Source organism: Streptomyces calvus (genome assembly GCF_006782915.1).
Classification (GTDB): domain Bacteria; phylum Actinomycetota; class Actinomycetes; order Streptomycetales; family Streptomycetaceae; genus Streptomyces; species Streptomyces calvus.
Map to the genome: position 1 here is coordinate 57,672 of NZ_VCNP01000022.1, position 56,641 is coordinate 114,312.

Here is a 56,641-nt window from a genome sequence, read left to right on the forward strand (position 1 = left end):
TGACGGTGACCGCCTCCGGGAGCAGCCCCGGCCGCAGCCCCAGCCTGCGCCACAGCGTCCTGACACCCATGACGCTACCGGCAGGGTCCGACAACGGGCCGTCCGTGCCGGGCACGACACCGGCGAGCAGCCGGGTGCCGCTCTCCACGGCTTCCCCGATCGCCTCGTCGTCACGCTCGGTGAGGAGGGAGAAGTCGAAGGAGACCGCCGCCGCTCCCGCCCGGCGCAGCAGGGCGAACGGGACGTCCGGCGCGCAGGAGTGGACCACGGCGGGCCCGTCGTGCACCCCGAGGACGTCCCGCAGCGTGCCCTCGACGACCTGGCGGTCCACCGCGCGGTGGGTGCGGTAGCCGCTGGCGCTCCTGACCTGCCCGCGCAGGACGGCGGTCAGGGAGGGCTCGTCGAGCTGGAGGACGAGCCGCGCGCCGGGCACGCGCCGCTGCACCTCGGCGAGGTGCAGGCGCAGTCCCTCGGCGAGGGAGGCGGCGAGGTCGCGGCAGGCACCGGGGTCGGACAGGGCCGCCTCGCCGTTCTTCAGTTCGAGGGCCGCGGCGAGCGTCCAGGGGCCGACCGCCTGCACCTTCAGCGGCCCCGTGTACTCCTGCGTGAACTCCTCCAGCGCGTCGAGGTCCTCGCCGAGCCAGGAGCGGGCCCGCCGCGTGTCCCGGCCCGGCCGGTCCCCGATCCGCCAGCCGCTGGGCTCGACGCGCGCGTACAGCTCGACGAGCAGGCCGGCGGTCCGGCCGATCATGTCGGCGCCGGGGCCGCGGGCGGGCAGTTCGGCCAGGTGCGGGAAGTCCTCGAAGCTTCCGGTGACGGTCTTGGCGGCCTCGCGTGCGTCGTGGCCCGGCAGGGAGCCGATGCCGGTGGCGGGGCCGAGGCGAAGGTTGTCGTTCACGGGGGAAGCGTACGCAGGTGGCGGCCGGGGTGGTGCGCCCAGCCGCCGCTTCGCGTCCCTTCCGTCCGGCCCGGCGGACCCGGCCCGTGTCCTCGGGTGCCGGACGGGCCGGCCGTCACCGCCCCGGTCGCACGGTGAGGTCGTTGACCTCCGCGTCCTTTGGCAGGTCCAGGGCCATCACGATCGTGGTGGCGACCGACTCGGGGTCGATCCACCGGCCCGGGTCGTAGTCCTTGCCCTCCTGCTGGTGGACCTTGGCCTGCATGGGGCTGGCGGTGCGGCCCGGGTAGACGGAGGTGACGCGGACCCCGTTGCCGTGCTCCTCGTGGCGCAGGGAGTCGGCGAGGGCCTTCAGGCCGTGCTTGGACGCCGCGTACGCGGACCAGTCCGCATGGGCGTTCAGCCCCGCGCCGGAGTTGACGAAGACCACGTGGCCGCGGCTCGCGCGGAGCTGGGGCAGGAAGTGGCGGGTCAGCTCGGCGGGCGCGATCAGGTTGACGTTCAGCTGGTGCCGCCAGGTCTTCGGGGTCAGCTCGCCGACCGGGCCGAGGTCGACGACACCGGCGATGTGCAGCAGGGAGTCCACCCGGTCAGGGAGCGACTGGTGGGAGAACGCCCAGCTGAGCCGTTCGGGGTCGGCGAGGTCGCCGACGAGGGTGCGGGCGCCGGGGAACTCGGCCGCCAGTTCCTTCGCCCGGCCCGCGTCGCGGGCGTGCAGCACGAGGTCGTCCCCGCGCGCGTGCAGGCGGCGGGCGACGGCCGCGCCGATGCCGGAGCCGGCCCCGGTGATCACATGTGTAGCCATGCCCGCAATGCTCGCACCACCGGGCGGTCACTCCACGCCCAGGCTCTCCTCCAGGTACGCCAGCGCGCCCACCGGCTCCTCGGCGAAGAACACCAGCTCGGCGAGCGGCCGGGGCAGGAAGCCCTCGTCCTCCATGCGGCGGAACTGCTCCTTGAGGCCGTCGTAGAAGCCCGCGGTGTTGAGCAGGACCACCGGCTTGTCGGTGTGCCCGTGCTTCTTCAGCTCCAGGATCTCCGTCGCCTCGTCGAGGGTGCCGGTGCCGCCCACCATGATCACCACGGCGTCGGCCTTCTCCAGCAGCAGCCTCTTGCGCTCGGCGAGGTCCTTGGCGACGACCATCTGGTCGACGCCCGGGCGTGCCTTGGCCGCGAGGAACTCCACGGAGACGCCGAGGAGCCGGCCGCCCGCCTCCTCCACGCCGTCGGCGACGACCTTCATCAGGCCGACGTCCGAACCGCCCCACACCAGGGTGTGCCCGCCCTTGCCGAGCAGGCGCGCGAAGTCCCGCGCGGGGCGCGTGTAGCGGTCGTCGAGGTCGGCTGCGGAGAGGAAGACACAGATGTTCACGGGCCCACAGTACGGGCCCGGTCGGACATCGCCGTCAGCCGCATCTTGGACTGCTTGTGCGGCAGCTCCTCCCAGTCGTCCATGAACCGCGCGGACAGGCCGTGCCGTGCGGCCAGTTCCACCAGGGTGCGGGTCCGGTAGTAGAAGTCCTCGTGCAGCACCTGGTGCTCCTCGCCCTCCGTGCGGTCGAAGGTGAAGTCGAAGAACCCGCCGGGCGCGAGCACCCGTCCGACGTGCGCGAAGCACTCCTCGATGACGTGCCGCGGCGAGTGCGAGAAGACGCTGTGCGCGTGCACGACGTCGAAGTGGCGCTCGGGCAGGAACGCGAAGGTGAGGTCGTCGGCGAGGGTCAGGTAGGGCATCTTGGCCTGGAGCCCGTCGCGTACGACGGTGTCCTGGGCGGCGAGCAGGATGTCCGGCGAGATGTCGATGCCGTAGTAGTGGCCGGGTTCCAGGTGGTCGATGAAGAGGCGGCCCGCGCGGAGGTTGCCGCAGCCGATCTCCAGCATCCGGTGGTGCGGCCGCAGCCCGTGCCGCAGCAGGTAGTCGAACTGCAGGCGGCCGATGCGCGCCCACTGCTCGCGCGAGGGGTTGTGCCCGACGGCCGCCTCGGCGCTGCGGGCCGCGTCGGAGGCCATCACCGCGCGGTAGTAGGCGATGTGGTCGCGGTGCCGCAGCCGCAGCCAGGCATCGCGCAGCGCCCGCCGGGCGTGGGCGGGAACGCGTCGCGGGTGGCGCAGGGCGTACCGGGCGCGGTGGGCGAGGGTGCCGCGGTTCCTGCGGGTGTCATCGGCTCCCATGGGGCCTCCTCGGGAAGAACTCGGGTTCAGCGTGCGCTGTAACCGGTGAGTCGGCTACCCGAGGAGGCGCGATCGTGACCCCAGGCCACCGCATCACCGTGGAGCCCAGTGACCGGCCTGTGCGCGTGGTGCACGGCGGGCAGGTCCTGGCGGAGAGCGACCGGGCCCTGGTGCTGCGCGAGACGGGCTGCCCCGCGCGGTACTACATCCCGCCGCAGGACGTACGCCTCGACCTGCTGACTCCGTCCGCGACGCACACGTACTGCCCGTTCAAGGGCACCGCGTCGTACTGGTCGCTGCCGGACGCCGCCGACCTGGTGTGGGCGTACCCGGAGCCGGAGCCGGACGTGGCGGCGATCAGGGACCACCTGTGCTTCTACGAGGTGGAAGTGCGCTGATCGCGTAGACGGGTTGCGCTGGGGCGGACGCGCCGCCCGCTTCACCGACGAACGCGGTGGTGTGCGGCAGTCTTTCCAGGCATGGACAAGAACATCCTTTCGCGCGATGGCACTTCGCTCGCCTACGAGAGCGCCGGGCGTGGCTCGGTGGTCGTGCTGGTCAGCGGCGCGATGTCGACGGGCGCCACGGTGGCGCCGCTCGCCGCGCCGCTGTCGGAACGCTTCCAGGTCGTGGTGTACGACCGCAGGGGCCGGGGTGCGAGCGGGGACACGGCGCCCTACGCGGTGGAGCGGGAGGTCGAGGACCTGGCCGCGCTGATCGAGGCGGTGGGCGGCCGGGCCTCGCTGTACGGGGTCTCCTCGGGCGGCGCGCTGGCGCTCAGGGCGGCCGCGAGCGGACTTCCGGTGCGCCATGTCGCCGTGTACGAGACGCCGTACGCGATGTCCGCGGAGGACCTCGCGGAGCGGGCGCGCTACGGCGAGCGGCTGACGGCGGCGCTCGCCGAGGGCCGGCGCGGGGACGCGGTGGAGCTGTTCCTGCGGCTGACCGGGCTGGGCGAGGACGTCATCCAGGGCGCCCGGCAGTCGCCGATGTGGGCCGGGATGGAGTCGATCGCGCCGAGCCTCGCGTACGACGACGCCGTCATGGGCGACGGCGGTGTTCCGCGGGAGCTGCTGGCGGCGATCCGCGTGCCGGTGCTGGCGATCGCGGGCGACGCCAGCCCGGCGTGGATGCGTGAGGCCGCGCGGGCGGTCGCGGAGTCCGTCCCCCGCGGCACCTACCGCACCCTGGAGGGCCAGACCCACATGGTGGAACCGGACGTCCTGGCACCGGTGCTGGCGGAGTTCTTCGCCCGGTGAACCGACCGGCGGTGAACCTGCGGCACGGTACGCCGGTCGCCCGCGGTACGTCGGCCGCCCGCGGTACGTCGGCCGCCCGCGGTACGTCGGTCGCCCGCTGTAGGCCGGTCACGCGCAGGGCGCCGGTCGCGCACGGTGAACCGGTCACACGCAGGGCGCCGGTCGCGCACGGTATGCCGGTCACACGCAGGGCGCCGATCGCGCAGGGTGAACCGGTCACGCGCAGGGCGCCGGTCGCGCAGGGTATGCCGGTCACACGCAGGGCGCCCGTCACGCACGGTGAGCCGGTCACGCGCAGGGCGCCGATCACGCGCCGTGCGCCGGTTGCGCACGGTGAGCCGGACGCGCGCCGCGAGCCGGTCGTCGGTGCCGGGCGGGCCGGCCCGCCTCAGGCGACGTCCGCCGTCACCCGCACCGTCGACGCGATCGTCGCCGAGCCCACCACGCGCGTGCCGTCGTACAGCACGATCGCCTGGCCGGGCGCGACGCCGCGGACGGGCTCGGTGAAGCGGACCCTCAGCTCCCCGTCGACGAGTTCCGCCGTCACCTCGGTCTCGCCGCCGTGGGCGCGCAGCTGGGCGGTGTAGGTGCCGGGGCCGGTGGGGGCGGCTCCGCACCAGCGGGGCTTGACCGCGGTGAGGGCGCCGACGTCGAGGGAGGCGGCCGGGCCGACGGTGACCGTGTTGGTGACCGGGGAGATGTCGAGGACGTAGCGGGGCTTGCCGTCGGGGGCGGGGGTGCCGATCCGCAGGCCCTTGCGCTGGCCGATGGTGAAGCCGTACGCGCCCTCGTGGGTGCCGAGCTTGGTGCCGGACTCGTCGACGATGTCGCCCTCCGCCCTGCCGAGGCGGTTCGCGAGGAAGCCCTGGGTGTCGCCGTCGGCGATGAAGCAGATGTCGTGCGAGTCGGGCTTCTTGGCGACCGCGAGTCCGCGGCGTTCGGCCTCCGCGCGGATCTCCTCCTTGGTGGTGACCGTGTCGCCGAGCGGGAACATCGCGTGGGCGAGCTGGCGGTCGTCGAGCACGCCGAGGACGTAGCTCTGGTCCTTGGCCATGTCGGAGGCGCGGTGCAGTTCGCGGGTGCCGTCCTCGCGCAGGATCACCTTGGCGTAGTGGCCGGTGCAGACCGCGTCGAAGCCGAGCGCGAGCGCCTTGTCGAGCAGCGCGGCGAACTTGATCTTCTCGTTGCAGCGCAGGCACGGGTTGGGGGTGCGGCCGGCCTCGTACTCGGCGACGAAGTCCTCGACGACGTCCTCGCGGAAGCGGTCGGCGAGGTCCCACACGTAGAAGGGGATGCCGATGACGTCGGCGGCGCGGCGGGCGTCGCGCGAGTCCTCGATGGTGCAGCAGCCCCGCGCGCCGGTACGGAACGACTGCGGGTTCGCGGAGAGCGCCAGGTGGACGCCGGTGACGTCGTGGCCGGCCTCGGCCGCGCGGGCGGCGGCGACGGCGGAGTCGACGCCGCCGGACATGGCGGCCAGGACGCGGAGGGGGCGGGTGCGCTGCGGGGTGTCAGTCATAGCCCTTCCAGGGTACGGGGGCGCGGGAACCACGGCCGCCGAGTATCCGTTCAGGATCACGTGGGGGCGAGAAGAGCATCCGAGGACAACGGCCGGCGCATCGGGCGACGGGCCCTGATCGTGGGCGGGGCGGTGGCCGCGACGGGCACGGCGGTGCTGGCGCGCGACGAGCTGGCGCGCCTGTGGTGGCGTGTGCCGGGCGTGGAGAAGCCGCGTGAGCAGGGCGCGGTGGACTTCGCGGGCGCGAGCTGGGTGGCGGCCTCGGAGGCCAACTGGCGGCGCGCGGACCGGCCGGACGACTACGGCATCGACATGGTGATCGTCCATGTCACGCAGGGCAGCTTCGACAGTGCGGTGCGGGCGTTCCAGGACCCGGGTCACCAGGCGGCCTCGCACTACATCGTCGGTCAGGACGGCCGCGTCGCCCAGATGATCCGCGAGCTGGACGTGGCGTACCACGCGGGCAACCGCGACTACAACGAGCGCAGTGTCGGCATCGAGCACGAGGGCTTCGTGGACCGCCCGCAGGACCTCACCGACGAGATGTACGAGGCGTCCGCCCGCCTGACGGCCCGGATATGCGCGCGCTACGACATCCCGGTCGACCGGCAGCACATCATCGGCCACGTCGAGGTCCCGGGCACGGACCACACCGACCCGGGCCCGCACTGGGACTGGGACCGCTACCTGAAACTGGTCCGCCGCGCCCGCACGACGCTGCGCACCTGACCCGCCGCCGCGTCCGTGAGTTCACGCGGGCACGACACGCTCATCCCTGCTGCCGTGCTGCCGCGAACTCCTCAGCGGCCGGAAGCAGATCAGTGATCATCGTCCAGACCTCCTTGGCGTCGACCCGGACGAGCTTGAGCGGAGAGGTGTCCGCCACCTGACCGGCCAGGATCGGCTCGGCAGGGAGCTTCCGGTGCCAGTAACCGAGAGGTCCGCAGTCCCACACCGCGAACCCGCGAACCCGCGGGGACGGGGCGTCGCCGTCGCCGCCCTGCCATGCGGCGGTCATCCGCCAGCTGGAACGCAACCCGACGATCAGCTTGGCAAGCGTACTGAGCTGCGACTTCCGGGTGACCCCGGCGCTCCTCAACGCCTCGGCCACCCGATCGGTGCCTTCCTCCGCGGTCAGGCCGTGAAGGCTGTCCAGGGTGTCGAGGCCCGCGTCGAGGGCAGCCATGGTGGTCTCGACCACAGGAGTGGCCACCTCCACCGTTTCCTCACTCTGGAGGTTGACCATCCGCGCGAGTGCCCAGACGAGCATGGTCGGCTCCAGCCGGACGTACTCCGACTCTGCGGCGCCCGGCCAGGACTCGTGGGAGTAGACGTAACCGTCACCGATGGTGACGCCGTGGTGGAGGGTGCCGTGCTCACCAAGAGCCTCCACGTGGAGGACGACGACGGGGGCACGCAGGGTGCTCACCAATGGCGCGAGCAGTATGTCGAGGTTGCCTTCCTGGTCGGTCAGGCCGGCCTCGCGCAGTTCGTGGTCGGCCTCGGCCAGCTCTGGGGGAATCCGCTCGCCTTCGACACGGTGGCGGAGGACGGCCAGGTGGCTCTCGGCAAGGCGGAAGCGGCCCCGGGTGCTGTCATACGAGGGCATGGAATTCGCTTTCTCAGCGGAGGATCGGGCTGTGATGACTCAGGAGTGCATGAGGTCACTGGAAGACTTCGAGCCAGTTCAGTGACCTGTTGAAGAAGGCCCGGACGGCACCGCCCCGGGTGAGGTTGCGGGTGTTGACGCCGATCAGGACCGCGGCCAGCGCGAGGTCGGTGGCGTCGGCCGCACCGATCACCGTGAGGGTGGCCTTCTTCCGCGAACCGCCGCCGTGCCGGCCCGTCCGGATTTCCACACCGCTGCGCATCAGGGCGCGGTCCCGGTGCCGTCGGCTGGTCGCGACATAGCGGTACTCCCGCCCTGCGACCTGCATCCGCAGGGCCCGTCCGGCTCTGGTCTGCGCCCAGCGGTTGCGTTTGAGGCGGATCCCGGCTGTGCCGACGCTGAGCTCCCCCATGTAGAGGGAGGGCTTGCGTCCGTAGGCCCAGCCGTCGAAGGCGGTCGTGGGGACGGTGTCGCCACTGACCTCAGTGACGTGACGGTCGCCGTGCCGCCTCGCCGGGTAGACCACCTCGATGCGCCCGAACTCCCCAACTGTTCCCCGATACCCGAACTTCCAGGTCAGCCGATGGCCAGAACGGTTTTCCCAACGGTCCAGGGTGTACGTCTGCTGCATGATCCCTTCCCCTCGCGCCGCTCGGCGCGGGTGAGCCGTGGCCGGTCTCAGTCGAACGGGTTGAGAGCGCTACCGAGTTTCTTGGCGCCGTCGGATATGGCCTCACCGGCCTTTTCGGCCTTGTCACCGACCCATTTCGCGGCGTCCTCCCCGGCTGCGGCGATCTTGTCCGAGTGATCCCAGATCAGGGTTCCGGCGTAGGCGAGGCCGGTCCCGGCGGCGAGGCCGACGGTGAGCGGGCTGGGGGCGACCATCGCCATGGTGAGTGAGGCGTTGAATGCCGTACCAGTCCAGTTGGAGAGGTACTTGGCCTTGTCCTCCTTCCACGCCTTGGCGTGATCCATGGTGGCCAGGTTGGCGACGCCCCAGGCGGTGGCGCCGACGGACCCGACAATGCCGGCGCCTCGCACCCACCCGGCGGCCTTGGCCGCGTTGGCGAGACCACCGCGGCGGGCAACGGTGAGCAGATTGGCCTCGGTGGCGGTGGGAAGGTAGAAGGCCCCCTTGCGCATGTACCCACCGAGCATCGCCGCCTCGTCGGAACCGGCGATCACGCTGGTCGGTACCCGGGCCAGCCAACTTCCCGCCTTGGGAATCCTGGACAGTTTGTCCCAGTGATTGTTGATCAGGCGGGCGGTGACCGTGCCCGGCGCGTTGAGCACCTTGGAGCTCTTGAAGTACGCCCTGAGTGAACTGGTGCTGAGAACCGCCGTGGTCGACGCCATGAAGAACGCCGACAGGTTGGCAGCCCCTTCGATGTACGCTGCGACGGTCTTGCCGAGTTCCTCGTCACCGGTCAGTTGAGTGACGGCGTCGCCCTGCACCCTGACCAGCCAGTCGTCGAGGCTTTCGCCGTCCTTCTTCTTGAGCCAGTCGTCGTCGACGTTCCCGTCGGACGCCGCCGCGTTGGCGACCAGAAGGATGTCCGGCGGCAGATCCTTGTTCTTGAGCTGCTCAGGGGTGAACCCGGCCAGCAGGAGTCCGGCCAGTGGATCGCCGTCCTCAAGACGAGCGTAGGCCGCCTTTCTGCGGAGTTCGGGCGCGGTGTCGGTCACCCAGGAACGCATGGGCCGTATCGCGCCTAGCTTGTCCGACACTCCGAGTGCCGAGGCGCGCGTGAAAGCCTCGTCGAGTCGGTCCCCCATCCCGCCGCGTCCGTCGAGCAACTTGGCCAACTGCTCTAGGTCCTGGGGGTTCACCACTCTGTTCGGCTTGCCCGTCACGAAGCTCCTTCAGGTATTCGACGTCCACTCTCTCCAGGAGAGCGGCAGCACAGGCACTCGTACAGTACCGAGGCCGCAACTGGTCCTCGAAGTTGACCGGCTCCCGCGGATCAGACCTGGCGGGCCCGCGCCAATGCCTCCAACAGGGCTTCGCGATCGTGGGTGGCGATCAGCAGCGAGTCGCCCTGCACGGTGTCGACCACGATCTGGTCCATTCCCATCGGCACCGACCATCCGCCCCCTACGAGACGGGGGGACCTGGTCTCACGGCTCCTGCGCTGCAGCTCGGCAAGCTCCTCACGCGACCGCCCGGCCAGGGATGCGACGAACTCCGCATCCGTGGGCTGCGCTCGAGCCTGCCGAATCGACTCGGCCGTCAACGAGTCCACAGCAATCGTCTCTCGTCCCACAGTCAACTGCCCATCCGTGAGACGGATTCGGTGGTAGATGCGCTTGGAGAGCGGCACAGCGTTGAAGACGAGCACGAGAAGCGCCGACAGGCCGAGCATGACGAACCAGACCGTGCTGTCTTCGGGAAGTAGGATGCTGCCCTGGTACGCGAGCCAGCCGGCCACAACCGCGATGGTGATGATCGTCCAGCGTCGCGGCAGCTTCTCCTGGTAATCCACCGCCCGGCCGTACGAGCCCGCTGCGTCCGTTCCGGAATGTGTCGAACGCTCCACGACCGCTCCCTCGACTAGATCCGACCTCTGCTGCGGTCAGGCTACCCACCGCCAAAACGGCGGCTGAAGTGCCGGGGCCATGAGCCCTTCCGGGCAGGGCTTCCCGGGCATCGACCGCAGGCGGCAGACCGTCCGCCGCCCGGGCGGCGCACCGGATCCGCGCGGCGGGTCAACGGTGCGAGGCGTCAGGTCAGGCCGGCTGCGCGGGCGCGTTCGACTGCGGGGCCGATGGCCTTGGCCAGGGCTGCTACGTCGGCCTCGGTGGAGGTGTGGCCGAGGGAGAAGCGGAGGGTGCCGCGGGCGAGGTCGGGGTCGGTGCCGGTGGCCAGGAGGACGTGGCTGGGCTGGGCGACGCCGGCGGTGCAGGCGGAACCGGTGGAGCACTCGATGCCCTGGGCGTCGAGGAGGAGCAGCAGCGAGTCGCCCTCGCAGCCGGGGAAGGTGAAGTGGGCATTGGCGGGGAGCCGGCCGGCGGGGTCGGGGTCGCCGCCGAGGACGGCGTCCGGGACGGCCTCGCGGACGGCGGCGACGAGTTCGTCGCGCAGGCTGCCGATCTCGCGGGCGAACCACTGCTGCTGCTGGGCGGCGAGCCGGCCCGCGGTCGCGAAGGAGGCGATGGCGGGCACGTCGAGGGTGCCGGAGCGGACGTGGCGTTCCTGGCCGCCGCCGTGCAGGACGGGCACGGGCGTGTACTCGCGGCCGAGGACCAGTGCGCCGATGCCGTAGGGGCCGCCGATCTTGTGGCCGGTCACGGTCATGGCGGCGAGCCCGGACGCGGCGAAGTCCACCGGGATCTGGCCGAGGGCCTGGACCGCGTCGGAGTGCAGCGGAACGCCGAACTCGGCGGCGACGTCGGCGAGTTCACGGACCGGCAGAATTGTCCCGATCTCGTTGTTGGCCCACATGATCGTGGCGAGGGCGACGTCGTCGGGGTTGCGGGCGATGGCCTCGCGCAGGGCGTCCGGGTGGACCCGGCCGTGGGAGTCGACCGGCAGGTACTCGACGGTGGCGCCCTCGTGCTCGCCGAGCCAGTGGACGGCGTCGAGCACGGCGTGGTGCTCCACGGGGCTGCTGAGGACCCGGGTGCGGGCCGGGTCCGCGTCGCGGCGGGACCAGTACAGGCCCTTCACGGCGAGGTTGTCGGCCTCGGTGCCGCCCGAGGTGAGGACGATCTCGCTGGGGCGGGCGCCGAGGGCCTCGGCGAGGGTCTCGCGGGCCTCCTCGACGGTGCGCCGGGCGCGGCGGCCGGCCGCGTGGAGGGAGGAGGCGTTGCCGGTGACGCCCAGGTGCGCGGTGAGTGCCTCGACTGCCTCGGGGAGCATCGGGGTGGTCGCGGCGTGGTCGAGGTAAGCCATGGTGGGGCCGATTCTACGGGGCCCGGCGCACCGGCCCCGGGCCCCGGTTGGCCGGGATGCGACGCCCGCGCGCCGGCCCCACGAGGATGCCCGCTCAGAAGCTCCACGAGATCGTGCCGTCCGCCTGCATGAACACCGCGAGGACGAGGAGGTCGGCGACGCCGAGCCCGAGGCCGAGGAGGGCGCGGCCGCGCCGGGCGGTGCCCCGTCCCAGTGCCACCGCCGCCAGGACGACGGCCGCCGGGCCGAGGAAGACGTTGAGGACGAGCAGGCCCAGCAGTCCCAGGACGAAGGACGCGACGGCCATCCCGTCGGCGTCGTGGATGCCGGTACGGCGGCCGGCCGGTGCGGTCAGGTGCATGGTGATCGGCTCCCTCGGTCGGAGGTGGTCGTGCGGTCCGGTCCGGTCAGCGCGCGGAGGTGGCGCGTCGGCGGCGGTGGCGCTCGCGCAGGGCGAAGACGGCGAGCCAGACGGCGATGACGGTGCCCGCGGCGACGGAGAAGGAGAGCGGCGCGTGGGCGACGGTGCCGAGGACGACACCGAGCAGCAGCAGTGCGACGACGAGGAACAGCATGAGTCGGATCCCCCAGCTTTCGGTGAACGCTTGATGTAACAGTTGTTCACTGACTCACCAGTCTAACGCGCCTTCGCGACTTCCCCATTTCGGAGAACAGTTGTTGACTGCATGGCATGAGTCACACCCTCGGCGTCCGGCAGGCGCAGAAACTGAAGACCCGGCAGGCACTGCTCGACGCGGCGCTGGAACTGCTCGAGGGGCAGAGCCTGAGCAGCCTGGGCCTGCGTGAGGTCACCCGGGCCGCGGGGATCGCGCCGACCGCCTTCTACCGGCACTTCCGTTCGGTGGAGGACCTGGGTGTGGCGCTGGTCGAGGAGGCGCTGGGCAGTCTGCACCCGATGATCCATACGACGGTGTCCACGACCGACGACGGCGAGGAGCGGATCGCGCGGGCCATCGGGCTGATCGCCTCGCACGTCGACGCCCATCCCGCACACGTCCGCTTCGTCGCCCGGGAACGGCACGGCGGCGTCCGGCCGGTCCGGGAGGCGATACAGGACCAGCTGGCCCGGTTCACCGCCGAGGTCGGGCAGGGGCTGGCCGAGGATCCCCGGTCGGCGGGCTGGAGCGAGGACGACCTGTTGATGCTGGCCCAGCTCTACGTCGACCAGATGCTGGTCACGGCCTCGCTCTTCCTGGAGGCCCCGGCGACCGCACCGGCGGAGCGGGAGCGGGTGTCCCGGCTGGCGGCCCGGCAGCTGCGGCTGATCGGCATCGGCCGCAGGCACTGGCTGGACGTCGACGGGCCGTCCCGGGCGCCGGCCGGGGACACGCCGGGGACATGACGACGGCCGCCCCTCAAGCGGGGCGGCCGTCGTGGTGCCGGGTCGGGCGCGGGCGTCCGGTCAGGCGGGCGCGGGCCGCGTCAGGCAAGGCGGGCGCGGGCGTCCGGTCGGGCGAGCGCGGGCCGCGTCAGGCAAGGCGGGCGCGGGCGTCCGGTCGGGCGGGCGCGGGCCGCGTCAGGCGAGGCGGGCGCGGGCGTCCGGTCAGGCGGGCGCGGGCCGCGTCAGGCGAGGCGGGCGCGGGCGAGCTGGCGGGACTGGGCGACCAGGCGGTCGTCACTGTCCCAGACCTCGGCGTCCTCCTCCAGGAAGCCGCCGGCGAGGTTGCGGGTGGTGATCGAGACGCGCAGGGGGCCCGGGGCGGGACGGCAGCGGACGTGGACGGTCAGCTCCACCGTGGGGACCCAGCCGGACAGGCCCAGGTCGAAGGCGGTGGGCGGCAGCGCGTCCACCGCGAGGAGCAGCGAGAACGGGTCCGGGTCCCGGCCGTCGGCGAGTCCGAACCAGCCGCGTATCTCGCCCTTGCCGGAGGGCTGTCCGAGCGCCCAGCCGAGGGTCGACGGGTCCAGCTTGAGCATCAGGCGTTCGGTGATGGCGGTGCTGCCGTCGACGGGGGCGGGGCCGTCCTCGGGGCCGAAGCACTGCTCCATCGGCGGCATCGCGGGCGGCTTGGCCGTCGTACGGACGTCCTCGGGGAGGGAGTCGAGGTCGCCGTAGGAGGCGAGGACGCGAATGCGCTCGACCTCCTGGCCCTGTTCGTCGAGCTGGAACAGGGACGCCTGGCCGGTCGACAGGGTCCGGCCGGTGCGGACGGTCTCCGTGCGGACGACCGCCGGGCCGGGCTGGGAGGCGGTCAGATAGTGCGCGGAGACGGTGAACGGGTCGGGGTGCGGCAGGGCGTCCGCGAGCGCGCGGCCCAGGACGGCCAGGAGATAACCGCCGTTGACGGCGTTGATGATCGTCCAGCCGGCGGAGAGGTCGATGTCGTAGACGCCGGGCTCCCGGCGGGTGACCGCGGTGTCGCGGTCGAACTCGCTGACGCCGTCGATGGCCCGGGTGGGCTGGGCGGAGGCTGCTTCTGGCATGGCTGAACAGTACAAGACGATAATACTAAGCGGTAGCTTTGCTCCCCGTGCCCTTCCTTGCTCGTCCCGCTCGGCCTGCCCCTCCCGCTCGGCCTGCCCCTCCCCCACGGCTTGCCCGTCCCGCTCGTCCCGCGCTTCTGCTTTCCTACTCCTCTACTCCTCCACCACGGCCGACCGGCGGTGCCAGGCGCGCGGCGCCCGCCAGTGGTAGCGCATCGCGCACAGGCGCAGGACGAACGCGGTGATCACCGCGAGGACGCTGGTGAACGGGGTGAGGGCGTCGAACCGGATGCACAGCGCGACCATGGTGGCGCCGACGACGGCCGGGACGGCGTACAGGTCGCGGTCCCAGCGCAGCAGCGAGGGCACCTCGTTGGCGAGCACGTCGCGCAGCACACCGCCGCCGACCGCGGTGGTCAGGCCCAGGCAGGCGGAGGCGGTCAGGCCGAGGCCGTAGTCATGGGCCTTGACGGTGCCGACCACGCAGAAGAGGCCGAGACCGGCGGCATCGAAGACGTTCACGCCGGTCTGGATGCGCTCCACGTGCGGGTGGAGGAAGAAGACCAGGCCCGTGGCGAGCAGAGGGGTGACGAAGTACCCCAGGTCCGTGAAGGCGGCGGGCGGCACCGCGCCGATGACCAGGTCACGGAAGAGCCCGCCGCCCAGGGCGGTGACCTCGGCGAGTACGGCGATGCCGAAGACGTCGAAGTTCTTGCGGACGGCCAGCAGGGCGCCGGAGATCGCGAAGACGAAGATGCCGATCAGGTCGAGCGTGTGCAGGACGGACGGACTGAACAGTTGCTGGAGCACCCTTTCATTCTCACCCAGCAAGAACCCCTCGCCTTACAAAGCAAGGCGAGGGGTTCGAGTGGGAGCGGGGTGGGCTCGTCGCAGGCGGCTAGACGGCCTTCTGCGGCTCCTCCGTCGTACCGGCGGACGCGGCCTCGTCCACGGAGTCGGCCTTCCCGGCCGTCTCGGACTCCGCCTTGGACTCCGTCTCCGTCTCGGTTTCCGTCTCCGTCTCGGTTGCCGTCTCCGTCTCCGTCTCCGCGGCAGCCTCCGACTGCTCGGCCTTCTCGGCCTTCTCGGCGGACACGGCGGGCTCGGCCTTCTCGGCGGCCTCGGCGGCGTCAGTCGACTCCGCCTCCGCCTCCGCCTCCGCCTCGTCGACGGTTTCGGCCTTGTCGACGGTCTCGGCACCGTCTCCGGCGTCAGCACCGTCTCCGGCGTCGGCCCCGTCCACAGGTGCGGCCTTCGCGGCGTCGGCGGTGTCCGCCTCCGCCTCGGTCTCCGCCGCCGACGCTGCCGGAGTCTTCGTCGCCGGCTCGTCGTCCTCCGCCGCCGGAGCGTCCTCCACGCCCTCGCGCGTCGCGGAGACCACCTCACCGGTGGTCCGCTTCAGCGTGCCCGCCGCGATCTCCTCGGCGTAGTGGCAGGCCACCCGGTGGCCGCTGCCGAGGTCCCGCAGCTGCGGCCGTTCGGTCGCGCACCGCTCGGCCTGGGCCCAGGGGCAGCGCGTGTGGAAACGGCAGCCGCTCGGCGGGTTCGCCGGGGAGGGCAGGTCACCGGTGAGCAGGATGCGCTCGCGCTTGTCCTCCACCTCCGGGTCCGGCACCGGCACGGCCGACATCAGGGCCTTGGTGTACGGGTGCTTCGGCTCGGCGTACAGCGCGTCGCTCGGCGCCTCCTCGACCAGTGAACCCAGGTACATCACGCCGATCGTGTCGGAGATGTGCCGGACCACGGCGAGGTCGTGCGCGATCACCACGTACGTCAGGCCGAGCTCCTCCTGGAGCTCCTCCAGCAGGTTGATGACCTGCGCCTGGATCGACACGTCGAGCGCGGAGACCGGCTCGTCGCAGATGATCACGTCCGGTTCGAGGACGAGCGCGCGGGCGATGCCGATGCGCTGGCGCTGGCCGCCGGAGAACTCGTGCGGGTAGCGGGAGAGGGCGTTGGAGGGCAGGCCGACCCGCTCCAGGATCGCCTTGATCTTCTCCCGCCGCTCCTCCTGGTCCTTGCCGATGCCGTGGGCGACCATGCCCTCGGAGAGGATCGACTCGATGTTCTGCCGGGGGTTGAGCGAGCCCAACGGGTCCTGGAAGACCATCTGGAGCCGGCGCCGGAAGCGGCGCATCTCCTCGCCGGGCAGCTTCGCCAGGTCGGTGCCGTCCAGGACGACCGAGCCCTCGGTGATGTCCACCAGCCGCAGCACCGACCGCCCCAGGGTGGTCTTGCCGCAGCCGGACTCGCCGACCAGGCCGTAGGTCTCGCCGGCCTCGACCTTCAGAGAGATCCCGTCCACGGCGTAGACGTGACCGACCGTGCGGTCGAAGAAGAGGCCCTTCTTGATCGGGAAGTGGACCTTGACGCCGTCCAGTTCGAGCAGGCTCATGCGGGGACCTCCTCGGCCTTCGCGTCGTCGACGAGTACGGGGTTGACGCACCGCGCCTGGTGGCCGGCCGCGCGCGGCTCGGTGAGCTGCGGCGTGCCGGTCAGGCAGGCCATCTCGTACCGGTCGCAGCGGGGCGCGAACGCGCAGCCGTCGGCCCAGGCGATGCGGTCGTTGATGGACCCGCGGATGGGCTTGAGGGATTCGCCCCGGGGCGCGTCCAGACGCGGGATGGAGCCCAGCAGTCCGTGCGCGTAGGGGTGGGTGGGGTGGGCGAACAGCTCGCGACGGCCCGCGGACTCCACGACCTTGCCCGCGTAGAGGACGTTGACCTGGTCGCAGAGGCCGGCGACCACCCCGAGGTCGTGGGTGATCATCAGCAGGGCGGTGCCCTCCTGGTCCACGAGTTCCTTGAGCAGTTCCAGGATCTGCGCCTGGATGGTCACGTCGAGGGCCGTGGTCGGCTCGTCGGCGATGAGCAGGCTCGGGGCGCAGGCCACCGCCATGGCGATCAGCGCGCGCTGGCGCATGCCGCCGGACAGCTGGTGCGGGTACTCCTTGAGGCGCCGGGTCGGGTCCGGGATGCCGACCCGGTCCAGCAGGTGCGCGGCCTCCTTGCGGGCGGCCTCGCCCTTCATCCTGCGGTGGCGCTCCAGGATCTCGGTGACCTGCACGCCGACCGGGACGACCGGGTTGAGGCTGGACAGCGGATCCTGGAAGATCATCGCCATCTTGCTGCCGCGCAGGTCGCGGCGGGCGGACGCGCTCATGGTGAACAGGTCCGTGCCGTCGAATTCGGCGCGGCCGCCGACCTTCACGCCCTTGTGGGGCAGCAGGCCCATCAGGGCCAGCGAGGTGACGGACTTCCCGCAGCCGGACTCGCCGACCAGGCCCACGACCTGGCCCTGGTCGACCTCGAAGGAGACACCGTCGACCGCCCGGGACTCCTTGCGGCCGCGGCCGCCGAAGGTGACGGTCAGTTCGTCGACAGAGAGCAGAGACATGGTGGTTCAGCCCCTCAGCTTCGGGTCGAGGGCTTCCCGCATGGCCTCGCCGAGGAGGGTGAAGCCGAGGGCGGTGATGATGATGCCGACGGCGGGATAGACCGCCATCATCGGCGCGTTGTCGAAGAAGCGCTGCGCCTGGGCGAGCATGACGCCCCACTCGGGGATCGCCGGGTCGGGGTTGCCGAGGCCCAGGTAGGACAGGGCGGCCGCCTCGATGATCGCGGTGGCCAGGGAGAGCGTGGCCTGCACGATCACCGGGCTGAGCGAGTTGGGGACGATCTGCGAGATCACGATGCGCCGCTTGCGTACGCCCAGGGACTTGGCCGCGAGCACGTAGTCCGCGCCGCCCTGCGCCAGCATGGCGCCGCGCAGCAGCCGGGCGAACACCGGCACCTGGACGACACCGACGGCGATCATGACGGTGGTCAGCGACTGGCCCATCACGGCGGCGATGGACACGGCCAGCAGCAGCGAGGGAAGCGCCAGCATCATGTCGATGAAACGCATGATGACGGAGTCGACGCGTCGTCCGGACTCGCCTCCGAGGGTGGCGAAGGCACCGGAGACGCCGCCGATCAGGAAGCCGGCGGCCAGGCCGATCAGCGTGGAGACGACGCCGACGAGCAGCGTCTGGCGGGCGCCGACCAGCATGCGGGAGAACATGTCCCGGCCGAGGTGGTCCAGGCCGAACCAGTTGTCCCCGCGCGGGCCGACGAACTGGCCCCGGTTGGGGAAGACTTCGCCGCGCCAGGTCTGCGCGGTCGGGGCGTAGGGGGTGAGGTACGGCCCGACGATCGCGATGACCACGAACACGGCGATGACGATCGCGCCGATGATCGCCATCTTGCTGCGCCGCAGACGGCGGAAGGCCTCCCGCCACAGGCTGGCGCCGGTGCTGGTCTCCTTGACCGCGGTCAGTTCGGCGAGGCGCTGGATCTTGTCTGTCTTGGTGGCGACACTCACGTCAGTGCACCCGCACTCTCGGGTCGATGAGGCTGTACGCCAGGTCCACCAGCAGGTTGATCAGGACGTACACCATCGCGATGAACATGATGAACCCGACGAGCACGGGGTAGTCGCGGGCGTCGATCGCGGTCCGGATGAAGGAGCCGATGCCGCCGAAGGAGAACACGGACTCGGTGAGGACCGCGCCGGACAGCAGGGAGCCCGTGAGCAGGCCGACCGCGGTCACCACGGGGAGCATCGCGTTGCGCAGCACGTGCCGGCTGCGGACGACGCTGCGCTTGAGGCCCTTGGCCTCGGCGGTGCGGACGTAGTCCTCGTCCTGCACCTCGAGGACGCTGGCGCGGGTCATGCGCACGATGACCGCGAGCGGGATGGAGGCCAGGGCGACGGCGGGCAGGATCAGGTGCATGATCGCGTCCCAGGAGGCGTCGAACTCGCCGGTGAGGACGCCGTCGAGGACGGCGAATCCGGTCACGCTGGTGGCGTCGATGCCGGTGTCCTGGCGTCCGTAGCTCGGGAAGATGCCGAGGTTGACCGCGAAGATGCCCTTGAGGATCAGCGCGAGGAAGAAGACCGGGATGCAGATGCCGACGAGCGAGCCGGAGACGGCGGTCACGTCGAGCCAGCCACCGCGGTTGCGGGCGGCGAAGTAACCGAGCGGGACACCGACGGCCACGGCGATGAGGATCGCCAGGAGGGACAGCTCCACGGTCGCGGGGAAGCGCAGGACGAACTCGTCCCACACCGGCTGTCCGGTCTGGGTGGAGGTGCCCAGGTCGAGCTCGACGATGCGCTTGAGGAAGCGCCAGTACTGGACGTAGACGGGCTGGTCCAGCCCGAGTGCACGGTTGATGCGTGCCACTTCGGCCTCGGTGGCCTTTTCCCCCAGGATCGCTGAGGCGGGTCCGCCGGGCAGCCGGTCGAGCCAGAGGAAGAGCAGTACCGACAGGCCGAGCAGCGTGGGTATGAGCTGGAGCAGTCTTCGTACGACGAGACGCAGCACCCCGCATGCCCCTTTCTTACGTGGTGTCTTACATGAATGGGCCCGCCCGGCCGCCGAGTTGCGACGACCGGGCGGGAACCCCCGTTCCGGCTTTTCAGCCGCCTGCGCTTACTTGAAGGAGGTCTCGGCGAAGACTTCCTGCGTCAGGGGGGAGACGTTCGGCGGGTTCACGTTCTTGGCGAACGCGATGGCCGGCGGGGAGGACGAGATCGGGACACCCGGCAGGTAGTCCATGATCGCCTCGTTGGCCTTCTCGTAGGCGGCGACGCGCTCCTCGACCTTGCCCAGCTTCGAGCCGGCGTTCACGGCGTCGAAGACCTTGTCGTTCTTGAAGCCCCACTGCTTGTCGTACCCGGCGAACCAGGTGCCGATGAAGTTGTAGCCGTCGTTGAAGTCACCGGTCCAGCCGAGCATGTGCAGGGCGCAGGAGCCCGCCTCGGTGGCGTCGATGTAGTCCGGGGCCCACTTCATGGCCTTCGGCTTGACCTTGATGCCGGCCTTCTCCAGGTCGGCCTTCATCGACTCGAACAGGTCCTGCGGGGCAGGCATGTACGGGCGGGTGACCTCGGTCGGGTAGCAGAACTCGATCTCGAGGTTCTCCTCACCGGCCTTCTTCAGCAGGCCCTTGGCCTTGGCGGTGTCGAACGGGTACTTCGTGACGTTCTTGGAGTAGCCCGCGATCGTGTCCGGCATGAACTGGTCCGCGACCTTGCCGCCCTCGGGCAGCTGGGTCTTGACCAGGTTCTCCTTGTCGATCGCCTGCGCGATGGCCTGGCGGACTTCCTTCTTCTTCAGGGCCTTGTTGGCGCCCTGGCTCATGCCGACGTAGAAGAGGTTGAAGACGCCACGGGTCGGGACGACGTAGCCCTGCTCCTCGAGGGTCTTGACGTCGGCCGGGGCGACCAGGTCGTAACCGTCGATGTCACCGGCCTGGAGCGCCTGGCGGCGGCCCTCCTCGGTGTCGATGGTGCGGAAGACGAGGTTCTTGATCTTCGCCTTGTCGCCCCAGTAGTCGTCGAAGCGCTCGAGGGAGACTTCCTTGTTGCCCTTGTTCCACTTGACGATCTTGTACGGGCCGGTGCCGGCGACCGTGCCGGCCTCCTGGCTGTACTTGGGGTACGTGATCGCGTCGCCCTTGGCGCTCGCGTCCTGCTTCTCGTACTCCTTGAGGGCCTTCGGCGAGTGGATCGCCAGCGCCTGGAGGGAGAAACCGCCGGGGAGGTTGGCGGAGGGCTCCTTGACCTCGATGACGGCGGTGTGCTCGTCCTTCGCGGTGCAGGACTTGTAGTTCGCCTTGGGCGTCTCCTTGTCCTCGTTCTTCGCGAAGCCGCCCATGATGGTCTGCCAGTAGTAGGAGACCGCGCTGGACTGGTAGGTGCCCTTCCAGTTGAACCAGTGGTCGTAGTTGGCGCACACGGCCGCGGCGTTGAACGTCTCGCCGTCGTGGAACTTCACGCCCTTGCGGAGGTTGAAGGTCCAGACCGTGCCCTCGTCGTTGCTCGACCAGGTCTCGGCGAGGCCGCCGACCAGCTTGGTGCCGCCGGACTCGTGCTCGAGGAGCGCTTCGAACGCCTGGCGCGTCACGCGGAAAGTTTCACCGTCGCTGGCGAGGGCAGGGTCCAGGGAACCCGGGTCACCCGCACCCGCGAAGACGAAGGTGTCCTTGTCGCCGTCGCCCTTGCTCTTGTTGTCCCGCTCGCTGGAGCAGCCCGTGGCGATCAGACCGACCGCAATCGCGGCCGTGATCGCCCGAGCGGCTCGGGACTTGACTATGCGCATATTGGGGCCACTCCGGGTCCGCTATGTGGATGCATCTTGACCGGCCGAACACTACAGACGTTCGCGCTCAGTCAGGAACAGTCCGGATAGCGGTGATACCCACCTGAGATCTGAACAGTTGACATAAGGGATGGTTCAGACGCCCCGCCGTTCGGAATTAACGTGGCGGACACATCCGGCGTGCCCACGGGGCCCGTTGAGCGACTCCGACCCGCGTGAAGAACGAGTGAAACCGCAGGTGACAGGCAGTCAACCGGTGATAGCTAAGCGCACACGATCCGGAACGTGGCAAGAAATCGACGCCGTACCGAAAGCGGCCTCTCCGTCCTCGCGTCCGTGTCCACTCCGTGGACAATGATCACTCAGAGTGAGAACTCCGAGGTGCGGGCGGACTTCGTCGCCGCGATCCTCGCGGTGGGAAAAGGCCGGGTCAGTGCCGCTGCACCGGCGGGTATCCGTAGCCGGCCGCGGGGGCGGTCGCGGGAGCCGGGGCGTGGGCCTCGCGGTCGTAGAACGGACGGGCGTTGACCCGCAGCCACATCGCGACCGGGTCGTGCTCGTCGGACATGGCGACGGTCGACACGGGCAGCCCGTCGGGAACCGCGCCGAGCGACTGCTGCATCATCGCGCGCACCGCGTCGACGGCGGCCGGGGAGGTGTCGTACACGTCCAGGCCGATGGCGAGGTACGGAGCGCCGAGCGCGGGCTGCACCCAGGCGCGGCGCAGCGCCCGCACGGCCGGAGTGCGGTGGGCGTTCTGCGCGAGCAGGGCGTAGAACTGCGGGATCTCGATGGCCGGTTCGGACAGCCGCAGCGGTCCGGCGGGCTGACGGTCCAGGCCGGTCGCGATCCGGCGCAGGTCCAGCCAGGGGATGCCGACGCCGCCGCCCGGGGCGTGCGGGTTCAGCCAGAGTCCGTAGCGGTCCGGGTAGAGCGCGCGGGCCACTTCGAGACCGTCGACCACCTCGTACGACCGGTTCCAGCCGCTGGCCGACAACTCCTGGGCGGAGGTGACGCAGGGGGCGTAGCCGTGGCCGCCGACCTCCATGTTCCCGTACTGGGCGTCCGGGGAGCCGGCCTGGCCGTGCCACAGCAGCATCCAGACCTGCCCGGACGAGGGGGTCGCGAGCGCGCGCAGCAATGCCTCGTAGGCGTCGTAACGCCCGGGCGTCACCTGGCGCAGCATGTGCTCGACCTGCCCGGCCGCCGCGGTGCCAGCGCTCACTTGTATCGCCCCTCCGTACAACACCAGCCGGCCAATGAACCTAGCTTAAGCCGCCCGCGCCCGGGCAGCCGCTGCGCGTGCGCGGCGCGGCTGCCCGGGACGGCCCCTACTGGTGTTGGTAGAAGGGGCGGACGTGGCTGCGCATCCAGTCGCCCACCGGGTCCTGGGCCACGTCCAGCAGGACCAGGTTGACCGGCCACCGCACCGGTGTGCGGCCCAGGGCGCGGCCCAGCGCGTCCAGCGGCAGGGCCCGGGCGTCGCCCTCCCACTGGGAGAGTTCCACGCCGACGAAGAGCACGGGGTCGGCCGTCTCGATCGCGGCGAGGCAGCGGCGGGCGCTGGTCACCACGCCGATGGCGGCGAACTCCGCCGAGGCCGCGCCGAGGAAGTCCACCGGGTCGTCCTGCCAGTCGGGTTCGAACAGGCGGACCCGGCCGCCGGCGGCCGGGCCGTCCAGCGGGGTGCGTCCGGCCCGGCACAGCTCGGCCACGGCCGGCGGCGGCAGCGGGATGCCGACCACGCCGCCCGGGTTCACCGCGATCCCGGCCTGCGGCGGCAGCCCGCGGGCGAACTCCACGGCGGGCGCGACGGTGTACGACATGTGGGAGCCGACGGCCTGCCGGAACTGCTCCTCGGAGCTGAACACCGGCACGTACACCTGGCCGTCGAGCTCCATGGTCGGCAGGTCCAGCGGGCCGCTGTCGGGGCCGCCGCCGTTGGGCAGCGGCACCCAGACGAAGCTGCGGCCGAGCACCTCGACGATCCGGCCCCCGGCCGAGGGGACGCCGAGGGAGGCGGAGAGCACCTCCTCCAGCTCGTTGCCGGGCCATCCACCGTGCGGATGGGGGTGCGCCTGCGCCGGGATGTCCGACGGGAAGTCCATCTGCCTACCACCTGCCTGGAACCACTGCTGTGGCTGGACAGGCTAACCGCTGCCGCCGGGGACCGCGTTCGGCCAGGTCAGCCGGTGAAGGCGATGCGGCGCAGCGTGTTCGCCGCGTCCCGGTCGATCAGCACCGCCGAACCGCAGCCGGCCGGCATCCGTCCGCGCTGCACGGCGCGCAGCAGCCGCTCGCTCGCCGCGCGGTGGCGCCGGAAGGCGTACCGGGACACGCCGCGCCCGCGCTCGCGCTGCCCGGCCAGCGCCTCCTGCGGGGTGACGTCGAGCAGCAGCAGGTGCAGGCTCGCGCCGCGGCGGCGGGCCTCGCGGGCCAGCCAGCGGCGCACCCAGGCCTGGGTGCCGCAGTCGTGGACGACGACGCCTCCGCCGGCGCGCAGCGCGCGGCGTAGCCCCGCGTAGTGGGCGAGGCGGACCAGCGGGCGGTACACGGCGTACGGCAGGAGGCGCGGCATGCGGCGCTCCCAGCGGTCGCGGGTGTCCTGGGAGTCCACGCGGACGCCGTGCACGGCACGGCGCATCAGCGTGGACTTGCCGCTGCCGGGCAGGCCGGTGACCACGACGACGTCGTGCGGCCCGAAGACCAGGGCGCGCGGGCTGCGGCCGGCCCGCGCGCGCAGGTCCCGGACGACGGGCGCCGGCAGCGCACCGCTGGCCTTACGGGCCTGAGCGGCCGACTGCTCGGGCAGCGTGACACCCGTGGTGGTGGCGCACGCCGTGGTCCTGTTCACCGTGATCGTCCTCCCCTGGGGCCAGGTACGGGATACCGATCCCCACTGAGTGTAAAGAGAAGGTAATGCCGGGTGTCTCTTCTTTTCGTCCGTTTCCTGATACAGGCCTGTCACAGCCTGCTGTGACCGCACCCGTACACCCCGTGCATCCCCTGGGAAGGGTCCCCCTGCCGCACCCGCACAATGCGTGCAATGATGTGCCCGCCAACTGCATACCGGCCGTTTGAATCCGCGCGGGAGAGTCCCCGGCACCGTTTGCCGCCGGGGCGCCGAAGGAGCAAGTCCCTCCCTTGAATCTCTCAGGCCCCGTTACCGCGCGGGCGAGGCACATCTGAAAAGCGGGCCGCCGCAGCCGTGCTGCGCAGGCTCCACCCAAGGTGCAAGCCCTGACCGGCGCCGCGCGTGCGGTCATGGCGAACCTCTCAGGTTCCGATGACAGATGGGGAGGAACCGTCCTCGCCCGTCATCCCTTGGGAGACCGACCGATGAGCAGTACCGCACCCCGCCGGACCGCGCTCGATGCCCTGCATCGTTCGCTCGGCGCGACGATGACCGACTTCGCCGGCTGGGACATGCCCCTGCGCTACGGCTCCGAGCGCGACGAGCACGTCGCCGTGCGCACGAAGGCCGGCCTGTTCGACCTCTCGCACATGGGCGAGATCACGGTCACCGGCCCGCAGGCCGCCGCCCTCCTCGACTTCGCCCTGGTGGGCAACATCGGCGGTGTGAAGCCGGGCCGCGCCCGCTACACCATGATCTGCCGCGAGGACGGCGGCATCCTGGACGACCTGATCGTCTACCGGCTCGCCGAGCACGAGTACATGGTGGTCGCCAACGCCTCCAACGCGCAGGTGGTGCTGGACGCGCTGGTGGAGCGCTCGGCCGGCTTCGACGCCGAGGTGCGCGACGACCGGGACGCGTACGCGCTGCTCGCCGTCCAGGGCCCCGAGTCCCCCGGCATCCTGAAGTCCCTCACCGACGCCGACCTCGACGGCCTGAAGTACTACGCCGGCCTGCCCGGCACCGTCGCCGGCGTCCCGGCCCTCATCGCCCGCACCGGCTACACCGGCGAGGACGGCTTCGAGCTGTTCGTGAAGCCGGAGCACGCGGTGGAGCTGTGGCAGGCGCTGACCAAGGCGGGCGAGGGCGTGGGCCTGGTCCCGTGCGGGCTGTCCTGCCGGGACACGCTGCGCCTGGAGGCGGGCATGCCGCTGTACGGGCACGAGCTGACCACCTCCCTCACGCCCTTCGACGCCGGTCTGGGCCGGGTGGTGAAGTTCGAGAAGGAGGGCGACTTCGTGGGCCGCGCGGCGCTGTCCGCGGCCGCCGAGCGCGCCGCCTCCGAGCCGCCGCGCGTCCTGGTCGGCCTGGTCGCCCGGGGCCGCCGGGTCCCGCGCGCCGGGTACGCGGTCGTCGCGGGCGGCGAGGTGATCGGCGAGGTCACCTCCGGCGCCCCCTCGCCCACGCTGGGCAAGCCGATCGCCATGGCGTACGTCGACGCGGCCCACGCGGCGCCGGGCACCGAGGGCGTCGCCGTGGACATCCGCGGCAGCCACGAGCCGTACGACGTCGTGGCGCTGCCGTTCTACAAGCGGCAGAAGTGACACCGTCGTAGCGGCCCCCGGGCCCGCCTCCCGGCGTCGGAGCCGGACCCGGCGCGGCCGTGTCCTTGCCTGCTCACGCCCGTTTCGCGCAGTCCCCCCGTCATCAGCAGTCACCCGCGTACAGGAGAATTCCAGCCATGAGCAACCCCCAGCAGCTGCGTTACAGCAAGGAGCACGAGTGGCTGTCGGCCGCCGAGGACGGCGTGTCGACGGTCGGCATCACGGAGCACGCGGCCAACGCGCTCGGCGACGTGGTCTTCGTCCAGCTCCCCGAGGTCGGTTCCGCCGTGACCGCGGGCGAGACCTGCGGCGAGCTCGAGTCGACCAAGTCGGTCAGCGACCTCTACTCCCCGGTCAGCGGTGAGATCACCGAGGTCAACGAGGACGTCGTGAACGACCCGTCCCTGGTGAACTCGGCCCCCTTCGAGGGTGGCTGGCTGTTCAAGGTGCGGATCACCGACGAGCCGGCCGACCTGCTGACCGCAGACGAGTACGACGCCCACGTCGCTGGCTGAGGAGCCGTAGCCGCATGTCGCTTCTGAACACGCCCCTGCACGAGCTCGACCCGGCGGTCGCCGCCGCGGTCGACGCCGAGCTGCACCGCCAGCAGTCCACCCTCGAGATGATCGCCTCGGAGAACTTCGCCCCGGTCGCGGTCATGGAGGCCCAGGGCTCGGTCCTCACCAACAAGTACGCCGAGGGCTACCCCGGCCGCCGCTACTACGGCGGCTGCGAGCACGTCGACGTGATCGAGCAGATCGCCATCGACCGGGTCAAGGAGCTCTTCGGCGCCGAGCACGCCAACGTGCAGCCGCACTCCGGCGCGCAGGCCAACGCCGCCGCGATGTTCGCGCTGCTCAAGCCCGGCGACACGATCATGGGTCTGAACCTCGCCCACGGCGGGCACCTGACCCACGGCATGAAGATCAACTTCTCCGGCAAGCTCTACAACGTCGTCGCCTACCACGTCGGCGACGACGGCCAGGTCGACATGGCCGAGGTCGAGCGGCTCGCCAAGGAGAACAAGCCGAAGCTGATCGTCGCCGGCTGGTCGGCGTACCCGCGCCGGCTGGACTTCGCCGCGTTCCGCCGGATCGCGGACGAGGTCGGCGCGTACCTCATGGTCGACATGGCGCACTTCGCCGGTCTGGTGGCCGCGGGCCTGCACCCGAACCCGGTGCCGCACGCCCACGTCGTGACGACCACCACGCACAAGACCCTCGGCGGTCCGCGCGGCGGTGTGATCCTCTCCACGGCCGAACTGGCCAAGAAGATCAACTCCGCGGTCTTCCCGGGCCAGCAGGGCGGCCCGCTGGAGCACGTGGTCGCGGCCAAGGCCGTCGCCTTCAAGGTCGCCGCCTCGGAGGACTTCAAGGAGCGGCAGCGCCGCACCCTGGAGGGCGCCCGCATCCTGGCCGAGCGCCTGGTCAAGGACGACGTCAAGGCGGTCGGCGTGGACGTGCTGTCCGGCGGCACGGACGTGCACCTGGTCCTGGTCGACCTGCGCAACTCCGAGCTGGACGGCCAGCAGGCCGAGGACCGTCTGCACGAGGTCGGCATCACCGTCAACCGCAACGCGATCCCGAACGACCCGCGCCCGCCGATGGTCACCTCGGGCCTGCGCATCGGCACGCCCGCGCTGGCCACCCGCGGCTTCACCGCCGAGGACTTCGCCGAGGTCGCGGACGTGATCGCCGAGACGCTCAAGCCGTCCTACGACGTCGCGGCCCTCCGGGCACGGGTGACCGCTCTCGCCGAGAAGCACCCGCTGTACCCCGGTCTGAAGTAATTCCGTACGCTTTCGTTCGTACGGACATCCGGGGCATCGCGCACACTGGGTCAGTGGGCGCGGTGCCCCGTTCCGTGCCGCGCGCCTCCCGCGCCCTTCCCGTACCACCCCTCCCCGGCGGACAGCGCCGTCCGTCACACGCTTAGGAGTCCTCCCGTGGCCATCTCGGTCTTCGATCTGTTCTCGATCGGCATCGGCCCGTCCAGCTCGCACACGGTCGGCCCGATGCGCGCCGCCCGCATGTTCGCCCGGCGGCTGCGCAACGAGGACCTGCTGGACTCGGTCGCCGCCGTCCGCGCGGAGCTCTACGGCTCCCTCGGCGCCACCGGCCACGGCCACGGCACGCCCAAGGCGGTGCTGCTGGGCCTGGAGGGCGACTCGCCCCGCACGGTGGACGTGGAGTCGGCCGACGAGCGGGTGGAGAAGATCAAGGAGACCGGCCGGATCCGCCTCCTCGGCGAGCACGAGATCCCGTTCACCTTCGACGACGACATGGTGCTGCACCGCCGCAAGGCCCTCCCCTACCACGCCAACGGCATGACCCTGTGGGCCCACGACGCGGCGGGCACGGAGCTCCTGTCGAAGACGTACTACTCGGTCGGCGGCGGTTTCGTCGTGGACGAGGACGCGGTGGGCGCGGACCGCATCAAGCTCGACGACACGGTCCTGAAGTACCCCTTCCGCACCGGTGACGAGCTGCTGCGCCTCACCGAGGAGACCGGCCTGTCGATCTCCGCGCTGATGCTGGAGAACGAGCGCGCCTGGCGGAGCGAGGAGGAGATCCGCGCGGGCCTGCTGGAGATCTGGCGGGTGATGCAGGCGTGCGTGGCGCGCGGCATGTCCCGCGAGGGCATCCTGCCCGGCGGCCTCAAGGTGCGCCGCCGCGCCGCGAACACCGCCCGCAAGCTGCGCTCCGAGGGCGACCCGCAGGCCCTGGCCATGGAGTGGATCACCCTGTACGCGATGGCCGTGAACGAGGAGAACGCGGCCGGCGGCCGGGTCGTCACGGCACCGACGAACGGCGCGGCCGGCATCATCCCGGCCGTCCTGCACTACTACGTCAACTTCGTCCCGGGCGCCGACGAGGAGGGCGTGGTGCGCTTCCTGCTCGCCGCCGGCGCGATCGGCATGCTCTTCAAGGAGAACGCCTCCATCTCCGGCGCCGAGGTCGGCTGCCAGGGCGAGGTCGGCTCGGCCTGCTCGATGGCGGCGGGCGCCCTCGCGGAGGTGCTGGGCGGCAGCCCGGAGCAGGTGGAGAACGCCGCCGAGATCGGTATGGAGCACAACCTGGGCCTGACCTGCGATCCGGTGGGCGGCCTGGTGCAGATCCCGTGCATCGAGCGCAACGGCATGGCCGCGGTGAAGGCGGTCACGGCGGCCCGGATGGCGATGCGCGGCGACGGCTCCCACAAGGTGTCCCTCGACAAGGTCATCAAGACGATGAAGGACACCGGCGCCGACATGTCGGTCAAGTACAAGGAGACGGCGCGCGGGGGCCTGGCGGTCAACATCATCGAGTGCTGAGCGCGGGCCGCGGGGCCCGTGGGCCCCGCAGGGGCGGCGCGTGCGCGGGCGCGGGACCGGCCGTCGGGCGCGCCTGGCGGTCCCGCAGGAAGCGCGGGCCCGGGTCCCGGGCGCCGCTTTCGGTCCCGTGCGTCACACGTCGGCGCCGGCGTCCCGCCGCAGCGCACGTCCGCCTTGATCCACGCCGGGTCGCGGAAGACGTACGGGTGGTACATCCGGTGCGGGGCGCGCCTCACGCTCCTTCGCAGAGGTCCGCGGGCCCTCTGCGCGGTCGCCTCCGATACCGAGCGCCTCGGGTGAGGGGCCCGGCGACGCGTGGACGGCGTCCCGGCGGGGAAGGAACCCTTCAACTCCCCACTCCCTCAGGCACGTCAGGGAGCCTGCATGCTGCGTGGCATCGATGTGAGCTCGTACCAGCCGTCCTCGTACGACACCGACGGGCTGTCCTTCGTCTTCATCAAGGCGACGGAGGGCCGTTCGTACACCAACCCCAAGCTCTCCGCCCAGACGAAGACGGCCCGTGACGCCGGTCTGGTGGTCGGCTTCTACCACTTCCTCTGGCCGGGCAACCTCACCGCCCAGGCGGAGTACTTCGTGAGCAAGGCCCCCGACCGCCGGGGCGACATCCTCGCCGTCGACTGGGAGACCACCGGCGAGGGCACCCGCGCGAGCAACTCCGAGAAGGACCGCTTCATCCGCAAGGTGAAGGAACTGCGGCCGGACAACCGGGTGGTCCTCTACTGCAACCGGCACTTCTGGCTGAACGTGGACACCACGTCCTACGCCGGCGACGGCCTGTGGATCGCCGACTACGTCACCGCCGGCAAGCCCCGCATCAAGGCCAGGTGGCGCTTCCACCAGTACACCGACGACCCGCTGGACAAGAACGTCGCCGACTTCTCCAGCAGGTCGGCGTTGAAGGAGTGGGCCGGCGGCGCCTAGGGTCTGTCGTTTGGATCAGCGCGGCTGTGAGGTGCGGTGTTCTATCGACCGGCCCGAGCGGGGTCCGGTGCGTGCAGCTGCAAGGCGGAGGGGGGCGACAAAGCGGAGCGTTGGCAACCGACGACAACGCCGCAGATGCGCGTGCCGGACCCCGCGACCCCGGGATGATCCAAACGACAGACCCTAGCCGAGGGCCGCGGTCCGGATCACCCCGCGAGCCCCGGGGCGATCCGGACGGCAGACCTCAGCCGCGGAAGTCCGGGGTGCGGGTCGGGGAGGCTTCGGCCAGGGCCTTGGTGACCTCCTCGGTGCCCGCCCGCAGGCCGTAGACCGGCGTGTCGGGCTGCTGGCGCCAGGAGTCGTCGATGCCGCCCGCGTCGACGGTGTCGAAGCCGAGTTCCTCGATCAGGGCGCGGACCTTCCGCTTGGCCGCCTCGTCGTCGCCGGCGACGGGGACGGCCAGCCGGTCGGGTGCGCCGGCCGGGCGGTGGCGGTCCAGGATGTCCTGGGCGTACGTGCCGTTGAAGGCCTTGACGACCGGGTGGCCGAGCTGTCGTTCGATCCAGCGGCTCTCGGTGAGGCCCTCGTCCTCGATGGCGGCGATCCTGCCGTCGCGCTGCCGCGGGTAGTAGTTGTTGGTGTCGATGACGGCGACGCCCTCCGCCGCCTCGTCGAACAGGCCGGACGGCAGGTCCGGTACGGCCTTCAACGGGATGGTCACGACGACGACTTCGGCGCCGCGCGCTGCGTCCCCGGCGTGCACCGGGGTCGCGCCGGTCTCCTCGGCCAGGTCCGTGAGGGTGTGCGGGCCGCGGGAGTTGGCGGCGGAGACGTCGTGCCCGAGGGCCGTGAGGCGCCGGGTGAGGTTTCCGCCGATGTTGCCCGCTCCGATGATGCCGATCCTCATGTCGCTCGCCTCGCCCTTCCGGGGGTCGATGTCCGCTGCGGTCTCCGTGCGAAGACCGTCGTGGTCGGCATCAACCTCCCGGACGGGCGGGCTATTCCGGACCTACTTGTTCAGGTGGGACCAGAACTCGTCGAACGACAGCACCTTGTCGCCGTTCAGGTCACGGGACTTGATCACGGCCTCGGCGACCGCCTCGGTGACGTTCCAGTCGCCGCCCTGGGCCAGAGCGGTCTTGAACTCGGCAGCGGTGATGAATCCGTCCCCGTCCGTATCGATCCGCTCGAACTGCTTGCGCGCTTCCTCGATGTCCGCCACCGGTCCGCCCCTCGTCTCGTCCTTTTGCCGTCTTGCTGACGCGGGTCAGATTATCTGGCCACCTGGGACGCCGGTGCGGCGACCACCCACCCGGACTCCTCCGCGCGCACGGAGGCGGCTCCGGGCCGTTCACGCTCGCGGCGAACTCGCGGCGTACGTCGTCCGGTCCGGGGCCTGCGGCCGTCGGCCGGGGCTGGGAGTCCGGGACCTTCGACGGGTGGCGCATCGGGGAGCGGGCGGGTGGCGGAGAAGCTGCGGGACATCCTGGACGCGGTGGCACGCGGAGTCTTCCCGGCGGCGGACGGGACGGTGCGGGTCGTGCCGCAGCCGTCCGGGCGGGACGCGGGGGTGCCGGCGTTCACCGCGCACACCGTGGTCTTCACCGACGAGGATCCCGCCCGGGTGCGCCGGACGCCGGCGTCGGCGGACTGCGATCCGCCGGCCGCGAGCATGAACGTCCGGTTCCTGGCCGCCTTCACGGAGCGCACGGGCCGGCGGACGGACACCGTCGACGTGATGACGGTGGCGGAGCCGCTGCCCGGCGGTGCGCCGCCCGGTGCGGTGCGGATCGACGACCCCGGTCATCCGCGCGTGGTGAGCGCGCGGAGCGGCGCGACGAGGTGCGGGTGTGGGCCGTGGGCGGGGGTGTGCTGGTGCTGGGGCGCGGGATCGCGGGGCGGCTGGAGGCCGCGGTGGAGGTGGCGGAGGAGGGGGCGGAGGAGGCGCGGCACCGGGGGCTCGGGCGGCGGCTGGCGCTGGCGGCGCGGCGGCTGGCCGGTGACGAGCCGGTGTGGGCGCAGATCTCGCCGGGGAACGCGCGCCGTCTGCGGGCGTTCCAGGCGGCCGGTTACCGGCCGGTGGGTTCGCAGGCGCTGTTCCCGCGCGGCTGAGGGCGGTACGGCGGTGCCGGACCGGGGGGCGGGCCCACCGCCGTGGTGGCGCCCCAGCGGCCGGGGCGTCAGCAGTCCGGGCGGGCCCACCGCCGCGGTGGCGCCCCGGCGGCCGGGGCGTCAGCAGTCCGGGCGGGCCCACCGCCGTGGTGGCCGCCCCGGCGGCCGGGGCGTCAGCGGTCTGTGACGCGCATCTCGAACCAGGTGGTCTTGCCCCGGGGCAGCAGATCGACGCCCCAGCGGTCGGCGAGCTGGTCGACGAGGAAGAGGCCGCGGCCGCTGACGTCGAGTTCCTGGACCGGCATGAGGCAGGGCAGGCCGCGGGAGGGGTCGCGGACCTCGACGCGGATCCAGCCGCGCCGGTGGCGCAGCCGCAGTCCGAAGACGCGGGCGCCGGTGTGCCGTACGGCGTTGCCGACGAGTTCGGAGACGAGCAGGACGGCGTCCTCGGTGGTCCCTGCGGTCAGGTTCCAGTGGCGCAGGACGACGACCTGGACGAGCCGGCGGGCGGTCGCGGCGGACTCCGGACGGGACGGGAGCAGAACCTCTGCCTCCGCCGGGTTGCCGTACGACTCCAGCGCCTTCAGAGCGTGTTCGTCCTCGACCGTCGGCGACCAGCGCGACGCTGTCGCACGTCCGTCTCCCCGCGGCTGTTCCATGCCCTCCAGCCCCGCCATGCCCCCATCATGGCCGCCCGCGGGGCCCTCCGGGGCCGTTCCGGGGGAATACGCCCCCTGTGCGCCCCCACCCCTCACCAGGCCCCCGGCATATGCGGATGGCACTTCGGAGGCCTGGAAAGCCCGTCCTACCTGCGGAAAGGGCTCACTCTGAGGCAATCGACGGGCTCCCTCGACACGAACGGCTTAGGGGTGCCCCAAGGCTGCCACAAACCGCTCCATCGAGGGACCCCGAATGAGACATCGCGTCAATTGCAAGGCCCCGAAGGAACTTTCGGAGGGTCAGACGAACTTCGCCTTGCCGGGCCCTTCCTCCACGAAGCTGCGCATGCCGCGCTCACGGTCCTCGGTGGCGAACAGGCCCGCGAACCAGTTGCGTTCGATGGCCAGGCCGGTGTCGATGTCGGTCTCCAGGCCGGCGTCGACCGACTCCTTGGCCGCGCGCAGCGCGATCGCCGGGCCCTGCGCCAGCTTCGCCGCCCACGCGTGCGCCTGCGCGTAGACCTCCTCGGCGGGGACCACGCGGTCCACCAGGCCCAGGGCGAGCGCCTCGGGCGCCTTGACCTGGCGGCCGGTGAAGATGAGGTCCTTGGCCCGGGACGGGCCGATCAGCCGGGACAGGCGCTGGGTGCCGCCCGCGCCCGGGATGAGGCCGAGCAGGATCTCGGGCTGGCCGAGCTTGGCGTTCTCACCGGCGATGCGGTAGTCGGCGCACAGCGCCAGTTCGCAGCCGCCGCCGAGGGCGTAGCCGGTGACGGCCGCCACGACCGGCTTGGGGATGCGGGCCACGGCCGTGAAGGAGTCCTGCAGGGCGCGGGCCCGCGCGACCATCGCCGCGTGGTCCATGGCCTGCATCTCCTTGATGTCCGCGCCCGCCGCGAACACCTTCTCGCCGCCGTAGACCACCACGGCGCGCACGTCCGCGCGGCGGGTGGCCTCCTCGGCGAGCTCCTTCAGCCGGTCCTGCGTGGCGATGTCCAGCGCGTTCATGGGAGGGCGGTCCAGCCGCAGCGTGCCGACGCCCTCGGCGACTTCGAGATGTACGGTCATGCCAGCAGGTTAACGGCCACTAACGGCAACGGCCCCGGTGCCGTACCTCACATGCACCGGGGCCGTACGCGTCGTGCGGGGGTTACGCCTTCCACTTCTCCCAGGACATGTTCCAGCCGTTGAGGCCGTTGTCCGGGGCGATGACGGCGTCGTCGGAGTTCTTGACCTCCACCACGTCACCCAGCAGCGAGTTGTCGAAGAACCAGGCCGCCGGTGCCTTCTCGTCCCAGCCGCCGCGCACGTCGCGCAGGCCGATGCAGCCGTGGCTGGCGTTGCGGTTGCCGAAGGCGTCGCCGCCCCAGTAGTTGCCGTGGATGAAGGTGCCGGAGGTGCTCAGGCGCATGGCGTGCGGGACGTCCTTGATGTCGTACTCGCCGCCGTAGCCGACCGTCTCGCCGTTCATCCGGGTCACCGGCAGCCGCTCGCTGATGACCATCTTGCCGTTCCAGGTCTCGTAGCCGGGTGCGCCGGTGGTGACCGGGATGGTCCTGACGACCTTGCCGTCCCGCACGACCTTCATGGTGAGCTTCTTGGCGTCGACGACGGAGATCTGCTCGCGGCCGATGGTGAAGGAAACGGTCTTGGACTGCTCGCCATAGACGCCCGGGCGGCCCTCGACGCCGTCGAGGTCGAGGTCGACGGTGACCTTGGTGCCGGCCTTCCAGTACTTCTCCGGGCGGAAGTCGAGGCGGTCGTTGCCGAACCAGTGGCCCTCGACCTCGACGGCCGGTTCGGTGGTGATGCGGATGGCCTTCTCGACGTCACCGGGGTTGGTGATCCCGCGGGTGAAGCGGAGCGAGAACGGCATTCCGACGCCGACCTTCGATCCGTCCTCCGGTGTGAAGTGGCCGATGAAGGTGTTCTTCGGCGTCAGCGTGGTGAAGGTGGAGTCCTCGGCCGCGGTGCGGCCCTCGGAGTCCTTGGCGACCGCGTGCACCGTGTACGTGGTGGAGGCGGCCAGGTGGGTCGACGGCGTCCAGGAGGCGCCGTCGCCGGATATCTTCCCCGGTATCTTCTCGCCGTCCCGGTCCTTGACGACGACCTCGGTCAGTTCCCCCTTGGCGGCGGTCACCTTCAGCGCGCCGCTCGTCTCGACGGACTTGGCGCCGTCCTCGGGCGCGATGCCCACCACGGCCTCGGACTGCTTGCTCCGCGCGGCCGTGGAGTCCTTGTCCCCGCCCTTGCCGTCCCCCGGCGCGGATCCCCCGCCGCCGCAGGCGGTGACCGCCAGCATCACGCCGAGCGCCAGCGCCGCCAGCCTCCGGCCGGTCCTCCCCCGCGCGCCGCCCCGCGCCGCCCCCGATATCGGCCCCATGTTCAACTTGCTCTCCCCTCGGCGGGCCCGGCCTGGCCCGGCCCGCGCCCCCGCGCGCCCCTCGCGCGCACGGCGCATAGTAACCACAGGCCAGGGACGTCGGACACGACTGGTTTGTCACCGTTCCGTTCCAACTCTTCCCGGCCCGCCGGGAGATCACTTCACTGCGGAGCCCGCCTTCCACTTCCGCCAGTTCATGTTCCAGCCACCGAGGCCGTTGTCGGCGGCGACCTGCTCGTCGCGGCTGTTGACGACCTCGACGACGTCACCGACGAGAGAGCGGTCGAAGAACCAGCCCGCCGGGGTGTCCGCGCCGCCGCCCTTCACGTCGCGCAGGCCGACGCAGCCGTGGCTGACGTTGCTGCGGCCGAACACCTCCGCGTCGGCCCAGTAGTTGCCGTGCAGGAAGGTGCCGGAGTCGGTCAGGCGGATGGCGTGCGGGACGTCGGGGATGTCGTACTCGCCGCCGAAGCCGACCGTGCGGCTGTCCATGCGGGTGACCTCGAGCATCTCGGTGATCACCATCTTGCCGTTGTAGGTGGGGGTCTTGCGCGCGCCGGCCGTGACCGGCACGGTGGCCAGCAGCTCCCCGTCCCGGCGCACCCGCATGGTGTGCCGGGCGGCGTCGACCACCGAGACCTGGCTGCGGCCGACGGTGAAGGTGAAGGTGCGGTCCTGGAGGCCGTAGACGCCCGGGGCGCCCTCGATGTCGCGCAGCCGCAGGTCGACGGTGACGCGGGTGCCCGGCTTCCAGTAGTGCTCGGGGCGGAAGTCCAGGCGGGAGCCGCCGAACCAGTGCGGGCGGATCTCCACGGCGGGGCGGGCGGTGACCCGGACGGCGCGTTCCACGGCGGCGCGGTGGACGATCTTCCGGTTGAACTCCAGGGAGACGATCATCCCGGTGCCCACGGTGGAGCGGTCCTCCGGGGCGACGTAGCCGATGAAGCGTTCCGCCGGGACATGGGTGGTGAAGGTGGTGTGCCGGGCGGAGCGGCGGCCGTCGCCGTCCACGGCCACCGCGTCGACGGTGTACTTGGCGGCCAGCGCCAGCCGTGCGTCGTCGGGCCGCCAGGTCCGTCCGTCGGCGGAGATCCGCCCGGGGACCGGGGACTCCCGCGCGTCGCGGGAGACGACGACCTCCACCGACTCCAGCCGCCCGTCCGGCACCCGCACCCGCAGCCCGGCGTCGGGCCGGACGTCCTTGCTGCCGTCGCCGGGCGCGACACGGATGTGCTCCCCGCCGCCCGGGGGCCCGAACGCCCCGCCCACCGAGCCGTCCGCGGCACAGCCGGCGGCTCCGCTCAGCAGTCCTGCCCATGTCACTACGGCGGCCAGCGCGGCCCTCGCGCGCCGTGCGCGCCCTTGTACGTACCTCACGCGGTACCCAACGACCGGTCTCGCCCCGGGCAACGACCATGCCGCCCCCTGGCGGAACGTGAGTGCGAGGCACGCCCTGGGCAGAACAGTGGGGAGGACGACGCGCCGGGGAGCCGCGGCCGGAGCCGGGACACCGGGCCCTGCACCCCTGTCCGCCGTCGTCCCCCACGAGCCGCGGGAGGCTGACAGGTGTCCAGCGCAGCCGAGCAGGAGGCGGTGGCCGCGGAGCGGGCCACCGGGGACGGACGCACGGCCGCCGTCGTGGGCGGTGCACGGCGGGCCGCGCCCGTGCCGACGGTGCCGGTGCGGCCGGGCCGGCCGACGCCGCTGGGGGCCCGGTTCCGGGTCGGCCCGGACGGGGTGGCGGGCACGAACTTCGCGCTGTGGGCGGGCGGCGCTGAGGGGGTGGAGCTGTGCCTGTTCGACGAGCGGGGCCGGGAGAGCAGGGCCCCGCTGACCGAGCTGACGCACGAGATCTGGCACGGCTTCGTGCCGGGCGTGCTGCCCGGCCGGCGGTACGGCTACCGGGTGCACGGCCGCTGGGACCCGTGGACCGGGGCCCGCTGGAATCCGGCGAAGCTGCTGCTGGATCCGTACGCGCGGGCGGTGGACGACGCCCGGGGGAACGACTTCGGCCGGCTGCCGCCGGAGGTGTACGGGCACGTCCGTGACTGGCCGGAGCAGCATGTCGCGGACACGGTGCGCGACGACCGGGACTCCGCGCCGTACGTCCCGAAGGCGGTGGTCGTCGACGACGGCGGGCCCGACGACGAGTGGGCGTACGACCACCGGCCGAAGACGCCGTGGGCGGACTCGGTGATCTACGAGCTGCACGTCAAGGGGTTCACGCAGCGCCACCCGGGCGTCCCGGAGGAGTTGCGCGGCACCTACGCGGGCCTCGCGCACCCCGCCGCCGTCGAGCACCTGGTGCGGCTCGGGGTGACGGCCGTCGAGCTGCTGCCGGTGCACCAGTTCGCGCACGAGGACCACCTGCTGCGCCGGGGCCTGCGCAACTACTGGGGGTACAACTCCATCGGTTACTTCGCCCCGCACGCCGCCTACTCGGCGTCGGGGACGACTGGGCAGCAGGTCGGCGAGTTCCGGCGGATGGTGCGGGCGCTGCACGCGGCCGGCATCGAGGTGATCCTGGACGTGGTGTACAACCACACCGCGGAGGCGGGCGAGCTGGGGCCGACGCTGTCGCTGAAGGGCATCGACAACCGCGGCTACTACCGCCTGCAGCCCGACGCGCGCCGGTACGCGGACTACACCGGCTGCGGCAACACGCTCCACGTCGTCCAGCCGCAGGTGCTGCGCCTGATCACGGACTCGCTGCGCTACTGGGTGACGGAGATGGGCGTGGACGGCTTCCGCTTCGACCTGGCGGCGGCCCTGGCCCGCTCCATGCATGACGTGGACATGCTGTCGCCGTTCCTCGCGGTGATCGCGCAGGACCCGGTGCTGCGCCGGGTGAAGCTGATCGCGGAGCCGTGGGACGTGGGCTCCGGCGGCTACCAGGTGGGCGCCTTCCCGCCGCTGTGGACGGAGTGGAACGACCGGTACCGCAACGCCGTGCGGGACTTCTGGCGGCACGCGCTGCCCGACGTGCGGGAGATGGGCTACCGGCTGTCCGGGTCGAGCGACCTGTACGCCTGGGGCGGACGGCGCCCGTACGCCTCGGTCAACTACGTCACCGCGCACGACGGTTTCACCCTGCGCGACCTGGTGTCGTACGACCGCAAGCACAACGAGGCCAACGGCGAGGGCAACCGGGACGGCACGGACGACAACCGCTCCTGGAACTGCGGCACCGAGGGCGAGACCCGGGACCCGGACGTACAGGCGCTGCGCCGCCGCCAGCTGCGCAACCTGCTGACCACGCTGCTGCTGTCGACGGGCGTGCCGATGCTGGTGGCCGGCGACGAGATGGGCCGCACCCAGCACGGCAACAACAACGCCTACTGCCAGGACAACGAACTGGGCTGGGTGGACTGGTCGCTGCTGGACGACCCCGAGTGGCGGCCCCTGTTCGAGCTGACGTCCCGGCTGATCGCCCTGCGCCACCGGCACCCGGTGCTGCGCCGCCGGGCGTTCTTCTCCGGCCGCGCCCACTCCGCGGACGGGCTGCGCGACCTCGCCTGGTTCACCCCGCGCGGCGAGGAGATGACCGAAGGCGACTGGTACGCGCCGGCCGCCACGCTCGGCATGTACCTCTCCGGGCGGGACATCCCGGGCCGCGACGAGAACGGCGCGCCCGTGCTCGACGACAGCTTCCTCGCGGTGCTGCACGCCGGGGAACAGCCGGTGGACTTCGTCCTGCCGGGCCCTCCGTGGGCCGAGCGGTACGAGGTCGTGGTGGACACCGGCCGCGAGGAGCAGGCGTCGGCGCCGGGCGTGGAGCACCGCGCGGGCACCGCGGTCACGGTGCCGGGGCGGACGGTGCTGCTGCTGCGGGCGCGGCCCTGAACGCGGGGCGTGCGCGGGTACGGAGGTCGACCCGGCGCACGCGCGCGTAGGACGGCCCGTCGTGTGCGCCGGGCGTACGCGCAGGTCGTAGGACCGGCGGACGAGGTGGAACCGGTCAAAACTCGGTGGGCAGTGTCAGTGGCGAACCGTAGGCTCGCTGCTGATGTCCACCACACCTGACGCCCCGGAACCCCGCTCCGCCGTGCGCAGCCTGCTGCGGCTGTGGCCCTATGTGCGGCCCGTGCGGGCGCGGTTGTTCACCGCCGCGTTCATCGCGATCGTCGCCTCCTGCATCGGGCTGGTCATCCCGCTCGTCCTGAAGTGGATGGTGGACGGCCCGGTCGCCGACCGGGACCCGGCGGGGGTCTGGCTCGGCGCGCTGTACCTGCTGCTGCTCGGGCTCGCGGAGGCGCTGCTGTTCGGGCTGCGGCGCTGGCTGGTGGCCCGGCCGCTGTCGCGCGTCGAGGCGGAGATGCGGGCCGACCTGTACCGGCACCTGCAGCGGCTGCCCATCGCCTTCCACGACCGCTGGCCGTCGGGCCAGTTGCTGTCCCGGGCGACCACGGACCTGATGCTGCTGCGCATGTTCCTCGCCTTCCCGCTGACCTTCCTGCTGGTCAACGGAGTGACGATCGTCGTCGGCGTGGTCATCATGCTGGTCCAGGACTGGACGCTGGGGCTGGTCGTCCTGGTGCCCGCCGTGCCGGTGCTCCTCACCTGCGTCGTCTTCGAGAAGAAGTACTCCGGCGCGGCGCGGCGGGCGCAGGACCAGGTGGGCGACCTGACCACGGTGGTCGAGGAGAGCGTCCTCGGCATCCGCATCATCAAGGGCTTCGGACGGCACCGGAGCCAGGCGCGGGCGTTCCGGGAGCTGTCCGGGAAGCTGCGGGGGACGGAACTGCACAAGGCCCGGCTGCTGGCCACCATCCTCGGCGTCATCGTCACGCTCCCGGAGCTGGCGATCGGGGCGGCGCTGGTGCTGGGGGCCGTGCGGGTGGCGGACGGGTCGCTGTCCGCGGGCACCCTGGTGGCGTTCCTGTCCACGGCACTGGCGCTGCGCTGGCCGGTGGACTCGATCGGCTTCCTGCTGGCGATGAGCCAGGAGGCGGCCACGGCCACCGAGCGGTACTTCGAAGTGATGGACGCCGAGCCGGAGTCCGGGACGAAGTCCGGGACGAAGTCCGGGACGGAGTCCGGGACGAGGTCCGGGACGGAGTCCAGGAAGGGCGGGGCCGGGTCGGGCGGCCCGGCGGCGCGCGGCGCGTCAGCGGACGGCCTGCGGTTCGAGAACGTCAGCTTCCGGTACCCGGACGCGCCCGCCGGGTCCCCGCCGGTGCTGGACCGCATCGACCTGCACATCCGTCCCGGTGAGTCGCTCGCGCTCGTCGGGGCCACCGGCAGCGGGAAGACCACGCTCACCGCGCTCGTGCCGCGCCTGCACGAGGTCACCTCGGGACGGATCACCCTCGACGGGGCGGACATCACCGGCATGTCCCGTCGGGAGCTGCGCTCCAGGGTCGCCGTCGCCTTCGAGGAACCCACGCTGTTCTCGGCGAGCGTCGAGGAGAACGTGCTGATGGGCGGCGGCGACGGCACCGAGGACCTGGAGCGGGCGCTCGGTGTGGCGCAGGCCGGCTTCGTGCACGCGCTGCCGCAGGGCGTGCACACCCAGGTCGGCGAACAGGGGCTGAGCCTCTCCGGCGGGCAGCGGCAGCGTCTCGCGCTGGCCCGGGCGGTGGTCGGTCGGCCCGGCTTCCTGGTCCTGGACGACCCGCTGTCCGCGCTGGACGTGCACACCGAGGCCGCGGTCGAGGCCGCCCTGCGCCGGGTGCTCGCGGACACCACGGCCCTCATCGTGGCGCACCGCCCGTCCACCGTCCTGCTCGCCGACCGCGTCGCCCTGCTGTCCGGCGGCCGGATCACCGCGGTCGGCACCCATCACGAACTGCTGCGCACCAGCCCCGAGTACGCCCACCTGATGTCCGGCGACCCGGCGGGGGAACAGGAGGACCAGCGATGACGGCGGCCACCACCGCACCCGCCCAGGACGAGGACGACGACCGGACACCGGCGTCCGGCGACCCCTTCGACCAGGACCAGCTGCCCACGCCCCCGGGCGCCACCGGCGCGCTGCTGCGCTCCCTGCTCGCGCCGATGCGCGCCCGGGTCGCGGTCACCGCGCTGTTCCTGCTGCTCCAGCAGGCCGCCGTGCAGGCCGGCCCGCTGCTGGTGGCGTACGCCATCGACCGGGCGGTGCCCGCGTTCCGCGGCGACGACCACGGGCCGCTGATCGCGGTGGCGGTGGGCTATCTGCTGTGCGCGGCGGCGGCCGGGACGCTGCAGTACGCGTTCGTCACCGCCTCCGCCCGGGTCAGCCAGGACGTGCTGCTCGATCTGCGCGGCCGGATCTTCCGCCACGCGCAGGCGCTCAGCGTCGACTTCCACGAGCGGTACACCTCGGGCCGGCTCATCTCCCGTTCCACCACCGACGTCGAGTCGCTGCGGGAACTGCTGGAGGAGGGCCTGCAGGAACTGGTGATGGTGATCCTGTCCGCCGTCTACATCTCGGTGCTGCTGCTCTGGCTGGACCTGGGGCTGGGCGCGGTGGCGGTGGCGTCGTTCGTGCCGCTGTACGCGCTCGTGCGGTCGTACCGGCGGCGGGCGGGTCGGGTGTACCGCAGGCGCTCGACCGCGATCGCGGCGGTGATCGTGAAGTTCGTCGAGACGATGAACGGCATCCGGCCGGTGCGCGCCTTCCGCCGGGAGGACGTCAACGACGCCGAGTTCCGGGTGCTGAACCGGCGCCACGAACGCACCAACGGCGACGCGCTGCTGGAGATGGCCCGCTATGTCGTGGGCTCCCGGGTCACCGCCAACACGACCGTCGCGCTGATCGTGCTGTGGGGCGCCTACCGGGTGGCGGACGGGACGCTGGCGCTCGGTGTGCTGGCGGCGGCGGTGCTGTACCTGCGGCGGCTGTACGACCCGATCGACCGGCTGGGGATGTTCCTCAACTCCGCCCAGTCGGCGGGGGCGTCGCTGGAGAAGATCGCCGGGCTGCTGGCGCAGACCCCGTCGGTGCCCGAACCCGAGGCGCCCCGGGAGCTTCCCGCGCGGCGGCCCGAGCACCCGGGCCGCGAGGTGGTCTTCGACGGCGTCCGGTTCGCCTACCGCACCGGCGGCGAGGTGCTGCCCCGCTTCGACCTGACCCTGCCCGCCGGGCAGACCGTCGCGGTCGTCGGCTCGACCGGCGCGGGCAAGTCGACGCTGGCCAAGCTGCTCGCCCGGTTCTACGACCCCAGCGACGGCCGGGTGCTGCTCGACGACGTGGACCTGCGCGACCTCACGGGCCGCGATCTGCGGCGCGAGGTGGTGATGGTGACGCAGGAGGCGTTCCTGTTCTCCGGCACGGTCGCCGAGAACATCTCGATCGGACGGCCGGACGCCACCCGGGCGGAGATCGAGCAGGCGGCGAAGGAGATCGGCGCGCACGACTTCATCGCCGCCCTGCCCGACGGCTACGACACCGACGTGCGCAAGCGCGGCGGCCGCATCTCGGCCGGTCAGCGCCAACTGGTCGCGTTCGCGCGGGCGCTGCTCGCGGATCCGGCGGTGCTGATCCTGGACGAGGCGACCAGTTCGCTGGACGTCCCCGGTGAGCGGGCGGTGCAGCGGGCCATGGCGACGGTGCTGAAGGGGCGCACGGCGGTGGTGATCGCGCACCGGCTGTCGACGGTGGAGATCGCCGACCGGGTCCTGGTGATGGAGCACGGGCGGGTCGTGGAGGACGGCCCTCCGGCCGAACTGATCGCCGGCACGGGCCGGTTCGCCGATCTGCACCGGGCCTGGCGGGACAGTCTGGCGTAGCCGCCGGGGACGGCGCGGGAGGGGGACGGATGATCGACGCCTACGAGGATCCCGGTACGCCGGACGGCCGGAGCGGGGCCCGCTATCTGTGGTGGCTGGTGCGGCGGCAGCCGGGGCGGTGTGCGGCGGGGACGGTGTTCAGCGGTGTGTGGATGGTGCTGCTGGCGGTGACGCCGTATCTGATGTCCCGGGCGCTGGACGACGGGCTGGCACCGGGCGACATGGGCGCGCTGGCCGGCTGGACCGGCGCGCTGTTCGCGGTGAACGGGCTCAACGCCTGGCTGGGCATCATGCGGCACCGCACGATGACCCGGGTGCGGATGGACGCCAACTTCCGCACGGTGAAGGTGGTCGTCGGGCAGACGGTGCGGCTCGGTGCCTCGCTGCGGCGGCGGGCCGGTGCCGGGGAGGTCGTCACCATCGGCGTGGGTGACGTGCAGGTGATCGCCACTGCCCTGACGGTCGTCGGGCCGGGCGTCGGCGCGGTGGTGGCCTACCTCGTGGTGGCCGCGCTGCTGCTGGCGGTGTCGCCGCTGCTGGCGGGCGTGGTGCTGCTCGGGGTGCCGGTGATCGGCGTCGTGGTCGGGCCGCTGGCGGGGCGGTTGCGCGGCGCGGAGGCGGACTACCGGGAGCGGCAGGGTGTGCTGACCGCGCGGATCGGTGATCTGGCGGGCGGGCTGCGGGTGTTGAGCGGGCTGGGCGGCAAGGGCCTGGTCGCCGAGTCGTTCCGCCGGGACTCGCGACGGCTGCGGGACCAGGGCTACCGGGTCGGGGCGGTGACCAGCTGGATGCAGGCGCTCGGCGCGGGACTGCCGACGCTGTTCCTCGCCGGGGTCACCTGGATCGCGGCGCGGCTGGCGGCGCGGGGCGAGATCAGCGTGGGCGAACTGGTGTCGGTGTACGGCTATGTCGCGGTGCTGGTGTGGCCGGTGATGTTCCTCATCGAGTGCGGTCAGTACCTGAGCCGGGGCGTGGTGGCCGCCGGGCGGGTGACGGACCTGCTGCGTCTGGAGCCGCCGGACGACACGGGCACCGCCGCGCCGCCGGCCGGACCCGCCGTGCTGTACGACCCGGAGTCGGGGGTGCGGGTGCCGCCGGGCCGGCTGACCGCGCTCGCCGCCGCGCGGCCGGCCGACGCGCTCGCGGTGGTGGACCGTCTCGGCCGGTACGCGCCGTCGGAGGTCACCTGGGGTGGGATCCGGCTGGACGAGATCGCGCCGGCCCGGGTGCGGGAGCGGATCCTGGTCGCCGACCCCGAGGCCGACCTGTTCGCCGGTCCGCTGCGGGAGGTGGTGGCCGGGCACGGCGAACCGCGCGACGAGGAGGTGCTGCGCGCGCTGCACGCGGCCGCCGCCGACGACGTCGTGCAGGGCCTGCCCGAGGGGCTGGACTCGGTGGTGACCGCGCAGGGCCGCAGTCTGTCCGGCGGCCAGCGGCAGCGGGTGCGGCTCGCGCGGGCGTTGCTGGCCGACCCGGAGGTGCTGCTGGCGGTGGAGCCGACCTCGGCGCTGGACGCGCACACCGAGGCGACGGCCGCCGACCGGCTGCGCGCGGCGCGCCGGGACCGTACGACGGTGCTGGCCACGACCTCGCCGCTGGTGCTGGACCGGGCCGATCTGGTGCTGTTCCTGGCCGACGGCAAGGTCGTCGCGAGCGGCGGCCACCGCGACCTCCTCGACACCGAGCCGGGCTACCGGGCGCTGGTGACCAGGGACGCCGACGAGAGTGCCGCAGAGAATGCCGCCGAGAATGCCGCCGGGAGAACCGGCGCGAGCGCCGCCGAGGAGGTCGTGCGATGAGCGCGGGGCGGCTGCCGCTGGCCGGGCCCGCCGACGTGCGCCGGGCCGCGATGGGCCTGGTGCGGGCGGACGGGCGGGCCTTCGCCGCCGTACTGGCGCTGAACGCGCTGGCGGCGGTGGCGGGTCTGGCCGGGCCCTGGCTGCTGGGGCGGATCGTGGACGAGGTGCGCGGCGGCGCCGGAGTGGCCGTGGTGGACCGGCTGGCGCCGGTCATCCTGCTGTGCGCGGTCGCCCAGTTGCTGCTGTCCCGCTGGGCCCGCTTCGTGGGACACCGGTTCGGTGAGCGGACGCTGGCGCGGGTGCGGGAGCGGTTCGTGGACCGGGCGCTGGCGCTGCCCTCGTCGGTGGTGGAGCGGGCCGGCACGGGCGATCTGACGGCGCGGGGGACGGCGGACGTGACCGCCGTGGGGACGACGCTGCGGGACGCCGGGCCGGCGCTGCTGGTCAACGCGGTGCAGGCGCTGTTCGTGATGGCCGCGGTCGTCGTGGTGGACCCGCTGCTGGGTGCGCTGGGAGTGCTCTGCCTCGCTCCGATCTGGGTCGCCGTGCGCTGGTATCTGCGCCCGGCCAGGGGCGCCTACCTGGCGGAGGGCGCGGCCACCTCGGACGTGGCGGAGGTCGTCGCGTCGACGGCGTCGGGGGCGCGCACGGTGGAGGCGTTCCGGTTGCGGGAGCGGCGGATCCGGGCGTCCCGGGACGCGCTGGAGTCCGCCCGGCGCACCCGGTTCCGCACCCTGTCGCTGCGCACGGTGTTCTTCCCGGTGGTCGATGTGTCGTACGCCATGCCGGTGGCCGCGGTGCTGCTGGTCGGCGGGTGGCTGCACCAGCGGGACGCGGTGAGCCTGGGCGCGGTGGTGACCGCCTCCCTGTACCTGTTGCAGCTGAGCGGCCCGCTGGACGAGGTGCTGTTGCGGGTGGAGCAGTTGCAGAGCAGCGGCGCCTCCTTCGCGCGGGTGGAGGGGCTGGCCCGGGCGCCGCGCGCGGCACAACGGGGCGACTGCCCGGATCCGGTGGACGACCGGATCGACGCGAAGGGCGTGCGGTACGCCTACGACGGCGGCGGTGAGGTGCTGCGCGGGGTCGATCTGACGGTGCGGCCGGGCGAACGGCTGGCCGTGGTGGGCCCGTCGGGGGCGGGCAAGACCACGCTGAGCCGGCTGCTGGCGGGCGTGGACGCGCCGACGGCGGGGACGGTGACCGTGGGCGGGGTGCCGGTGGCGGATCTGGACCCGGAGCGGCTGCGCCGCCAGGTGGTGCTGGTCACCCAGGAGCACCACGTGTTCCTGGGCTCGCTGCGCGACAATCTGCGGATCGCCGAACCGGCGGCCGGGGACGAGGAGTTGTGGGCGGCACTGGCCGTGGTCGGCGCCGACGCGTGGGTGCGGGAGCTGCCGCGGGGCCTGGACACGGAGGTCGGCGAGGCGGGCTGGACCGCCGACGGCGCGCAGGCGCAGCAACTGGCCCTGGCGCGGGTGGTGCTGGCCGATCCGCACACGCTGATCCTCGACGAGGCCACCGCGCTGCTCGATCCGACGACCGCCCGGCACACCGAGCGGGCGCTGGCCGCGGTGCTCCGGGGGCGGACCGTGATCGCCGTCGCGCACCGGCTGCACACCGCGCACGACGCCGACCGGGTGGCCGTCATGGAGGACGGCCGGCTCACCGAACTCGGTGCGCACGAGGAACTGGTGGCGGCCGGTGGGGCGTACGCGGCGCTGTGGCGGTCCTGGCACGGTGACCGGCCGGACGACCCGGACGGGAATGCTGAACCGTTCGCATATCGAACGTGAACTCCCGTACAACGAACGGTTTCCGGCCAATCTTCTGACGCGCTCCTGACAGAAACCGCGTTGCCCTGCCACTCTTCCCTCGGCCGTGCCACAGCAACCCCACAGCATCTCCCCCCGCTGTGCCGCGGCCGAGGCTCTCAGCACTTCCGTTCTGCCCGGCCGGCCCACCCGCCGTCCGGTCTCCCCAGGCCGCGCGACCCGCGGCCACGCAGAAGGAGTCAGCGTTGACCAGTACGTCGTCCCACAGACGCACCCCCACGCACCGCCGCGCCGCCGCCGTCGCCCTCGCCGGGGTGGCCGCCCTGGTCGCCACGGCCTTGCAGTCCGGCAGCGCCACCGCCGCCCCGGAGAAGGCACCGTCGGCGGCGAGCGAGGCCCGGCCCGGGTCCGAGTCGGTACGGCTCACCCCGGCCCAGCGCGCCGAACTGATCCGCGAGGCGAACGCCACCAAGGCGGACACCGCCAAGGACCTGGGCCTGGGCGCGAAGGAGAAGCTCGTCGTCCGTGACGTCGTCAAGGACCGCGACGGCACCGTGCACGTCCGCTACGAGCGCACCTACGACGGCCTGCCCGTCCTCGGCGGCGACCTGGTCGTCCAGGGCGACACGGCCGGCGAGGCCGAGTCCGTCGTCAAGGCCACCCGCGCCGCGGTGAAGCCCGCCACCACCACCGCCGAGGTGCCGGCCGCGCAGGCCGAACGGCAGGCCCTGGCCGCCGCGAAGGCCGAGAAGGCCGAGGGCGCCGACGTGGACCGCGCCCCGCGCAAGGTCGTCTGGGCCGCCGACGGCAAGCCGGTCGTGGCGTACGAGACGGTCGTCGGCGGTCTCCAGCACGACGGCACCCCGCAGGAGCTGCACGTCGTCACGGACGCCACCACGGGCGAGAAGCTGTACGAGTGGCAGGCCGTCCGCAACGGCACCGGCCACACCGTCTACAGCGGCACCGTCACCCTGGGCACCACGCAGTCCGGGTCGTCGTACACCCTCACCGACGGGGCGCGCGGCGGGCACAAGACGTACAACCTCAACCGCGGCACCTCCGGCACCGGCACGCTGTTCTCCGGCGCCGACGACGTCTGGGGCGACGGCACCCCGTCCAACCTGGAGTCGGCCGCCGCCGACGCCCACTACGGGGCCGCGCTGACCTGGGACTACTACAAGAACGTGCACGGCCGCAGCGGCATCCGCGGCGACGGCGCCGCCGCCTACTCCCGGGTCCACTACGGCAACAACTACGTCAACGCCTTCTGGTCCGACAGCTGCTTCTGCATGACCTACGGCGACGGCTCGGGCAACGCCAACCCGCTGACCTCGATCGACGTCGCCGCGCACGAGATGACCCACGGCCTCACCTCGAACACCGCGGGCCTCAACTACAGCGGCGAGTCCGGCGGTCTGAACGAGGCCACCAGCGACATCTTCGGCTCGACGGTCGAGTTCTACGCCAACAACTCCTCCGACGTCGGTGACTACCTCATCGGCGAGGAGATCGACATCAACGGCGACGGCACCCCGCTGCGCTACATGGACAAGCCCAGCAAGGACGGCGCGTCCAAGGACAGCTGGTACTCCGGCATCGGCTCGATCGACGTGCACTACTCGTCCGGCCCCGCGAACCACTTCTTCTACCTGCTGAGCGAGGGCAGCGGCACCAAGACCATCAACGGTGTCACCTACGACTCGCCCACCTCGGACGGCCTGCCGGTGACCGGCATCGGCCGCGCCAAGGCGGAGAAGATCTGGTTCCGCGCGCTGACCACCAAGTTCACCTCCACCACCAACTACGCGGGCGCCCGCACCGGCACCCTCGCGGCGACCGGTGAGCTGTACGGCACGGACAGCGCCGAGTACAAGGCGGTGCAGGACGCCTGGGCGGCCATCAACGTGGGCGCGCGCTCGGGTGGCGGCGGCGGTGGCGGCACCTCCTTCGAAAGCACCACCGACGTGTCCGTCCCGGACGCCGGGGCGGCGGTGACCTCCTCGATCACCGTCTCCGGCCGGGCCGGCAACGCGCCCGCCAACCTCCAGGTCGCGGTGGACATCGTGCACACCTGGCGCGGTGACCTGGTCGTCGACCTGCTGGCCCCGGACGGCACGGCGTACCGCCTGAAGAACAGCAGCTCCGGCGACTCGGCGGACAACGTCAACGAGACCTACACGGTCAACGCCTCCTCCGAGACCGCCAACGGCACCTGGAAGCTGCGGGTGCAGGACGTGGCACGGTACGACACGGGCTACATCAACGGCTGGAAGCTCACCTTCCCGTAAACCCGGACCTACGGCACGCGAGCGGCGCCCCGCCTTTCTCCCTGGCGTGGGCGCCGCCCTACTCTTGGGTCCCATGTCTTCGGCGGACTTCACCTACGACCACGTCGGCGCTACCCGCGAGCCGGGTTTCTGCCCTCCCGGATTCCACCCCATGCAGGTCCGCACCCGCATCGGCGAGGGCGAGGAGGTCTTCCGGCGGGCCGCGCAGGCCCTCCTCACCTGGGAGCTGCACCGCGCGCTCGGCGTCGGCGTGGACACCGCCGCCGACCGCGCGGCCCCCGACGTCGACGTCACCATCACCCTCGCCGGGGTCGTCAGGGCGCCCTGCCGGGTGGTGTGGACGGTGGAGGAGCGCCGCAGGGCCGGCTGGGCCTACGGCACCCTCGACGGCCATCCGGAGTGCGGCGAGGAGTCCTTCGTGGTGGACCGCACCGGCGACGGCACGGTGTGGCTGACCGTCTCCGCGTTCAGCAGGCCGGCGCGCTGGTACTCCCGCGCGGGCGGCCCCGCCACCCGCGGCCTCCAGCACGCCTACGCCCGCCGCTGCGGAAAGGTCCTGCGCCGCCTGGCCACCCGCGGCGTCGAGGAGGACTGAGCGGTCACGGGCGCCGCCGTCACCGCATCAGCAGCCCCGCCGCCTCCACCAGGTCCTCCGACGGGACGGCGACCAGGCCCGGTTCGGCTCCCGAGGCGAGCAGCCGGTGGGCCGGCAGGATGCGCACGGTGTAGCCGAAGGGGCCCGTACGGTCCAGGGAGAGCGGGCCCTCGTACACCCAGCGGCCCTCCGGGTCGGGGGCGCCCACCGGTTTCAGCGGCACGGCCGAGGCGTCGGTGATGCGGTCCTCCTCGTCCACCCGCCCGGTCACCGCCTGCACCTCGACGTCGTCCGGGCCGAGTTCGCCGAGGTCGACCCGCACCCGCAGCGCGAGCGTGGTGCCGAGCTCCGCGGTCGCCGTCGTCACGGACGTCTCGACGTGGTCGACGCTCACCGCGGGCCAGGCGCCGCGCACCCTCGCCTTCCACTCGGCCAGGGCCCGCGCGGAGTCCGGGTCCATGGCGCGGTGCGCGCGGGCGGCGGGCGCGTACAGGCGCTCCACGTACTCGCGGACCATGCGGCCGGCCAGCACCTTCGGGCCGAGCAGGCTCAGCGTGCGGCGGACCATCTCGATCCAGCGGTCCGGCAGCCCGCTGTCGCCGCGCTCGTAGAAGCGCGGGGTGATCCGCTGCTCCAGCAGGTCGTAGAGGGCGGCGGCCTCTATGGCGTCGCGCCGGTCCGGGTCGGTGCCGGCGCCGTCCGCGGTGGGGATGGCCCAGCCGAAGTCGGGCTGGAAGAACTCGTCCCACCAGCCGTCCAGCACCGACAGGTTGAGGCAGCCGTTGAGCGCGGCCTTCATGCCGCTGGTGCCGCACGCCTCCAGCGGCCTGAGCGGGTTGTTCAGCCAGATGTCGCAGCCGGGGTAGAGCTTCTGCGCCATCGCCATGCCGTAGTCGGGCAGGAACACGATCCGGTGCCGCACCCGCGGGTCGTCGGCGAACCTCACCAGTTCCTGGATGAGCCGCTTGCCGCCCTCGTCGGCCGGGTGCGCCTTGCCCGCCACCACGATCTGCACCGGCCGCTCGGGATGCAGCAGCAGCTCCGTCAGCCGGTCCCGGTCGCGCAGCATCAGCGTCAGCCGCTTGTACGACGGGACGCGCCGCGCGAACCCGATGGTCAGCACGTCCGGGTCGAGCACCCCGTCGATCCAGCCCAGTTCGGCCGTGCCGGCGCCGCGCTGCCGCCAGGAGGCGCGCAGCCGCTCGCGCACCTCCAGCACCAGCAGCTCGCGCAGGGACCGGCGCAGGTCCCAGATGTCCTGGCCGGGGATGTCGGCGACGGAGTCCCAGCGGTCGGAGTCGCCGACGCTCAGCGCCTCCTCGGCGCGCTGGGCACCGATCTGCCGGGCGCCGAGCCGGAACACCTCGGGGGCGACCCAGGTGGGTGCGTGCACTCCGTTGGTCACGGAGGTGATCGGCACCTCCTCCGGGTCGAAGCCCGGCCAGAGCCCGGCGAACATCTCGCGGCTGACGTGGCCGTGCAGCAGCGAGACGCCGTTGGCGCGCTGGGCGAGGCGCAGGCCCATCACGGCCATGTTGAACAGGTCGGGCCGGCCGCCGGGATACGTCTCCGTGCCGAGCCGGAGGATGCGGTCGACCTGGATGTCCGGCAGTTCGGCGTGCGGTCCGAAGTGACGGGCGACCAGGTCGCGGTCGAAGCGGTCGATGCCGGCCGGGACGGGCGTGTGCGTGGTGAACACCGTTCCCGCCCGCACGGCTTCCAGGGCCGCCTCGAAGTCCAGTCCGCGCGCGCCCAGTTCGGCGATGCGCTCCAGGCCGAGGAAGCCGGCGTGCCCCTCGTTGGTGTGGAAGACCTCGGGTTCGGGGTGCCCGGTCAGCCTGCAGTACGTGCGGACCGCGCGGACACCTCCTATGCCGAGCAGCATCTCCTGCAGCAGCCGGTGTTCGCTGCCGCCGCCGTAGAGCCGGTCGGTGACGCCGCGTTCGCCGAGGTCGTTCTCCTCGACGTCGGAGTCCAGCAGCAGCAGCGGGACCCTGCCGACCCGGGCCAGCCAGATCCGGGCGCGCAGCGAGCGGTCGCCGGGCAGGGCGAGGGTGATCCGGGCAGGGGTGCCGTCGGGCTCCGTGAGCTGGTCCAGGGGCAGCTCGTGGGGGTCGAGGACGGGGTAGTGCTCCTGCTGCCAGCCGTCGCGGGACAGGGACTGGCGGAAGTAGCCGTGCCGGTAGAGCAGGCCGACGCCGATGAGGGGCGCGCCGAGGTCGCTGGCGGCCTTGAGGTGGTCGCCGGCGAGGATGCCGAGTCCGCCGGAGTACTGCGGCAGGGCGGCGGTGATGCCGAACTCCGGGGAGAAGTAGGCGACGGCGGCGGGCAGCCGGTCGTCCTGCGCCTGGTACCAGCGGTCGCCGGTCAGGTAGGCGTGCAGATCGCCCGCGACCGCCTCGAGGCGGTCCAGGAAGTCGCGGTCGCCGGCCAGGTCGGTGAGCCGGTCGGCCGGCACGCTGCCGAGCAGCCGCACCGGGTCGCAGCCGACGGCCGCCCAGCGTCCCGGGTCGACGGAGCGGAACAGGTCACGGGTTCCGGCGTGCCAGGACCAGCGCAGATTGCGGGACAGGTCGTTCAGGGGCCGGAGGGGGTCGGGGAGCACGGGTCGGACGGTGAATCGACGGATCGCCTTCACAAGCCACCTCGGCGGGTTCGTGAGAGACGCGGTGTGCGTCCGGGCATCGCTGCCGACAGTACCGGCGCGCACACGCTCCGGGCGGGAGGCCGTGGGACACGGGAGGCGCCGCACCCCCGGGCAAACGATTCACCGCACGACGGATATGGCCGATTCCGCCCCCATAGGCGTCCTTGTCGCGCTTCGTCCCGCACGAGAAGCTGCCACCACCCCGGTGGGCGGGAGCGCGCCGCGCCGGGCCCGGGCGAGGAGGGGACGCGGATCATGGCACGGACGCGAGCGCGGCGGCTGCGCCGGGCGGGGGTCGTGACGGCGGTGCTGTGCGCCGCGGCGGTGCCGGCCGTCGGCCCTCCCGCGCACGCCGCCCCGCAGGGGCGGATCCTCGGCGCCGGTGCGCCCGGCTCCGTGACCGGCAGCTATCTGGTCACGCTGAAGGACCAGACGGCGGCCCGGTCGGCGGCGGGCCGGGACCTCGCCGACCGGTACGGGGTGAGCGTCACCCACACCTACGGCACGGTGCTGAACGGTTTCGCCGTACGGGCCGACGCGCAGGCGGCCGGACGGCTCGCGGCCGACCCGCGGGTCGCCTCGGTCACCCAGGACACGCGGGTCGTGCAGGACTCGCGGGTCGTGCAGGACTCGCGGGTCGTGCAGGAGGGCGGCGCGCCGCGGAACCCGCCGTCGTGGGGACTGGACCGGATCGACCAGCGGGACCTGCCGCTGGACGGGCGCCGCTCCACGCCGGGGCCGGCGGGCGCCGGGGTGACGGTCTACGTGATCGACAGCGGCGTCCGCGTCTCGCACCGGGACTTCGGCGGACGGGCGCGCCACGGCTGGGACTTCGTGGAGAACGACCGGACCGCGCAGGACGGCAACGGACACGGCACGCAGGTCGCCGGGATCGCCGCGGGCACGTCGTACGGGGTGGCGAGCAGGGCGGAGATCGTCTCGGTGCGGGTCCTGGACGACCGGGGCGCGGGCACCACGGCCCAGGTGATCGCGGGCGTCGACTGGGTGACCCGGAACGCGCGCGGGCCCGCGGTCGCCAATCTGAGCCTGGGCGGTTTCCACAACGCGCAGCTGAACGCCGCCGTGCGCGCCTCCGTCGCGTCCGGCGTCACCTACACGGTCGCCGCGGGCAACGGAGGAAGGGCGGCCGCACTGTACTCGCCGGCGGGCGTCCGGCAGGCCGTCACGGTGGGAGCGACCGACCGGCAGGACAAGAAACCGGCCTTTTCCAACATCGGTTCCGGCGTCGACCTGTTCGCACCGGGGGTGTCGATCACCTCGGCGTCCGCCGCGAGCGACACCGGCCGGGCCACCCGCTCGGGTACGTCGATGGCGGCGCCGCACGCGGCGGGCGCGGCGGCGCTGTACCTCGCCGAGCACCGGCGGGCGACCCCGGCTCAGGTGGCGAAGGCGCTGGTCGAGGGCGCGACGAGCGGCACGGTGACCGGGCCCGGGCCCGGCTCGCCGAACCGGCTGCTGCGGGTGCCGGGCGCCTAGCCGCGTCCCCGGCGGGTGCCGGGCGGCAGGGGTGCGGCGAGGTGCCGGCGCGGGTGGGAGCGGGCCCACCGGGGGCCGGCTCGGCGCCGTGCGGACGGGGCCGGTCTTGTGTGTCGACATACGCGCGAGTAGTTAACAAAGTGCCGGATTGCCCACCCGAACAGTGTGGGAAGGCTCCTGCGGGTACACCCCACAGGAACACCACGCAGGACCCACCTCCCCACAGTCATCCGCCCACCCACGTTGACGCGGACAGGAGCGGTCATGCCCGCCAAGCACCACTCGTCCTCGCCCCCGGAACCCGGCCGCCGGGAGCCCTCCGGCCCCCCGGTCTCCGTGGGGCGCATCCCCGTCCTCGACGTCCGGCCGATGGTCCGGCAGGGCCGCCGCCCGGCCAAGGCCGTGACCGGCGAGTCGTTCGAGATCTCGGCCACCGTGTTCCGGGAGGGGCACGACGCGGTGGCCGCCAATGTCGTCCTGAAGGATCCCGAGGGGCGCCCGGGGCCGTTCACGCCGATGCGGGAGCTGGCGCCGGGCACGGACCGGTGGGGGGCGACCGTCACCGCGGGCGCGCCCGGGCTGTGGTCGTACACCGTGGAGGCGTGGGGCGACCCGGTGTCCACCTGGCGGCACCACGCGCGGATCAAGGTGCCGGCCGGGCTGGACACGGAGCTGGTGCTGGAGGAGGGCGCCCGGCTGTACGAGCGGGCGGCGGCCCAGGTCCCGGACGCGGGGTCCAGAGGTGTGCTGCTCGCGGCCGTCGGCGCCCTGCGCGACGAGAGCCGTGCGGCGGCGTCCCGGCTGGCGGCGGCGCTGACGCCGGAGGGGGACCGGGTGCTGGCCCGTCATCCGCTGCGGGAACTGGTCCCCAGCAGTGCCCCGCTGCCGCTGCTGGTGGAACGCGAACGGGCCCTGCTCGGCTCCTGGTACGAGTTCTCCCCCCGCTCGGAGGGCACCCCCGAACAACCCCCCGGCACCTTCGACACCGCCGCCCGCCGCCTGCCGGCCGTCGCCGCGATGGGCTTCGACGTCGTCTCCCTCCCGCCCGTCCACCCCCTCGGCACCACCTTCCGCAAAGGCCCCAACAACCCCCTGAACGCGGGCCCTCCCGACGTCGGCGTGCCCTGGGCCATCGGCTCCCCCGAAGGGGGCCACGACGCCGTCCACCCGGACCTGGGCACGGTGGAGGACTTCGCCCGCTTCGTGGCCCGCGCCGGCGAACTCGGCCTGGAGGGCGCCCTGGACTTCGCCCTGCAGTGCTCCCCCGACCATCCCTGGGTCCACAAGCGCCCCGAGTGGTTCCACCACCGCCCCGACGGCTCCATCGCCCACGCCGAGAACCCGCCGAAGAAGCACCAGGACATCTATCCGATCGCCTTCGACGCCGACATGGACGGCCTCGTCGCCGGGACCGGGCGCGTCCTGCGGTTCTGGATGGGCCACGGGGTGCGGATCTTCCGCGTGGACAACCCGCACACCAAACCGGTCGTCTTCTGGGAGCGGGCCATCGGCGAGATCAACCGCGTCGATCCCGACGTCATCTTCCTGGCCGAGGCGTTCACCCGCCCCGCGATGATGCACACCCTGGCCCAGATCGGCTTCCAGCAGTCCTACACCTACTTCACCTGGCGCAACACCAAGCAGGAACTCACCGAGTACCTGACCGAGCTGTCCGGCGACGCCCCCTCCTACATGCGGCCCAACTTCTTCGCCAACACCCCGGACATCCTGCACGCCTACCTCCCGCACGGCGGCCGGCCCGCCTTCGAGGTCCGCGCCGTCCTGGCCGCCACCCTCTCGCCCACCTGGGGCATCTACAGCGGCTACGAACTGTGCGAGAACACTCCGCTGCGCGAGGGCAGCGAGGAGTACCTCGACAGCGAGAAGTACCAGCTCAAACCCCGCGACTGGGAAGCCGCCGCACGCGAGGGCCGCACCATCGCGCCCCTCGTCACCCGCCTCAACACCATCCGCCGGGAGAACCCGGCCCTGCGGCAGCTGCGCGACCTCCACTTCCACGACGCCGACCAGGACGCGGTCATCGCGTACTCCAAGCGGCAGGGTTCGAACACGGTTCTGGTCGTGGCCAACCTCGACCCGCACCACACCCAGGAGGCCACGGTCTCGTTGGACATGCCGCAACTCGGCCTGGACTGGCACGAGTCGGTACCGGTGCGCGACGAGCTCACCGGCGAGACCTATCAATGGGGCAGGGCCAACTACGTGCGCCTCGAACCGGGCATCGCGCCCGCACACGTCTTCCGTGTCCTGCGACCGTCCAGCCCGTCGATCGGAGGGTCACCCACAACATGATCGTCAACGAACCCGTCCCGGACACCTTCGAGGACACGCCCGCCAAGGACCGGGACCCGGAGCGGTTCAAACGCGCCGTCTTCTACGAGGTGCTCGTCCGCTCCTTCCAGGACAGCAACGGCGACGGCATCGGCGACCTCAAGGGCCTGACCGCGAAACTCGACTACCTGCAATGGCTCGGCGTCGACTGCCTGTGGCTGCCGCCCTTCTTCAAGTCGCCCCTGCGCGACGGCGGTTACGACGTCTCCGACTACACCGCCGTCCTGCCCGACTTCGGCGACCTCGCCGACTTCGTCGAGTTCGTCGACGCGGCGCACCAGCGCGGCATGCGCGTGATCATCGACTTCGTCATGAACCACACCAGCGACCAGCACCCGTGGTTCCAGGAGTCGAGGCGGGATCCCGACGGACCGTACGGCGACTACTACGTCTGGGCCGACGACGACAAGCAGTTCCAGGACGCCCGCATCATCTTCGTCGACACCGAGGCGTCGAACTGGACGTACGACCCGGTGCGCAAGCAGTACTACTGGCACCGCTTCTTCTCGCACCAGCCGGACCTGAACTACGAGAACCCGGCGGTGCAGGAGGAGATGATCTCCGCGCTGAAGTTCTGGCTGGACCTCGGGATCGACGGGTTCCGGCTGGACGCGGTGCCGTACCTGTACCAGGCCGAGGGCACCAACTGCGAGAACCTGCCGGCGACGCACGCCTTCCTGAAGCGGGTCCGCAAGGAGATCGACACCCAGTACCCGGACACCGTGCTGCTCGCCGAGGCCAACCAGTGGCCCGAGGACGTCGTCGACTACTTCGGCGACTACCGCGCCGGCGGCGACGAATGCCACATGGCCTTCCACTTCCCCGTCATGCCCCGCATCTTCATGGCCGTCCGCCGCGAGTCCCGCTACCCGGTCTCCGAAATCCTCGCCAAGACCCCCGCCATCCCCTCCGGCTGCCAATGGGGCATCTTCCTGCGCAACCACGACGAGCTGACCCTGGAGATGGTCACCGACGAGGAACGCGACTACATGTGGGCCGAGTACGCCAAGGACCCCCGCATGCGCGCCAACATCGGCATCCGCCGCCGCCTCGCCCCGCTCCTGGACAACGACCGCAACCAGATCGAACTCTTCACCGCCCTGCTGCTCTCCCTGCCCGGCTCGCCGATCATCTACTACGGCGACGAGATCGGCATGGGCGACAACATCTGGCTCG

47 protein-coding genes, 2 pseudogenes and 2 riboswitches (1 of these 51 running past the window's edge) are annotated in these 56,641 nt (G+C 72.2%); of the genes and pseudogenes, 20 read left to right on the plus strand and 29 right to left on the minus strand.

Features of this window, described 5'->3' with window-relative positions; genetic code table 11:
• From FGW31_RS09845 to FGW31_RS09860, 4 genes are all read right to left on the minus strand, one after another.
• Positions 1-898 carry the 5' portion of a methionine synthase gene (locus tag FGW31_RS09845; protein WP_142193001.1) on the minus strand. 101 nt of this gene lie to the left of the window's left edge, so the window shows 898 of its 999 coding nt (coding positions 1-898); its start codon is at positions 896-898; its stop codon lies off the left edge, out of view.
• A 115-nt stretch (positions 899-1,013) separates the two neighbouring features.
• Complete coding sequence (locus FGW31_RS09850; RefSeq protein WP_142193002.1) at positions 1,014-1,703, minus strand: SDR family oxidoreductase; 690 nt, start codon at positions 1,701-1,703, stop codon at positions 1,014-1,016.
• Positions 1,704-1,730: 27 nt separating this feature from the next.
• Entirely contained in the window at positions 1,731-2,270 is a 540-nt protein-coding gene (locus FGW31_RS09855; protein WP_142193003.1) for an LOG family protein, read from the minus strand.
• Complete coding sequence (locus tag FGW31_RS09860; RefSeq protein ID WP_142193004.1) at positions 2,267-3,070, minus strand: class I SAM-dependent methyltransferase; 804 nt, start codon at positions 3,068-3,070, stop codon at positions 2,267-2,269. Before FGW31_RS09860 ends, FGW31_RS09855 begins: the two co-directional genes overlap by 4 nt.
• 74 nt (positions 3,071-3,144) lie before the next feature.
• On the opposite strand from FGW31_RS09860, the gene FGW31_RS09865 reads away from it, so the two are divergent.
• Both FGW31_RS09865 and FGW31_RS09870 read left to right on the plus strand, forming a co-directional pair.
• Complete coding sequence (locus tag FGW31_RS09865) at positions 3,145-3,468, plus strand: DUF427 domain-containing protein (RefSeq protein WP_142193005.1); 324 nt, start codon at positions 3,145-3,147, stop codon at positions 3,466-3,468.
• Between the two features lie 81 nt (positions 3,469-3,549).
• Complete coding sequence (locus tag FGW31_RS09870) at positions 3,550-4,329, plus strand: alpha/beta fold hydrolase (protein WP_142193006.1); 780 nt, start codon at positions 3,550-3,552, stop codon at positions 4,327-4,329.
• Positions 4,330-4,717: 388 nt separating this feature from the next.
• On the opposite strand, the gene mnmA is transcribed toward FGW31_RS09870, so the two are convergent.
• Positions 4,718-5,848, minus strand: a complete 1,131-nt coding sequence (gene mnmA, locus FGW31_RS09875) for a tRNA 2-thiouridine(34) synthase MnmA (protein ID WP_142193007.1) — start codon at positions 5,846-5,848, stop codon at positions 4,718-4,720.
• A 60-nt stretch (positions 5,849-5,908) separates the two neighbouring features.
• Between mnmA and FGW31_RS09880 the strand changes: the two genes are divergently transcribed.
• Entirely contained in the window at positions 5,909-6,577 is a 669-nt protein-coding gene (locus tag FGW31_RS09880) for a peptidoglycan recognition protein family protein (protein ID WP_142193008.1), read from the plus strand.
• Between the two features lie 40 nt (positions 6,578-6,617).
• Here FGW31_RS09880 and FGW31_RS09885 read toward each other — a convergent pair whose 3' ends face one another.
• The 7 genes from FGW31_RS09885 to FGW31_RS09915 all read right to left on the minus strand — a co-directional run bounded on the left by FGW31_RS09885 (position 6,618) and on the right by FGW31_RS09915 (position 11,924).
• Entirely contained in the window at positions 6,618-7,457 is an 840-nt protein-coding gene (locus FGW31_RS09885; protein ID WP_142193009.1) for a hypothetical protein, read from the minus strand.
• A 55-nt stretch (positions 7,458-7,512) separates the two neighbouring features.
• Entirely contained in the window at positions 7,513-8,088 is a 576-nt protein-coding gene (locus tag FGW31_RS09890; protein ID WP_220510989.1) for a hypothetical protein, read from the minus strand.
• A gap of 47 nt (positions 8,089-8,135) precedes the next feature.
• Entirely contained in the window at positions 8,136-9,311 is a 1,176-nt protein-coding gene (locus FGW31_RS09895) for a hypothetical protein (protein WP_142193011.1), read from the minus strand.
• A gap of 110 nt (positions 9,312-9,421) precedes the next feature.
• A complete protein-coding gene (locus FGW31_RS09900) occupies positions 9,422-9,994 on the minus strand; it encodes a hypothetical protein (protein WP_142193012.1) in 573 nt (190 codons plus the stop codon).
• A 185-nt stretch (positions 9,995-10,179) separates the two neighbouring features.
• Complete coding sequence (locus FGW31_RS09905; RefSeq protein ID WP_142193013.1) at positions 10,180-11,349, minus strand: cysteine desulfurase family protein; 1,170 nt, start codon at positions 11,347-11,349, stop codon at positions 10,180-10,182.
• Positions 11,350-11,443: 94 nt separating this feature from the next.
• Positions 11,444-11,710, minus strand: coding sequence for a DUF4190 domain-containing protein (locus FGW31_RS09910; RefSeq protein ID WP_142193014.1), 267 nt, complete (start codon positions 11,708-11,710; stop codon positions 11,444-11,446).
• A gap of 46 nt (positions 11,711-11,756) precedes the next feature.
• Complete coding sequence (locus FGW31_RS09915) at positions 11,757-11,924, minus strand: hypothetical protein (RefSeq protein ID WP_142193015.1); 168 nt, start codon at positions 11,922-11,924, stop codon at positions 11,757-11,759.
• A 116-nt stretch (positions 11,925-12,040) separates the two neighbouring features.
• On the opposite strand from FGW31_RS09915, the gene FGW31_RS09920 reads away from it, so the two are divergent.
• Positions 12,041-12,712 carry a TetR family transcriptional regulator gene (locus FGW31_RS09920; RefSeq protein ID WP_142193016.1) on the plus strand — a complete coding sequence of 224 codons (672 nt, stop codon included), beginning with the start codon at positions 12,041-12,043 and terminating at the stop codon, positions 12,710-12,712.
• Positions 12,713-12,933: 221 nt separating this feature from the next.
• On the opposite strand, the gene FGW31_RS09925 is transcribed toward FGW31_RS09920, so the two are convergent.
• The 10 genes from FGW31_RS09925 to FGW31_RS09970 all read right to left on the minus strand — a co-directional run bounded on the left by FGW31_RS09925 (position 12,934) and on the right by FGW31_RS09970 (position 23,795).
• Positions 12,934-13,794: a thioesterase family protein gene (locus FGW31_RS09925; RefSeq protein WP_142193017.1), complete on the minus strand. Its 861-nt coding sequence runs from the start codon at positions 13,792-13,794 to the stop codon at positions 12,934-12,936.
• A gap of 153 nt (positions 13,795-13,947) precedes the next feature.
• The gene (locus tag FGW31_RS09930) at positions 13,948-14,604 is read right to left on the minus strand and encodes a trimeric intracellular cation channel family protein (RefSeq protein ID WP_142193018.1); all 657 of its coding nucleotides are present in this window, start codon (positions 14,602-14,604) and stop codon (positions 13,948-13,950) included.
• 88 nt (positions 14,605-14,692) lie between these two features.
• Positions 14,693-16,189, minus strand: coding sequence for an ABC transporter ATP-binding protein (locus FGW31_RS09935; protein ID WP_142193019.1), 1,497 nt, complete (start codon positions 16,187-16,189; stop codon positions 14,693-14,695).
• The gene (locus tag FGW31_RS09940) at positions 16,186-17,190 is read right to left on the minus strand and encodes an ABC transporter ATP-binding protein (RefSeq protein ID WP_142193020.1); all 1,005 of its coding nucleotides are present in this window, start codon (positions 17,188-17,190) and stop codon (positions 16,186-16,188) included. Before FGW31_RS09940 ends, FGW31_RS09935 begins: the two co-directional genes overlap by 4 nt.
• Positions 17,191-17,196: 6 nt before the next feature.
• The gene (locus FGW31_RS09945) at positions 17,197-18,156 is read right to left on the minus strand and encodes an ABC transporter permease (protein WP_142193021.1); all 960 of its coding nucleotides are present in this window, start codon (positions 18,154-18,156) and stop codon (positions 17,197-17,199) included.
• 1 nt (position 18,157) lies between these two features.
• A complete protein-coding gene (locus FGW31_RS09950) occupies positions 18,158-19,162 on the minus strand; it encodes an ABC transporter permease (protein ID WP_142193022.1) in 1,005 nt (334 codons plus the stop codon).
• Positions 19,163-19,270: 108 nt separating this feature from the next.
• Positions 19,271-20,941, minus strand: coding sequence for an ABC transporter substrate-binding protein (locus FGW31_RS09955; protein WP_142193023.1), 1,671 nt, complete (start codon positions 20,939-20,941; stop codon positions 19,271-19,273).
• A gap of 430 nt (positions 20,942-21,371) precedes the next feature.
• Positions 21,372-22,166, minus strand: a complete 795-nt coding sequence (locus FGW31_RS09960; RefSeq protein ID WP_233288571.1) for an enhanced serine sensitivity protein SseB C-terminal domain-containing protein — start codon at positions 22,164-22,166, stop codon at positions 21,372-21,374.
• Between the two features lie 106 nt (positions 22,167-22,272).
• Positions 22,273-23,049, minus strand: a complete 777-nt coding sequence (locus FGW31_RS09965; protein ID WP_142193024.1) for an enhanced serine sensitivity protein SseB — start codon at positions 23,047-23,049, stop codon at positions 22,273-22,275.
• 77 nt (positions 23,050-23,126) lie between these two features.
• A complete protein-coding gene (locus tag FGW31_RS09970; protein ID WP_142193025.1) occupies positions 23,127-23,795 on the minus strand; it encodes an AAA family ATPase in 669 nt (222 codons plus the stop codon).
• 224 nt (positions 23,796-24,019) lie between these two features.
• Positions 24,020-24,120, plus strand: a riboswitch (glycine riboswitch).
• Positions 24,121-24,244: riboswitch (glycine riboswitch) on the plus strand.
• 36 nt (positions 24,245-24,280) lie between these two features.
• Between FGW31_RS09970 and gcvT the strand changes: the two genes are divergently transcribed.
• The 5 genes from gcvT to FGW31_RS09995 all read left to right on the plus strand — a co-directional run bounded on the left by gcvT (position 24,281) and on the right by FGW31_RS09995 (position 29,654).
• Positions 24,281-25,399 (plus strand): glycine cleavage system aminomethyltransferase GcvT, encoded by a 1,119-nt coding sequence (gene gcvT, locus FGW31_RS09975; RefSeq protein ID WP_142193026.1) that lies wholly within the window; start codon positions 24,281-24,283, stop codon positions 25,397-25,399.
• A 137-nt stretch (positions 25,400-25,536) separates the two neighbouring features.
• Positions 25,537-25,914, plus strand: a complete 378-nt coding sequence (gene gcvH, locus FGW31_RS09980) for a glycine cleavage system protein GcvH (RefSeq protein ID WP_142193027.1) — start codon at positions 25,537-25,539, stop codon at positions 25,912-25,914.
• A gap of 14 nt (positions 25,915-25,928) precedes the next feature.
• A complete protein-coding gene (glyA, locus tag FGW31_RS09985) occupies positions 25,929-27,188 on the plus strand; it encodes a serine hydroxymethyltransferase (protein ID WP_142193028.1) in 1,260 nt (419 codons plus the stop codon).
• 156 nt (positions 27,189-27,344) lie between these two features.
• Entirely contained in the window at positions 27,345-28,712 is a 1,368-nt protein-coding gene (locus tag FGW31_RS09990) for an L-serine ammonia-lyase (protein ID WP_142193029.1), read from the plus strand.
• A 384-nt stretch (positions 28,713-29,096) separates the two neighbouring features.
• Positions 29,097-29,654, plus strand: a complete 558-nt coding sequence (locus tag FGW31_RS09995) for a glycoside hydrolase family 25 protein (protein WP_142193030.1) — start codon at positions 29,097-29,099, stop codon at positions 29,652-29,654.
• A gap of 244 nt (positions 29,655-29,898) precedes the next feature.
• On the opposite strand, the pseudogene FGW31_RS10005 reads toward FGW31_RS09995, so the two are convergent.
• Positions 29,899-30,627 (minus strand): annotated as a pseudogene (locus FGW31_RS10005) (NADPH-dependent F420 reductase); the annotation flags it as partial.
• Positions 30,628-30,663: 36 nt separating this feature from the next.
• Positions 30,664-30,876, minus strand: a complete 213-nt coding sequence (locus FGW31_RS10010; protein WP_142193033.1) for an EF-hand domain-containing protein — start codon at positions 30,874-30,876, stop codon at positions 30,664-30,666.
• A 240-nt stretch (positions 30,877-31,116) separates the two neighbouring features.
• Here FGW31_RS10010 and FGW31_RS10015 point away from each other — a divergent pair.
• Positions 31,117-31,766, plus strand: a pseudogene (locus tag FGW31_RS10015) (GNAT family N-acetyltransferase).
• A 173-nt stretch (positions 31,767-31,939) separates the two neighbouring features.
• Here FGW31_RS10015 and FGW31_RS10020 read toward each other — a convergent pair.
• From FGW31_RS10020 to FGW31_RS10035, 4 genes are all read right to left on the minus strand, one after another.
• Positions 31,940-32,548 carry an ATP-binding protein gene (locus tag FGW31_RS10020; RefSeq protein WP_182674836.1) on the minus strand — a complete coding sequence of 203 codons (609 nt, stop codon included), beginning with the start codon at positions 32,546-32,548 and terminating at the stop codon, positions 31,940-31,942.
• A gap of 177 nt (positions 32,549-32,725) precedes the next feature.
• Positions 32,726-33,493, minus strand: coding sequence for an enoyl-CoA hydratase/isomerase family protein (locus tag FGW31_RS10025; protein WP_142193035.1), 768 nt, complete (start codon positions 33,491-33,493; stop codon positions 32,726-32,728).
• Between the two features lie 82 nt (positions 33,494-33,575).
• A complete protein-coding gene (locus FGW31_RS10030) occupies positions 33,576-34,808 on the minus strand; it encodes a L,D-transpeptidase (protein ID WP_182674834.1) in 1,233 nt (410 codons plus the stop codon).
• A 156-nt stretch (positions 34,809-34,964) separates the two neighbouring features.
• Positions 34,965-36,185, minus strand: coding sequence for a L,D-transpeptidase (locus FGW31_RS10035; protein ID WP_142193036.1), 1,221 nt, complete (start codon positions 36,183-36,185; stop codon positions 34,965-34,967).
• A gap of 189 nt (positions 36,186-36,374) precedes the next feature.
• Here FGW31_RS10035 and glgX point away from each other — a divergent pair, with 189 nt between their 5' ends.
• The 7 genes from glgX (at position 36,375) to FGW31_RS10070 (ending at position 48,969) form a co-directional block, all read left to right on the plus strand.
• Positions 36,375-38,651: a glycogen debranching protein GlgX gene (glgX, locus tag FGW31_RS10040; protein WP_142193037.1), complete on the plus strand. Its 2,277-nt coding sequence runs from the start codon at positions 36,375-36,377 to the stop codon at positions 38,649-38,651.
• Positions 38,652-38,814: 163 nt separating this feature from the next.
• Positions 38,815-40,671 (plus strand): ABC transporter ATP-binding protein, encoded by a 1,857-nt coding sequence (locus FGW31_RS10045; protein WP_142193038.1) that lies wholly within the window; start codon positions 38,815-38,817, stop codon positions 40,669-40,671.
• Positions 40,668-42,518, plus strand: coding sequence for an ABC transporter ATP-binding protein (locus FGW31_RS10050; RefSeq protein ID WP_142193039.1), 1,851 nt, complete (start codon positions 40,668-40,670; stop codon positions 42,516-42,518). Before FGW31_RS10045 ends, FGW31_RS10050 begins: the two co-directional genes overlap by 4 nt.
• A gap of 29 nt (positions 42,519-42,547) precedes the next feature.
• Positions 42,548-44,317, plus strand: a complete 1,770-nt coding sequence (locus tag FGW31_RS10055; protein WP_142193040.1) for an ABC transporter transmembrane domain-containing protein — start codon at positions 42,548-42,550, stop codon at positions 44,315-44,317.
• Positions 44,314-46,107 (plus strand): ABC transporter ATP-binding protein, encoded by a 1,794-nt coding sequence (locus FGW31_RS10060; RefSeq protein WP_142193041.1) that lies wholly within the window; start codon positions 44,314-44,316, stop codon positions 46,105-46,107. The genes FGW31_RS10055 and FGW31_RS10060 overlap by 4 nt, the downstream gene beginning before the upstream one ends.
• Positions 46,108-46,331: 224 nt before the next feature.
• Entirely contained in the window at positions 46,332-48,374 is a 2,043-nt protein-coding gene (locus tag FGW31_RS10065) for a M4 family metallopeptidase (protein ID WP_142193042.1), read from the plus strand.
• A gap of 73 nt (positions 48,375-48,447) precedes the next feature.
• The gene (locus FGW31_RS10070) at positions 48,448-48,969 is read left to right on the plus strand and encodes a DUF1990 family protein (RefSeq protein ID WP_142193043.1); all 522 of its coding nucleotides are present in this window, start codon (positions 48,448-48,450) and stop codon (positions 48,967-48,969) included.
• Between the two features lie 19 nt (positions 48,970-48,988).
• On the opposite strand, the gene FGW31_RS10075 is transcribed toward FGW31_RS10070, so the two are convergent.
• Positions 48,989-51,607, minus strand: a complete 2,619-nt coding sequence (locus tag FGW31_RS10075; RefSeq protein ID WP_142193044.1) for a glycosyltransferase family 1 protein — start codon at positions 51,605-51,607, stop codon at positions 48,989-48,991.
• A gap of 264 nt (positions 51,608-51,871) precedes the next feature.
• Here FGW31_RS10075 and FGW31_RS10080 point away from each other — a divergent pair, with 264 nt between their 5' ends.
• From FGW31_RS10080 to treS, 3 genes are all read left to right on the plus strand, one after another.
• Positions 51,872-53,113, plus strand: a complete 1,242-nt coding sequence (locus tag FGW31_RS10080) for a S8 family peptidase (protein ID WP_142193045.1) — start codon at positions 51,872-51,874, stop codon at positions 53,111-53,113.
• A gap of 264 nt (positions 53,114-53,377) precedes the next feature.
• Positions 53,378-55,426 carry an alpha-1,4-glucan--maltose-1-phosphate maltosyltransferase gene (locus FGW31_RS10085; RefSeq protein WP_142193046.1) on the plus strand — a complete coding sequence of 683 codons (2,049 nt, stop codon included), beginning with the start codon at positions 53,378-53,380 and terminating at the stop codon, positions 55,424-55,426.
• On the plus strand, positions 55,423-56,641 hold a 1,219-nt coding region (gene treS / locus FGW31_RS10090), incomplete at its 3' end, for a maltose alpha-D-glucosyltransferase (RefSeq protein ID WP_142193047.1). The genes FGW31_RS10085 and treS, both read left to right, overlap by 4 nt.

Bases quoted from the DNA above. Each gene is read 5' to 3' on its own strand.
- FGW31_RS09850 (WP_142193002.1), bottom strand. From the start codon at position 1,703: ATGGCTACACATGTGATCACCGGGGCCGGCTCCGGCATCGGCGCGGCC.
- FGW31_RS09890 (WP_220510989.1), bottom strand. From the start codon at position 8,088: ATGCAGCAGACGTACACCCTGGACCGTTGGGAAAACCGTTCTGGCCAT.
- FGW31_RS09905 (WP_142193013.1), bottom strand. From the start codon at position 11,349: ATGGCTTACCTCGACCACGCCGCGACCACCCCGATGCTCCCCGAGGCA.
- FGW31_RS09935 (WP_142193019.1), bottom strand. From the start codon at position 16,189: ATGAGCCTGCTCGAACTGGACGGCGTCAAGGTCCACTTCCCGATCAAG.
- FGW31_RS09910 (WP_142193014.1), bottom strand. From the start codon at position 11,710: ATGCACCTGACCGCACCGGCCGGCCGCCGTACCGGCATCCACGACGCC.
- FGW31_RS09955 (WP_142193023.1), bottom strand. From the start codon at position 20,941: ATGCGCATAGTCAAGTCCCGAGCCGCTCGGGCGATCACGGCCGCGATT.
- FGW31_RS10060 (WP_142193041.1), top strand. From the start codon at position 44,314: ATGAGCGCGGGGCGGCTGCCGCTGGCCGGGCCCGCCGACGTGCGCCGG.
- FGW31_RS10080 (WP_142193045.1), top strand. From the start codon at position 51,872: ATGGCACGGACGCGAGCGCGGCGGCTGCGCCGGGCGGGGGTCGTGACG.
- FGW31_RS09965 (WP_142193024.1), bottom strand. From the start codon at position 23,049: ATGGACTTCCCGTCGGACATCCCGGCGCAGGCGCACCCCCATCCGCAC.
- FGW31_RS10055 (WP_142193040.1), top strand. From the start codon at position 42,548: ATGATCGACGCCTACGAGGATCCCGGTACGCCGGACGGCCGGAGCGGG.
- FGW31_RS10030 (WP_182674834.1), bottom strand. From the start codon at position 34,808: ATGGGGCCGATATCGGGGGCGGCGCGGGGCGGCGCGCGGGGGAGGACC.
- FGW31_RS09940 (WP_142193020.1), bottom strand. From the start codon at position 17,190: ATGTCTCTGCTCTCTGTCGACGAACTGACCGTCACCTTCGGCGGCCGC.
- FGW31_RS09995 (WP_142193030.1), top strand. From the start codon at position 29,097: ATGCTGCGTGGCATCGATGTGAGCTCGTACCAGCCGTCCTCGTACGAC.
- FGW31_RS10070 (WP_142193043.1), top strand. From the start codon at position 48,448: ATGTCTTCGGCGGACTTCACCTACGACCACGTCGGCGCTACCCGCGAG.
- FGW31_RS09915 (WP_142193015.1), bottom strand. From the start codon at position 11,924: ATGCTGTTCCTCGTCGTCGCACTGCTGCTGCTCGGTGTCGTCCTCGGC.
- gcvH (WP_142193027.1), top strand. From the start codon at position 25,537: ATGAGCAACCCCCAGCAGCTGCGTTACAGCAAGGAGCACGAGTGGCTG.
- FGW31_RS10045 (WP_142193038.1), top strand. From the start codon at position 38,815: ATGTCCACCACACCTGACGCCCCGGAACCCCGCTCCGCCGTGCGCAGC.
- mnmA (WP_142193007.1), bottom strand. From the start codon at position 5,848: ATGACTGACACCCCGCAGCGCACCCGCCCCCTCCGCGTCCTGGCCGCC.
- FGW31_RS10085 (WP_142193046.1), top strand. From the start codon at position 53,378: ATGCCCGCCAAGCACCACTCGTCCTCGCCCCCGGAACCCGGCCGCCGG.
- FGW31_RS09885 (WP_142193009.1), bottom strand. From the start codon at position 7,457: ATGCCCTCGTATGACAGCACCCGGGGCCGCTTCCGCCTTGCCGAGAGC.
- FGW31_RS09870 (WP_142193006.1), top strand. From the start codon at position 3,550: ATGGACAAGAACATCCTTTCGCGCGATGGCACTTCGCTCGCCTACGAG.
- gcvT (WP_142193026.1), top strand. From the start codon at position 24,281: ATGAGCAGTACCGCACCCCGCCGGACCGCGCTCGATGCCCTGCATCGT.
- FGW31_RS10050 (WP_142193039.1), top strand. From the start codon at position 40,668: ATGACGGCGGCCACCACCGCACCCGCCCAGGACGAGGACGACGACCGG.
- FGW31_RS09920 (WP_142193016.1), top strand. From the start codon at position 12,041: ATGAGTCACACCCTCGGCGTCCGGCAGGCGCAGAAACTGAAGACCCGG.
- FGW31_RS09860 (WP_142193004.1), bottom strand. From the start codon at position 3,070: ATGGGAGCCGATGACACCCGCAGGAACCGCGGCACCCTCGCCCACCGC.
- glyA (WP_142193028.1), top strand. From the start codon at position 25,929: ATGTCGCTTCTGAACACGCCCCTGCACGAGCTCGACCCGGCGGTCGCC.
- FGW31_RS10025 (WP_142193035.1), bottom strand. From the start codon at position 33,493: ATGACCGTACATCTCGAAGTCGCCGAGGGCGTCGGCACGCTGCGGCTG.
- FGW31_RS09925 (WP_142193017.1), bottom strand. From the start codon at position 13,794: ATGCCAGAAGCAGCCTCCGCCCAGCCCACCCGGGCCATCGACGGCGTC.